This window comes from Dyadobacter luteus (assembly GCF_003383615.1).
Lineage (GTDB): Bacteria > Bacteroidota > Bacteroidia > Cytophagales > Spirosomataceae > Dyadobacter > Dyadobacter luteus.
Genome location: NZ_QNUL01000003.1, coordinates 115,344 through 173,014 on the forward strand (window position 1 = coordinate 115,344; position 57,671 = coordinate 173,014).

Annotated in this window: 55 protein-coding genes (1 of these 55 only partly in view); 35 read left to right on the forward strand and 20 right to left on the reverse strand. The window is 42.5% G+C overall.

Going from position 1 to position 57,671, the window contains the following annotated elements:
* Positions 1-14: 14 nt before the first annotated feature.
* A complete protein-coding gene (locus DSL64_RS05580) occupies positions 15-842 on the reverse strand; it encodes a universal stress protein (RefSeq protein ID WP_115829898.1) in 828 nt (275 codons plus the stop codon).
* 501 nt (positions 843-1,343) lie between these two features.
* Here DSL64_RS05580 and DSL64_RS05585 point away from each other — a divergent pair.
* Positions 1,344-4,523 (forward strand): SusC/RagA family TonB-linked outer membrane protein, encoded by a 3,180-nt coding sequence (locus DSL64_RS05585; RefSeq protein ID WP_115829679.1) that lies wholly within the window; start codon positions 1,344-1,346, stop codon positions 4,521-4,523.
* A gap of 42 nt (positions 4,524-4,565) precedes the next feature.
* Positions 4,566-6,122, forward strand: coding sequence for a SusD/RagB family nutrient-binding outer membrane lipoprotein (locus DSL64_RS05590; protein ID WP_229216973.1), 1,557 nt, complete (start codon positions 4,566-4,568; stop codon positions 6,120-6,122).
* 83 nt (positions 6,123-6,205) lie between these two features.
* Here the strand turns inward: DSL64_RS05590 and rluF are convergent, their stop codons facing one another.
* Entirely contained in the window at positions 6,206-6,943 is a 738-nt protein-coding gene (gene rluF / locus DSL64_RS05595) for a 23S rRNA pseudouridine(2604) synthase RluF (protein ID WP_115829681.1), read from the reverse strand.
* Between the two features lie 187 nt (positions 6,944-7,130).
* On the opposite strand from rluF, the gene DSL64_RS05600 reads away from it, so the two are divergent.
* Both DSL64_RS05600 and DSL64_RS05605 read left to right on the forward strand, forming a co-directional pair.
* The gene (locus DSL64_RS05600) at positions 7,131-8,429 is read left to right on the forward strand and encodes an acetylxylan esterase (RefSeq protein WP_115829682.1); all 1,299 of its coding nucleotides are present in this window, start codon (positions 7,131-7,133) and stop codon (positions 8,427-8,429) included.
* A gap of 138 nt (positions 8,430-8,567) precedes the next feature.
* Positions 8,568-9,389 (forward strand): purine-nucleoside phosphorylase, encoded by an 822-nt coding sequence (locus tag DSL64_RS05605; RefSeq protein WP_115829683.1) that lies wholly within the window; start codon positions 8,568-8,570, stop codon positions 9,387-9,389.
* 60 nt (positions 9,390-9,449) lie between these two features.
* Here DSL64_RS05605 and DSL64_RS05610 read toward each other — a convergent pair whose 3' ends face one another.
* Positions 9,450-9,806 (reverse strand): hypothetical protein, encoded by a 357-nt coding sequence (locus DSL64_RS05610; RefSeq protein WP_115829684.1) that lies wholly within the window; start codon positions 9,804-9,806, stop codon positions 9,450-9,452.
* A 177-nt stretch (positions 9,807-9,983) separates the two neighbouring features.
* Entirely contained in the window at positions 9,984-10,310 is a 327-nt protein-coding gene (locus tag DSL64_RS05615; protein WP_115829685.1) for a tetratricopeptide repeat protein, read from the reverse strand.
* 96 nt (positions 10,311-10,406) lie between these two features.
* Between DSL64_RS05615 and DSL64_RS05620 the strand changes: the two genes are divergently transcribed.
* From DSL64_RS05620 to DSL64_RS05715, 20 genes are all read left to right on the forward strand, one after another.
* Positions 10,407-11,144, forward strand: coding sequence for an electron transfer flavoprotein subunit beta/FixA family protein (locus DSL64_RS05620; protein ID WP_115829686.1), 738 nt, complete (start codon positions 10,407-10,409; stop codon positions 11,142-11,144).
* A gap of 38 nt (positions 11,145-11,182) precedes the next feature.
* Positions 11,183-12,157, forward strand: a complete 975-nt coding sequence (locus DSL64_RS05625) for an electron transfer flavoprotein subunit alpha/FixB family protein (RefSeq protein ID WP_115829687.1) — start codon at positions 11,183-11,185, stop codon at positions 12,155-12,157.
* A gap of 367 nt (positions 12,158-12,524) precedes the next feature.
* On the forward strand, positions 12,525-13,130 hold the full coding sequence (locus tag DSL64_RS05630) for a bifunctional nuclease family protein (protein WP_115829688.1): 606 nt from the start codon (positions 12,525-12,527) through the stop codon (positions 13,128-13,130).
* 134 nt (positions 13,131-13,264) lie between these two features.
* A complete protein-coding gene (locus tag DSL64_RS05635; protein ID WP_115829689.1) occupies positions 13,265-14,143 on the forward strand; it encodes a cell division protein FtsX in 879 nt (292 codons plus the stop codon).
* Between the two features lie 30 nt (positions 14,144-14,173).
* Positions 14,174-14,389, forward strand: coding sequence for a DUF3098 domain-containing protein (locus tag DSL64_RS05640; RefSeq protein WP_115829690.1), 216 nt, complete (start codon positions 14,174-14,176; stop codon positions 14,387-14,389).
* A complete protein-coding gene (locus DSL64_RS05645) occupies positions 14,386-15,165 on the forward strand; it encodes an undecaprenyl-diphosphate phosphatase (RefSeq protein ID WP_115829691.1) in 780 nt (259 codons plus the stop codon). The genes DSL64_RS05640 and DSL64_RS05645 overlap by 4 nt, the downstream gene beginning before the upstream one ends.
* Before the next feature lie 127 nt (positions 15,166-15,292).
* Entirely contained in the window at positions 15,293-16,003 is a 711-nt protein-coding gene (gene truB / locus DSL64_RS05650) for a tRNA pseudouridine(55) synthase TruB (protein WP_115829692.1), read from the forward strand.
* The gene (locus tag DSL64_RS05655) at positions 16,000-16,935 is read left to right on the forward strand and encodes a bifunctional riboflavin kinase/FAD synthetase (RefSeq protein ID WP_115829693.1); all 936 of its coding nucleotides are present in this window, start codon (positions 16,000-16,002) and stop codon (positions 16,933-16,935) included. The genes truB and DSL64_RS05655 overlap by 4 nt, the downstream gene beginning before the upstream one ends.
* 119 nt (positions 16,936-17,054) lie before the next feature.
* Positions 17,055-18,380, forward strand: coding sequence for an amidohydrolase family protein (locus DSL64_RS05660; protein WP_229216974.1), 1,326 nt, complete (start codon positions 17,055-17,057; stop codon positions 18,378-18,380).
* A 23-nt stretch (positions 18,381-18,403) separates the two neighbouring features.
* Positions 18,404-18,769: a VOC family protein gene (locus DSL64_RS05665; protein WP_115829695.1), complete on the forward strand. Its 366-nt coding sequence runs from the start codon at positions 18,404-18,406 to the stop codon at positions 18,767-18,769.
* A gap of 132 nt (positions 18,770-18,901) precedes the next feature.
* Positions 18,902-19,936: a hypothetical protein gene (locus DSL64_RS05670; protein WP_115829696.1), complete on the forward strand. Its 1,035-nt coding sequence runs from the start codon at positions 18,902-18,904 to the stop codon at positions 19,934-19,936.
* Complete coding sequence (locus DSL64_RS05675; protein WP_115829697.1) at positions 19,936-21,072, forward strand: glycosyltransferase family 4 protein; 1,137 nt, start codon at positions 19,936-19,938, stop codon at positions 21,070-21,072. Before DSL64_RS05670 ends, DSL64_RS05675 begins: the two co-directional genes overlap by 1 nt.
* A 33-nt stretch (positions 21,073-21,105) precedes the next feature.
* Positions 21,106-22,254 (forward strand): glycosyltransferase, encoded by a 1,149-nt coding sequence (locus tag DSL64_RS05680; RefSeq protein WP_115829698.1) that lies wholly within the window; start codon positions 21,106-21,108, stop codon positions 22,252-22,254.
* A gap of 63 nt (positions 22,255-22,317) precedes the next feature.
* Complete coding sequence (locus DSL64_RS05685) at positions 22,318-23,247, forward strand: glycosyltransferase family 2 protein (protein WP_115829699.1); 930 nt, start codon at positions 22,318-22,320, stop codon at positions 23,245-23,247.
* Positions 23,201-23,767: a WcaF family extracellular polysaccharide biosynthesis acetyltransferase gene (locus tag DSL64_RS05690; RefSeq protein ID WP_115829700.1), complete on the forward strand. Its 567-nt coding sequence runs from the start codon at positions 23,201-23,203 to the stop codon at positions 23,765-23,767. Before DSL64_RS05685 ends, DSL64_RS05690 begins: the two co-directional genes overlap by 47 nt.
* Positions 23,764-24,507: a glycosyltransferase family 2 protein gene (locus tag DSL64_RS05695; RefSeq protein ID WP_115829701.1), complete on the forward strand. Its 744-nt coding sequence runs from the start codon at positions 23,764-23,766 to the stop codon at positions 24,505-24,507. Before DSL64_RS05690 ends, DSL64_RS05695 begins: the two co-directional genes overlap by 4 nt.
* A 152-nt stretch (positions 24,508-24,659) precedes the next feature.
* Entirely contained in the window at positions 24,660-25,868 is a 1,209-nt protein-coding gene (locus DSL64_RS05700) for an MraY family glycosyltransferase (protein ID WP_115829702.1), read from the forward strand.
* A gap of 92 nt (positions 25,869-25,960) precedes the next feature.
* On the forward strand, positions 25,961-28,231 hold the full coding sequence (locus tag DSL64_RS05705; protein ID WP_115829703.1) for an NADP-dependent malic enzyme: 2,271 nt from the start codon (positions 25,961-25,963) through the stop codon (positions 28,229-28,231).
* Positions 28,232-28,351: 120 nt separating this feature from the next.
* Positions 28,352-29,416, forward strand: a complete 1,065-nt coding sequence (locus DSL64_RS05710; RefSeq protein ID WP_115829704.1) for an isoaspartyl peptidase/L-asparaginase family protein — start codon at positions 28,352-28,354, stop codon at positions 29,414-29,416.
* A 112-nt stretch (positions 29,417-29,528) separates the two neighbouring features.
* Positions 29,529-30,623: a T9SS type A sorting domain-containing protein gene (locus DSL64_RS05715; RefSeq protein ID WP_158547884.1), complete on the forward strand. Its 1,095-nt coding sequence runs from the start codon at positions 29,529-29,531 to the stop codon at positions 30,621-30,623.
* A gap of 394 nt (positions 30,624-31,017) precedes the next feature.
* On the opposite strand, the gene DSL64_RS05720 is transcribed toward DSL64_RS05715, so the two are convergent.
* A complete protein-coding gene (locus tag DSL64_RS05720) occupies positions 31,018-31,908 on the reverse strand; it encodes an alpha/beta fold hydrolase (protein WP_115829706.1) in 891 nt (296 codons plus the stop codon).
* Between the two features lie 191 nt (positions 31,909-32,099).
* On the opposite strand from DSL64_RS05720, the gene epsC reads away from it, so the two are divergent.
* Positions 32,100-32,948, forward strand: a complete 849-nt coding sequence (gene epsC / locus DSL64_RS05725; protein WP_115829707.1) for a serine O-acetyltransferase EpsC — start codon at positions 32,100-32,102, stop codon at positions 32,946-32,948.
* On the opposite strand, the gene DSL64_RS05730 is transcribed toward epsC, so the two are convergent.
* Both DSL64_RS05730 and ppk1 read right to left on the reverse strand, forming a co-directional pair.
* Entirely contained in the window at positions 32,929-33,522 is a 594-nt protein-coding gene (locus DSL64_RS05730) for a TetR/AcrR family transcriptional regulator (RefSeq protein WP_115829708.1), read from the reverse strand. The genes epsC and DSL64_RS05730 overlap by 20 nt on opposite strands.
* Before the next feature lie 214 nt (positions 33,523-33,736).
* Positions 33,737-35,824 (reverse strand): polyphosphate kinase 1, encoded by a 2,088-nt coding sequence (ppk1, locus tag DSL64_RS05735; protein WP_115829709.1) that lies wholly within the window; start codon positions 35,822-35,824, stop codon positions 33,737-33,739.
* Between the two features lie 142 nt (positions 35,825-35,966).
* On the opposite strand from ppk1, the gene DSL64_RS05740 reads away from it, so the two are divergent.
* Complete coding sequence (locus DSL64_RS05740) at positions 35,967-36,995, forward strand: aldo/keto reductase (RefSeq protein WP_115829710.1); 1,029 nt, start codon at positions 35,967-35,969, stop codon at positions 36,993-36,995.
* Between the two features lie 57 nt (positions 36,996-37,052).
* Here the strand turns inward: DSL64_RS05740 and pyrE are convergent, their stop codons facing one another.
* Both pyrE and DSL64_RS05750 read right to left on the reverse strand, forming a co-directional pair.
* Positions 37,053-37,694 carry an orotate phosphoribosyltransferase gene (gene pyrE, locus DSL64_RS05745; protein WP_115829711.1) on the reverse strand — a complete coding sequence of 214 codons (642 nt, stop codon included), beginning with the start codon at positions 37,692-37,694 and terminating at the stop codon, positions 37,053-37,055.
* A gap of 1 nt (position 37,695) precedes the next feature.
* Positions 37,696-38,997 carry a hemolysin family protein gene (locus DSL64_RS05750; protein ID WP_115829712.1) on the reverse strand — a complete coding sequence of 434 codons (1,302 nt, stop codon included), beginning with the start codon at positions 38,995-38,997 and terminating at the stop codon, positions 37,696-37,698.
* 102 nt (positions 38,998-39,099) lie between these two features.
* Here DSL64_RS05750 and DSL64_RS05755 point away from each other — a divergent pair, with 102 nt between their 5' ends.
* Positions 39,100-39,786, forward strand: coding sequence for an NUDIX hydrolase (locus tag DSL64_RS05755; RefSeq protein WP_115829713.1), 687 nt, complete (start codon positions 39,100-39,102; stop codon positions 39,784-39,786).
* Between the two features lie 71 nt (positions 39,787-39,857).
* On the opposite strand, the gene coaD is transcribed toward DSL64_RS05755, so the two are convergent.
* From coaD to DSL64_RS05775, 4 genes are all read right to left on the reverse strand, one after another.
* Positions 39,858-40,343 carry a pantetheine-phosphate adenylyltransferase gene (gene coaD / locus DSL64_RS05760; RefSeq protein ID WP_115829714.1) on the reverse strand — a complete coding sequence of 162 codons (486 nt, stop codon included), beginning with the start codon at positions 40,341-40,343 and terminating at the stop codon, positions 39,858-39,860.
* Positions 40,344-40,392: 49 nt separating this feature from the next.
* The gene (locus tag DSL64_RS05765; protein ID WP_115829715.1) at positions 40,393-41,298 is read right to left on the reverse strand and encodes a DUF3822 family protein; all 906 of its coding nucleotides are present in this window, start codon (positions 41,296-41,298) and stop codon (positions 40,393-40,395) included.
* Between the two features lie 42 nt (positions 41,299-41,340).
* Positions 41,341-41,826: an NUDIX domain-containing protein gene (locus tag DSL64_RS05770; RefSeq protein WP_115829716.1), complete on the reverse strand. Its 486-nt coding sequence runs from the start codon at positions 41,824-41,826 to the stop codon at positions 41,341-41,343.
* A gap of 122 nt (positions 41,827-41,948) precedes the next feature.
* On the reverse strand, positions 41,949-42,371 hold the full coding sequence (locus DSL64_RS05775; protein WP_115829899.1) for a CBS domain-containing protein: 423 nt from the start codon (positions 42,369-42,371) through the stop codon (positions 41,949-41,951).
* A gap of 159 nt (positions 42,372-42,530) precedes the next feature.
* On the opposite strand from DSL64_RS05775, the gene DSL64_RS05780 reads away from it, so the two are divergent.
* A complete protein-coding gene (locus tag DSL64_RS05780) occupies positions 42,531-43,958 on the forward strand; it encodes an ATP-dependent DNA helicase (RefSeq protein WP_115829900.1) in 1,428 nt (475 codons plus the stop codon).
* 11 nt (positions 43,959-43,969) lie between these two features.
* On the opposite strand, the gene DSL64_RS05785 is transcribed toward DSL64_RS05780, so the two are convergent.
* Entirely contained in the window at positions 43,970-44,917 is a 948-nt protein-coding gene (locus DSL64_RS05785) for an L-threonylcarbamoyladenylate synthase (protein ID WP_115829901.1), read from the reverse strand.
* Positions 44,918-45,163: 246 nt separating this feature from the next.
* Between DSL64_RS05785 and DSL64_RS05790 the strand changes: the two genes are divergently transcribed.
* The 3 genes from DSL64_RS05790 (at position 45,164) to DSL64_RS05800 (ending at position 48,082) form a co-directional block, all read left to right on the forward strand.
* Positions 45,164-46,903, forward strand: a complete 1,740-nt coding sequence (locus tag DSL64_RS05790) for a GMC family oxidoreductase (protein WP_115829717.1) — start codon at positions 45,164-45,166, stop codon at positions 46,901-46,903.
* A 24-nt stretch (positions 46,904-46,927) separates the two neighbouring features.
* Positions 46,928-47,563, forward strand: coding sequence for a gluconate 2-dehydrogenase subunit 3 family protein (locus DSL64_RS05795; RefSeq protein WP_115829718.1), 636 nt, complete (start codon positions 46,928-46,930; stop codon positions 47,561-47,563).
* Between the two features lie 72 nt (positions 47,564-47,635).
* Positions 47,636-48,082 carry a DUF4304 domain-containing protein gene (locus tag DSL64_RS05800; protein WP_115829719.1) on the forward strand — a complete coding sequence of 149 codons (447 nt, stop codon included), beginning with the start codon at positions 47,636-47,638 and terminating at the stop codon, positions 48,080-48,082.
* A gap of 64 nt (positions 48,083-48,146) precedes the next feature.
* Here DSL64_RS05800 and DSL64_RS05805 read toward each other — a convergent pair whose 3' ends face one another.
* A complete protein-coding gene (locus DSL64_RS05805; RefSeq protein WP_115829720.1) occupies positions 48,147-49,760 on the reverse strand; it encodes an ABC-F family ATP-binding cassette domain-containing protein in 1,614 nt (537 codons plus the stop codon).
* 90 nt (positions 49,761-49,850) lie between these two features.
* Here DSL64_RS05805 and DSL64_RS05810 point away from each other — a divergent pair, with 90 nt between their 5' ends.
* Entirely contained in the window at positions 49,851-50,525 is a 675-nt protein-coding gene (locus DSL64_RS05810) for a lysoplasmalogenase (protein ID WP_158547885.1), read from the forward strand.
* Between the two features lie 42 nt (positions 50,526-50,567).
* On the opposite strand, the gene DSL64_RS05815 is transcribed toward DSL64_RS05810, so the two are convergent.
* The 4 genes from DSL64_RS05815 to folP all read right to left on the reverse strand — a co-directional run bounded on the left by DSL64_RS05815 (position 50,568) and on the right by folP (position 54,149).
* Positions 50,568-51,842: a beta-propeller fold lactonase family protein gene (locus DSL64_RS05815; protein WP_115829722.1), complete on the reverse strand. Its 1,275-nt coding sequence runs from the start codon at positions 51,840-51,842 to the stop codon at positions 50,568-50,570.
* 246 nt (positions 51,843-52,088) lie between these two features.
* Positions 52,089-52,352 (reverse strand): 30S ribosomal protein S20, encoded by a 264-nt coding sequence (gene rpsT / locus DSL64_RS05820; protein WP_115829723.1) that lies wholly within the window; start codon positions 52,350-52,352, stop codon positions 52,089-52,091.
* A 105-nt stretch (positions 52,353-52,457) separates the two neighbouring features.
* Positions 52,458-53,261: a diadenylate cyclase CdaA gene (gene cdaA, locus DSL64_RS05825; RefSeq protein ID WP_115829724.1), complete on the reverse strand. Its 804-nt coding sequence runs from the start codon at positions 53,259-53,261 to the stop codon at positions 52,458-52,460.
* Positions 53,262-53,300: 39 nt separating this feature from the next.
* Entirely contained in the window at positions 53,301-54,149 is an 849-nt protein-coding gene (gene folP / locus DSL64_RS05830) for a dihydropteroate synthase (RefSeq protein WP_115829725.1), read from the reverse strand.
* 115 nt (positions 54,150-54,264) lie between these two features.
* Between folP and DSL64_RS05835 the strand changes: the two genes are divergently transcribed.
* The 3 genes from DSL64_RS05835 to DSL64_RS05845 are packed head-to-tail and all read left to right on the forward strand — an operon-like array spanning position 54,265 to position 56,462.
* A complete protein-coding gene (locus DSL64_RS05835; RefSeq protein WP_158547886.1) occupies positions 54,265-54,813 on the forward strand; it encodes a DUF1599 domain-containing protein in 549 nt (182 codons plus the stop codon).
* Between the two features lie 34 nt (positions 54,814-54,847).
* Positions 54,848-55,939, forward strand: a complete 1,092-nt coding sequence (locus DSL64_RS05840; protein ID WP_115829727.1) for a BT_3928 family protein — start codon at positions 54,848-54,850, stop codon at positions 55,937-55,939.
* A gap of 19 nt (positions 55,940-55,958) precedes the next feature.
* Positions 55,959-56,462 carry a shikimate kinase gene (locus DSL64_RS05845; RefSeq protein WP_115829728.1) on the forward strand — a complete coding sequence of 168 codons (504 nt, stop codon included), beginning with the start codon at positions 55,959-55,961 and terminating at the stop codon, positions 56,460-56,462.
* A 65-nt stretch (positions 56,463-56,527) separates the two neighbouring features.
* Here the strand turns inward: DSL64_RS05845 and DSL64_RS05850 are convergent, their stop codons facing one another.
* A protein-coding gene (locus DSL64_RS05850) for an OmpP1/FadL family transporter (RefSeq protein ID WP_115829729.1) crosses the window boundary here: on the reverse strand, positions 56,528-57,671 show its 3' portion. Its footprint extends 413 nt past the window's final position; only the last 1,144 of its 1,557 coding nucleotides appear in the window; its start codon lies off the right edge, out of view; its stop codon occupies positions 56,528-56,530.

Genomic DNA, 57,671 nt, shown 5'->3' on the forward strand with positions numbered 1-57,671 from the left:
CATAAAGGTAAAAACTACCTGATGTGATGCACCAGCAAAGGCACAGGCGTTTCTACTACCAGCTTTTTGGTGATGCTCGGGTTGATAATGAAACGTTCCAGAAAGCCCCTTTCACGGGTAGACACAACCAGAAGATCAGCGCTCACTTCTTCACAGAAACCAATAATACCCTCTTCAACGCCTCCCCCTTCACGAACAACAATGTCCCCTTCGGCAATATTAAGTCCTTTGCTAATCTGAGATATATACTGATGATCCGGTTGAATATTAGGTTGTTCCAAAGAACTGATCTTGATCAGGGAAAGGTTCGCTCCCAGCTGTCGTGTCAATTCGGCAACATCACGCAGATTACTCATTTCTTCAAATTCAAGCTGTGTGGCATACACTACCCGTTTGATATCGAGATGATCAATTTGTGGAGGAATCACCAGCACCGGACAAGGAGCATCCAATGCAATATTAGTGGCAGAGCTACCAATTAGTTTATCCATAAAACCTCCCTTGCCAGTTCGCCCGACAACGATCAGATCTGCCACAAGTTCCTCTGCATTCCGGATCACAGCGTCGTGAATCCCGTCAGCCTCCCAGATGCTCTGAGCCGAGAATCCCTGTTGTTTAGCCAGTTCCACCTGTTCTTCCAAAAGTGATTTAAAACCTTCTTCCTGTTCTTTATAAATAGGAAGTGAGCTCATCGTCACAGGTAGGGATACATCAGTAATATAGGGCTGATATGCATGTAGGAATACCAAATCGGCATCAGTTTTAGACGCTATCAGCTTGGCCGCATCTATAGCCCGCCCGGCATTTTCAGAAAAATCTATGGGAACAAGAATCGTTTTCATAATCGGATTAAGTTTAATGACTTCAATCAGTTCAGCCATGCTGAACCATGAACATGCTGCAATTTTCAAGGATAATTAACTAAAAAAAATGATCCGTCGCAGCATGAAAGGTGACAAAAGTTACATCTGATGGCGGGCGATGTACATCAACCTGCTGCCGTGTAATATAAATAATACCCCTTCCTGCTAATGTGCTCATATTCTGAGAACTGCTTTTAACACTGTGAAATCCTGTATCACACCAAAACAAGATTATTAGAAAAAGACAAAAAGTTTATTACTATACAATACCGATAGGAAATAGATATTTAACAAATTTTAATTAATTTTGCAGAGCAATTTGAATGCGACTTGCAAGTAAACCGGAATAAACTTAACAAAACCAGAAGATTATTCCGATTTAAGCGACAAAACAGAAATAAATGCTAATCATACCACTGGTTAACATTAGAAAACAAAAGACTCGCCGCCAATTGCATTATATTATAAAAATTATATTTTATGAAAAGACAAACTCTATTACTATTCTGGCTGTTTTTGAGCGGATTGGGATTTGCTCAGGCTCAGGACAGAACCATTAGCGGTGTGATTACAGATGTTTCCGATGGCAGCCCTCTGCCTGGAGCTTCGGTGGCAGTAAAAGGAACTTCAACAGGTACACTTACAGATGTGAACGGGACTTACAGTCTCAAAGTGAATCAGAATGCAACAACATTTGTAATCTCTTTTATTGGATATCTGGCAGAAGAAATACAAATCGGAAATCAGAATGAAATCAACATTGCCCTGAAACCTGATACGAAGGTTTTGAATGAAGTAGTTGTTACCGCACTAGGTATTTCCCGTGAAAAACGTGCGCTGGGTTATGCTGTGCAGGAGATCAAAGGTGAAGCGATGCAGACCCGCCCCACCAACGCACTGGCTGCATTGTCGGGAAAAGTAGCCGGTTTGCAGGTAGTGAGCTCAGGAGGAAACATGGGTGGATCATCGCGGGTATTGCTGCGTGGTATCAATTCTATTTCAGGAAATAACCAGCCTTTGTACGTAATCGACGGAACACCTGTAGACAATGCCGATCTGAACAGTGCTGCTACCAGCGCCGGTAGCGGTGGAAAGGACGTCGGTAACATGATCCAGGATATTAATCCGGACGATATCGAAAATATCTCCGTACTGAAAGGACCATCTGCTGCTGCTCTTTACGGAACACGTGCGGCAAATGGCGTTATCCTGATCACAACCAAAAAAGGGAAGGAAAACAGTAAGGTAAATATTACACTGAACACAGGTATCGAATTCGAGAAAATCGTTCGTTTGCCTAAGCGTCAGAAACTGTACGGACAAGGTTTTTCTTCAACTTTCCAAAAAGCGAACATTGGCGGAAACGACTACAACATTGTGGAATACGCCGTTGATGAAAGCTGGGGACCTAAACTGGACGGCACTCCGGTATTACACTGGTACAACCTCGATCCTGAAAACACAGCAGAATACCTGAAACCAGAACCATGGTTGTATCCTAAAAACGACGTACACTCTTTCTTTGAAACAGGTGTAGCGAATACAAACAGTTTCTCGATCAGTGGAGGAAACAGCAATTCTACTTACAGGCTTTCTTATACCAACAAGAACGTAAACGGAACAGTACCGAATTCGTCTCTGAAACGCAACTCTATCAATTTCTCCGGCTCGTCTCAGCTTGGAAAACTGAAAGTGTTCAACAATTTTAACTACATGAGAAATACCTCTGTGGGACGTCCATGGACAGGTGCTACCAACAGAAATATCATCCTGGAAGCATTCCAATGGGGCGGTGTACAGGTTGATTACAACAAGCTGAAAAACTATAAAAGAGCTGATGGAACCCAGATTCTCTGGAACCGTACAGGCTATCAGAATACACCTGCGGCAGAAGCAGCGCGGTTTATTGACAACCCGTACTGGTCGGCTTATGAAAGTTACCTGGACGAAACCCGCGACCGTTTTTATGGTAACGTAGGATTGGTTTATGATGTAAACAGCTGGTTGAAAGTAAGCGGTAAAGTAAATGCTGATGTATACCAATATCAGTATCAGGACCGTATCGCAGTTTACTCTCGTACACAATCTCAATACCAGGAGTACAGCAACAACTTCAGCGAATTCAACTACGAATTGCTGGCTTCTGCAAATAAAAGCTGGGGCGATCTGTCTTTGAATGTGAATGTGGGTGGAAACATCATGAGCCAGAAGAGACGTATCAACGACCAGGTTACACAAGGTGGATTGATATTGCCTCAATACTACAATCTGCGAAATGCAAGTTCTGTTTTACCTAATTCTAACTTCTATCAGAAACAGATCAACTCTGTATTTGGTAGTTTCTCTCTTGGCTACAAAAGCTTACTTTTTGTGGATGGTACTGTGCGTAACGACTGGTCTTCTACCTTGCCGGTTGACAGAAATTCATTCATTTACCCGTCTGTTACAACCAGCTTAATTTTAAGTGAGTTGAAAGGCATTAAAGAAATAGGCTGGCTTGATTTTGCCAAAGTACGTCTGGGATGGGCTCAGGTTGGTAATGATACAGACCCATATCAACTGCAACGCGCCTACGAAGCCACTCAGTCATTTGACGGAATTGCAGGATACAAGCTTCCAGAACGCCTTAACAATGGTTTGCTTAAACCGGAGATCACCACCTCATGGGAAACGGGTTTGAATATTCAGGCATTTAAAAACAGAGTGGGACTTGACTTCACCTACTACGACAATGTGAGCCGTAACCAGATCATCAATATTCCTGTATCGTCTGCTTTCGGATATGATTCAAAAGTAATCAACGCAGGTAAGATCAATAACAAAGGTATTGAAATCACGCTGTCGGGCACCCCAATCCGCAGCAACGGATTTGAATGGAACAGTACCATCAACTGGTCACGTAACCAGAACAAGGTGATCAGATTGGCAGAAGGAGTAAATACTTTCCAGTTATCCAATAGCCTTGTAACGCTCGTAGCGCGTGAAGGAGAGCAGTATGGCCAGTTATTAGGATATGACTTTGTATACGCTGCGGATGGACAGAAGGTGATCAAAGCAGACGGAACTTATGAAAGAGCACAACAGCTTACATCCATGGGCAGCGTGTTGCCTAAGTATTTGTTTGGCTTCCAGAACAGCTTCACATACAAAAACTTCAATCTGGGCTTTTTGATAGATGGACGCGTAGGTGGAAAATTCTTCTCGCAAACCTACAAGGTCGCTATGTATGCAGGTATTCTTGACAAAACTGCGGCGAATAACATCCGTGAAACCGGCGTGGTGCTTGATGGTGTAAAAGGAACTGTTACCTACAACAGCGATGGTTCTTATGCAGTAACAAATACAACCCAGAACGATACCCGTATTACTGCTCAGGCGTGGGCACGTAATGAGTACAGCGGCCCTACTCCGTTCACCATCTTTGATGCGTCGTTTGTGAAGCTTCGTGAAATTACTTTTGGCTACAATCTTCCATTGAAAAGCCAGCTGATCAAACAGGTTTATTTCGGACTATATGGACGTAACCTGGCCAACATCTATGCTGCCAGCAAATACATCGATCCTGAGATGACAAGCAGTGGCAGTAACATCCAGGGTATTGAAGGTGGTAACATCCCGGTTCCCGCAACGTACGGACTAAATGTTAATGTGAAATTTTAATCGGGATTAAGTGATATTCCGGTTTCAGAAAGACTAATTCAAATGATGAATACAACCATTAAATCATATACCATACAGTCGCTCGCGATAGCCGCAACAGCGTTTCTGTATGCATGCAGTGACGGCCGTTTTGAGGAAATCAACAGTGATCCTAACAGGCCGGCCAACGCAACAACTACGACTATTCTGGTAGCTGCTGAAAAGCAGTTGATGGACAACCTGCGTAATGAGAATATCTCACTTCGCGGATCGCAGCTGTTTGCTCAGTATTACAGTCAAAATATCTACAGTGATCAGTCAAGATACGATATCCCCCGTTCTACTTCAGATACTTATTGGAACACCACCTATAAGACTCTGAATAACTTGAATGATATCATTATTAAAAATACGGATCCTGCAACCAAAAATATAGCAGCCGCCGGAACCGCAGGAGCTAACCAGAACCAGATTGCTATTGCCAGGATTTTGAAAGCTTATGCATTTCAGGGGCTGACAGATGTATTTGGCAATGTTCCTTATCAATCTTATGGCAACAATGATCCCGAATTCCAGGCATTGCAACAAAGCCCGGAGAATCTGAGCCCTGCATATGCAAGTCAGCAAAAGATTTATACCGATATTCTGAATGAACTGAAAGCCGCCGGAGATACACTGATTAAATACAAAACGCTGAACACATTTGGCAACTATGACGTGATCTACAAAGGAAGCAATGAGAAATGGGCAAAGTTTGCTAACTCACTTCGTCTGCGTGTGGCCACCAGAATTCGTAAGCAGCTTCCTGAGCAGTCAGAAGCACATTTTGCTGATGCGCTACAGAAAGGTGTGTTCACTTCCAATGCTGATAACGCGGTTTTCAAATACCTGACGCAGGCTCCAAATGAAGCTCCTCTGTACAGAGCAACCGTGACTGCCAATCGTAAAGACTTCGCCATATCTCATGTGTTGATAGGTGTATTGAAAGGTGAAACCGGTCCTGTGAAGGTGGAAGATCCTCGTCTTGGAATATATGCTGCCAAAAACGATTCGGGTAAATATGTTGGTCAACCTTATGGATTGCCGGTAGCTGCTGCCGGATTACTTACGTCTAACGTTGTGAGCCTTCCCGGTACTCTGCCTAATGCAGCAAACTTCGGAGAAGTATTGCAGGAATATTCAGAAGTTGCTTTCCTTATTTCGGAATATAAAAATTGGGATCAGCAAACTTATGTAAACGGTGTTACTGCATCATTGGAGAAATGGGGAGCTACTCAGGCACAAATTAACACCTATGTAGCAGCATTGCCGGCAGCATCTAAGGCGAACGTAATTGCTCAGAAATACCTGGCGCTATTCACTCAGGGTGATGAAGCATGGAGTGAAATCCGCAGAACAGGCGGACCTTCATTTTTAGTTAAACCGGGTGATGTGGTATGGAGAAGAGTAGTTAGCGGAGTGACCACCGAGTACAAGTTCCAGCCTCTTTTCGGAAATGGTATTCCACTTCGACTCTATTACCCTACAAAAGAACAGAGCGTGAACCTGGCAAACTATCAGAAAGCTGTTGGCGCACAAGGTAATGACGACATTACCACTGCACTTTGGTGGAATAAGTAATTGAATATAAAATAGAAAGGCCGATCAGGAGGCAGCATTTGCGAACTTCTGATCGGCTTTTTCATTTTCTGATCCGGAAAGAACTACTCCTCCGAATCATTATAAGATCCCTCTTCCGTCTTGGTAGAACCTTCCACTGCTTCGTTAATAAACTTCATTTCATGCTTTGTGAGATCACGCCATTTGCCAACGGGTATGCTCTCCAGCGTTACATTCATAATTCGTACCCGCTTCAGTTTATTTACTGAATAACCCAGGTACTCGCACATTCTTCGGATTTGCCTGTTAAGTCCTTGCGTAAGAATGATGGTAAATACGTGACTACCCTCCTTCCGAACAAAACACTTTTTAGTAATTGTGTCTAATATCGGTACTCCGGCAGACATTTTGGCTATAAAGTCAGGTGTAATCATCTTGTCGACGGTCACTACATACTCCTTTTCATGGTTGTTGCCTGCCCTGAGTATCTTGTTGACAATATCCCCATCGCTGGTAAGAAAGATCAACCCCTCGGAGGGCTTATCCAGTCTGCCGATCGGAAAAATCCTTTCTTTATGTCCGATAAAATCTATAATATTACCTTTGATCTGCCTTTCCGTTGTACAGGTAATTCCAACAGGTTTATTGAAAGCAATATAGACTGGCGCCTTCTTCTCCTTCAAAGGCTTACCATTCACTCTTACATCATCAGCATCCGAAGCTTTGTCACCCAGCACCGCTATTCTGCCATTCAACGTTACTTTTCCCTGCTCCACAAGTTTGTCTGCCTCGCGGCGGGAACAATAGCCAGTTTCGCTTATAAATTTATTTATCCGAATCATTCAATTAAAATTTTGATCTCAGCGGTATTGAATACCTTTTGCATGAAGCAAAGTTCCGGCCAAAAATCAGCATATACAATTACCTGTGCGTAATACCCTGGCCTGAATCAAAAAAATATAATATTACATTTATAGAGATTCGTCCCCGATCCGGCTTTAAGTGATTAACAACACAAAAATAACATTTATGAAACATCGCTATTCGCTAATCCCTATTCTACTTCTACTTTCCTTTTTAACACTTCATGCGCAGCCTGTTAAGCGCTACGTGGAGGTGATTGTAGCAGCCGACCATGAAGACTGGACCTACAAAACAGGTGAAAAAGCGCAATTCACGATATCGGTAATGCGTAACGGGCATCTGGTAAAAAATGTCCCTGTACGTTACGAAATCGGCCTTGAAAAACTGGAACCGACTATCAAGCAGACGAAAACTGCAGCCGATGGCAAACTCACTATTGATGGTGGTACGATGAAGACTCCCGGCTTTTTACGATGCATTGCCTATGCAACCGTTGATGGAGCCGAGTACCGCGGACTTGCCACTGCAGGTTTCGATCCGGAGAAAATTCAGCCTACAGTAAATAATCCGGCAGACTTTGACGCATTCTGGGATGCTGCGAAGAAAGAGCTGACTGCGGTACCTATGGATGCCAAAATGACTTTGTTACCAGAGCGTTGCACAGCTAAAGTCAACGTGTATCATGTGAATCTGCAAAACAACCGCACAAATGTACGCGTGTACGGAATATTGAGTGTACCCAAAAAAGAAGGAAAATATCCGGCACTGCTAAAAGTACCCGGAGCTGGTGTAAGACCTTATTATGGTGATATAGCAATGGCTGAGCGAGATATTATCACTCTGGAAATAGGGATTCATGGTATTCCTGTAACTATGGACGCTTCTGTTTATACCGACATGGGACAGGGTGTGTTAAATGGTTATCCAAGTTATAACCTGGATGATCGTGATAAGTTTTATTACAAAAGAGTCTACCTGGGCTGCGTTCGGGCCAACGACTTCCTGACAAGCCTGCCTCAATACGACGGACAAAACCTTGCCGTTACGGGTGGTAGTCAGGGAGGCGCATTGTCAATCATCACAGCCGGATTGGATCCACGTGTAAAATGGCTTGGTGCATTCTATCCTGCGCTCAGCGATGTGACAGGCTATCTGCATGGAAGAGCTGGCGGTTGGCCGCATTACTTTGACAAAAATGGAGTTCAGTTGAATAACACAAAAGAAAAACTGAATACACTGGGCTATTACGACGTAGTTAATTTTGCGCGTCGGGTGAAAGTACCTGGCTACTATATGTGGGGCTTTAATGACGAAACATGTCCACCAACTTCCATGTATGCAGCCTATAATGTAACCACCGCACCGAAGGATCTTAAACTGTATCTGGACACGGGGCACTGGACGTACGCTGATGAAAGGGAAATCATGAATAACTGGCTCACAGACAAACTGAAAGGCAAATAGCTACTCAGATTCGAAAAAGTAAACTTTACTTTTTTGAATATTATTTCAAAAAGAAAGACATTTCAAATGCCACAGGTACTTACCTTGGCATTTGTTTTTTAGAACCGGTTACAATTATTCCATTCAATCCATACCAAAATGCCATTGCAACAAGTTGAAACAGCAAGTGAATATATCAGAGAAAAAACGGATGGCTTCGTTCCCGATTTCGGAATCATTCTGGGCACCGGCCTTGGTTCTCTGGTCAATGATATAGAAGTCAGTCATACTTTATCTTATGCAGATATTCCTGGCTTTCCTGTCTCTACTGTCGAGTCACATTCCGGCAAACTGATATTCGGAAAACTCTCCGGACAAAAAATTGTCTGTATGCAGGGGCGTTTCCATTATTACGAAGGCTATGACATGCAGCAGGTAGCAATGCCTGTACGTGTGATGAAATGGCTGGGCGTACATACTTTGCTTGTATCCAATGCCTGTGGAAGTCTTAATCCCGAATATAAGGTAAGCGAGCTGATGGTAATTGAAGATCATATCAGTCTGTTCCTTCCACATAATCCACTCACAGGCAAGCACATCCCTGAATTTGGCGACAGATTTCCTGATATGAGTGAGGTTTATGACAAAACACTGGTAAGCAGAGCGCTGGATATAGCCACCGCAAATCAAATCCCGGTACATTCAGGCGTGTATGTTGCTGTCACAGGTCCGCAACTTGAAACCCGTTCGGAATACAGAGTGCTCCGCCAGCTGGGTGGCGACGTAGTGGGGATGAGTACAGTTCCTGAAGTTATTGCGGCCCGACAGTTAGGACTCCGTTGCTTCGGGCTATCCGTAATTACCGATCTGGGAATACCTGAAACACTGGAAAAAGCAGAATTCAGCAAAATCATTGCTGCAGCTCAAAAAGCAGAGCCATCTATACGTTTGATTTTGAAGGAATTACTAACTTATATGTAAACGAAAAGGCGGTTAAACAGCACAAGTGTTTAACCGCCTTTCTCAACATTTCCTGTTTGCTTAGTCGATTTTTACGACTTCAGCAGGAATATTATACTGCTCTATCACTTCACGAGTGAAACGGACATGCCCTCTTGGCGCCATCAGATACAATTTTGCACCTTTCATGCCTGCCAATTCGCTCAATAGTTTCCATTTAGAAATACTGCCTCTCAACTGATCTGTTTTCATAGACACTTCAAGATAATGTCTGTTAAACATGTTTACCCCTGTCACATCCGGAGTAAATTTCAGGTTGTCAGCAGCTCTTTCATATGATTTAGGAGTTTCGTAGCCTTCTATATTGGCCTGAATTTCCTTAAAACCATGAGCTTGTGCCCACTTAACAACAAGTGGAATGAACGATTCCTTTTCCATAAATATCAACGAATAATTTTTATTCTAATTAAGCGAGGAACTCAAAAACAAATATCAAACTGAACCGGATGCAGAGACTAAAAGAATACCCGGCAATGTCTGTGATGTAGTATTTCCTAATAACCCCGAAAGTTAGGGGTTTTCACCAAGCTAACCAAATTTTAATTGTTAAACTATTCAATATTCCAGCTCGTCCAGAAAGTTCCTGTATGCCCTTTGCAGCTCCTGATGCGCCTTCACATTGCTCTGCGTCAGTGCAAGAGCCAGTCCATCCTTATAAATAGTTTCGGCTTTGTCATTATCTTCTTTCGCAGCGAAAAAATCTGCTGCATGGTAATAGGTTGGCAGATAACTGGCATGATCACGAAGCAAAATATCAAAGAGCTCTCCGGCCCTTTCAGGAGACGACTTCAGATACTCCAAAGCCAAAGCATAAACATTAAAGGGGTCTGTCGGGTCTTCTTCATAGAAGGCCAGAAGATTGGTAAGTAGGGAATTGCTCATCAGAATTATTATGCTTGCATACTATTTTAGATTTTCATTTATTTGTGAAAGACATAAGTTATTTCCGGAATAAGTTAACCAGGTAACTCACATATCATGAAAATACTTGTTTGTATAACCAACGTACCAGATACGACCGCCAAAATATCCTTCACAGATAATGACACCAAACTTAATAAAAATGGTGTCCAATACATCATCGGACCCTACGATGACTACGCACTTGCCCGCGGAGTTGAGATCAAAGAACAGACAGGCGGGACACTTACTGTACTGCATGTGGGTGAAGCAGATGCGGATCCACAAATTCGTAAAGCGTTGGCGATTGGCGCAGACGATGCTATCCGCGTGAATGCAGATCCACAGGACTCTTACTTCACTGCTGCACAAATCGCACATATTGCCAGGCAAAATAGCTACGACCTGATATTGATGGGACGTGAATCTATCGACTTCAACAGTGGTGTTGTACACGGACTTGTGGGTGAAATGCTGGGAGTTCCCTCCTATTCACCCGTAATGAAACTGGAGCTGAACGGCACTACTGCCACTATTGCCCGCGAGATTGACGGAGGAAAGGAAACACTCACCGTTACCCTGCCTTTGGTTTTGGGATGCCAGGAGCCTATTGCTGAATGGAAAATACCGAACATGAGAGGGATTATGACGGCCCGTACCAAACCTCTGCAAGTGGTAGAGCCGGTCGGCCTGGATGAGATGACAGCACCCGAAAAGTTCACTTTGCCCGCTCCAAAAGGTGCCTGCAAGATGATCCCGGCAGAGGATGCGGCCAGTCTGATCCGACTACTGCAAACGGAAGCGAAGGTTCTCTAGTCTCATGCTTATTATTCACAATTCAAATTTGATTCATTATGTCAGTCCTCATATTTGTAGAATTAGATAACGGTAATATCAAAAAAACATCATTGGAGGCAATTGCCTATGGTGCCAGCGTCGCTTCACAAACCGGATCAACGGCAACTGTACTTGCCATCGGACAAGCAGATAACTCAGAGCTGGAAAAAGCGGGACATTACGGAGCTTCGAAAGTATTACACGCTTCCGATGAGCATTTGGCACATGAAAATGCACTTGCTTACTCGGATGTATTGTTCCAGGCTGCAACAAAGGAAGGGAGCAAAATTATTATTCTTTCCAAATCAGGATTGGGTGATGCGGTTGCTGCCCGTGCAGCTGCCCGACTCAAAGCCGGTGTGGTTTCAGGGGTCACAGAGCTTCCTCAGATTGATGGCGCTTTTAAAGTAACAAGAAGCATTTATACCGGTAAGGCTTTTGCCACCACCGAAATCAAGTCGGATGTGAAAGTCCTGGTGATCCGAAAAAACGCCATTGAGGTGGACGAAGCAGCCATTTCGGGCTCAGCAGCGATTGTGGAGACATTTGCTTCCTCTCGCCGCGATTCCGATTACCAGGCGCAGGTAACCAACGTTGAAAAAGCCAGCTCAGAATTATCTCTGACGGAAGCTGATATTATTGTGTCAGGCGGCAGAGGTATGAAAGGAGCAGATCATTGGCAACCTCTGCTTGATCTGGCTAGTGCATTAGGTGCCGCTACCGGCTGCTCAAAGCCAGTATCTGATCTGGACTGGCGCCCTCATCACGAGCACATCGGGCAAACGGGCATTAAAGTTGCGCCTAACCTATATATAGCATGTGGTATTTCCGGAGCAATACAGCACCTCGCGGGGGTCAATGGGTCTAAATGTATTGTCGTAATTAACAAAGATCCGGAAGCTCCATTCTTTAAAGCGGCTGACTACGGGATCGTAGGAGATGTTTTTGAAATACTTCCTAAACTTACTGAAGCAGCAAAGGCGTTGCGTTAGAGGTCGAAAAACCTTCTCAGCGCCTGTTCACAAAGCTTTCTGAACTTTGTTAGAAAACACAACCGAACATAAACGGGCTATAATCAACCTGTTATAGGTATTTGGTTAATTGTTGCTCACAGCGCTGAAATACTTAACCCGTCAGGCATTTTTTTATGCAGGACGGGTTTTTTACTTTTGCAAGCTTAAAGCCTGTGTTCTGTGCACCTTGTCAGGAACGGTTTAATCTGCTAATTCGTTAAGGAACTGAAATTCAATCATCTTTCATGACGTCCTTAGTACATTTTACAGGAACTAACAGAGAAACACCAGGTTTGAATCACCACAGCTGTTAACAAAACTTGCGCCAGCGCATCAAAGTTTAAACGTGAAAAAAATAAAGTTAGAAATTCTGGGTCTTTCCCCCAGCCAGTCTCAGGCAGGCTCATTTGCATTGGTTCTTGGCGAAGAATTAGGGAATCGCCGTTTACCGATTATCATCGGGGTATTTGAGGCCCAGGCAATCGCCGTGCAGATAGAGAACATTGTGCCCAACAGGCCGATGACGCACGATTTGTTCAAATCATTTGCAGATGGAATGAACTACACACTAAAGGAGATTGTGATTTCAGACTTGAAAGAAGGCATATTTTATGCTAAGATTGTTTGTAAAGATGAACTTAGGGAAATTGAAATAGACGCTCGTCCATCCGATGCAATTGCGATCGGTCTGCGTTTCGATATTCCGATTTACACATATGAAGCCATTCTTTCCGAAGCGGGTATCATATCCAGCTCATCTTCTGAAGATGATGAAGAAGAGGAAGACGACGACCACGAAACAGTGCGCGAAACAGTAGCTTCAAAAGGCAATAAGGATCACCTTCAGGATATGTCCTTCGAAGAGCTGCAACGTATTCTTGACGACGCTCTTTCAAAAGAGGATTATGAAAAAGCAGCCCAGATTCGTGATGAAATGGGACGCCGAAACTAATAATGCCTGTTTAGTTAAAAATAGTTAAGCATCGTTTTAAGTAAGAATCCTTATCATTAAAATCGTACTTTTGCCGGTATCGCATTCGAATCAAAACAAATACGGACAGCAAAAATGCGAAATCTCACGCGCTTATGCCTAAAAAGAAGAAGATCGGTAGTTATCCCAATGCAATGATTGTAATGAGTCTTACGGCTGCATTATTTCTTATTGGTTTTTGTGGATTACTGGTGATACAATCCAAAAAACTGGTTTCTATCATCCGTCAGAATATAGAAGTTCGGGTGTTTCTTGATAAGGAAATCACCAAGGCGGGTCAGGATTCTGTTCTGAATATCATCAAGTCCAAACCTTACGTACTGGTTTCTTCCGAGGTAACTCCTATCACGTTCTTCTCCAAAGAAGAAGCTGCTAAAGAGTTTATAGATGGCACAAAGGAAGATTTCACCACCTTATTGGGTGAAAATCCGTTGAGAGATTCCTACCGTGTTAAAATCGGTGAAGAGTACTTCGAAGAAGCGAAATTGCAACAAATCAAAAAAGATCTCGAACAGATCAATGGCACCTACGAGGTCGTCTATCAGGAAGACCTTGCCGATAATATTAACAGAAACGTAACCAAGATTTATATTGTACTGGCGAGCTTTGCACTTGTTATGCTGATCATTATTGTACTTCTGGTTAACAATACGATCAAACTTGCCATTTACTCGCAGCGATTCCTGATTCGCAGTATGCAGCTGGTAGGAGCAACCAATGGCTTCATTCAACGTCCCTATATCCTGCGTGGCGCGCTGCAAGGGCTTACAGGTGGAATTGTGGCCGGCGGTCTATTAATCGCTTTACAGCAGGTGGCCGTCCGCAATGTGGAAGGATTAGGAATGCTACAGGAATACGACAAAATTGTGATACTGGTAGGTGTAGTTCTGGCTTTAGGAATATGTATTGGTATCGCCAGCACCTATCAATCGCTGGCACGTTACCTGCGCATGGCACTGGATGATCTTTACTGATTTTAAAATCAAAACTCTTAATAACTGAATATGAGCAACCCAAAAAGTAATTTACCTTTTTCTTCTGCCAATTACACCACCATGCTGATCGGTCTGGTTGTAATTTTGGGAGGTTTTCTGATTATGACATTTGAAACCGCAGAATTTGGCTTCGGCGCATTGGGCCTGACTGTAGGACCACTGATCGTTATCGCAGGGTTCATTATTGAGTTTTGGGCAATCTTACGTAAACCTTCGAATTCATGAGTATATGGCAGGCCATTATCCTTGCTATTATTGAAGGGATTACAGAATTTTTACCCGTGTCTTCAACAGGACACATGATTATTGCTTCCTCCTTTATGGGGATCAGCCACCTGGACTTCACCAAAATGTTTACGGTTAATATCCAGTTTGGTGCTATTCTTTCCGTATTGGTACTTTACTGGAAAAGATTTTTCCAATCTACAGAATTCTATTTTAAGCTTTTTGTAGCATTTCTACCTGCTGCCGTTCTGGGTTTTCTGTTGAACGACATCATCGACGCCATGCTTGAAAACGTAATCGTTGTGGCTATATCGCTGCTTGTAGGAGGAATTATCCTTTTGTTTATCGACCGTATTGCGAACAACACAGTTTCTGAGAAAGAAATCTCCTATTTCGATGCATTTAAGATTGGTTTCTTTCAGTGTATCGCGATGATTCCTGGGGTTTCAAGATCAGCATCTACGATCATTGGAGGTATGCTACAGGGATTGTCACGCAAACAGGCTGCTGAATTCTCTTTCTTCCTGGCAGTACCCACTATGGCGGCTGCAGGAGGTTATAAATTATTGAAAACATACGACACGATTCAAGCAGAAGACATCAAAGTTTTAGCTATCGGAAATCTTGTTGCGTTTGTAGTTGCATTACTTGCTATCAAATTCTTTATCAGCTTTGTAACAAAGTACGGCTTCAAGGTGTTTGGTTACTACCGGATCATTCTTGGATTGGTTTTACTAGGCCTGCTCGCATCCGGATATAAACTGGACGTGGTTTAATATACGTAATGACATTTTACAGTAAACCACAGGGCTGTCTCTGTGGTTTATTATTTTTTACTGAATATAGTTTTCAGGTTTTACCTGCCGGACATTCGCCTGCATATCAAATCTGAGTTTTAAATAAATGACAAACTTGAATACAGAAGCTCCCCTACCTGACGAAGGTGAAGTAATATTGATTAACAAGCCGCTTCAATGGACTTCATTTGATGTTGCCAACAAGCTGAAACGCGCATGCAAATTCAAAAAAATAGGTCATGCCGGTACGCTGGATCCTCTCGCTACAGGTCTGTTAATTCTTTGTACGGGAAAGAAAACAAAACAAATTGATACCTACCAGGCTCAGGAAAAGGAATATACCGGAACATTTGTTTTAGGTAAAACTACACCTTCCATTGATCTGGAAACTGACTTTGATGCGGAATTTCCGACAGACCATATCACCGAAGAAGTTCTTGAATCTGCACGCCGGAAACTAACCGGACACATTGAGCAGGTACCTCCCATTTACTCCGCTGTAAAAGTGGATGGAGAGCGATTATATAAAAAAGCCAGGAGAGGAGAAACTGCTGAAATTAAAAAGAGGCAGGTAGAAATTTCTGTTTTTGAAATTGATTCGACTCACTTTCCATCTATCGACTTCCGCATAGTATGTACTAAAGGAACCTATATCCGCAGTATGGTGCGCGACTTTGGCGAACTTGCAGGCAGCGGCGCTTATCTTAGCGCTTTGTGCCGGACTCGTATCGGAGCATTTGAATTAAAAAATGCTGCGGAACTGACCGAGTTCATTAACCGGAAAAGGATTGAGTTGAAGTTATCAGTTGACGAATGAAAATTTACCATAATCTGGATGAGTTCCAAAAACTCAGCTTCGGAGTTGTAACCAGCGGAACATTTGACGGTGTTCATGTGGGTCATAAAAGGATATTATCCCGACTGAAAGAAATCAGTCAGCAATGTAACGGAGAGACAGTTGTGCTTACCTTCTGGCCTCATCCGCGCATGGTAGTTTCAGAAGACAGCCAGTCCCTGCAGCTATTGTCCACCATTGAGGAAAAGATTGAACTGTTCGCTGAACTGGGCGTGGATCACTTGCTCATTATTCCTTTTACAAGGTCATTCTCGGAGCTTTCTTCACAGGAATTTATTCAACAGGTACTGGTTGATAAAATCGGAACCCGTAAGCTTGTGATCGGATACGACCACAGGTTTGGAAAAAACCGCGAAGGCAGCTTTGAATTTTTGCAAAAGAATTGCTCTTCATATGGTTTTGAGGTTGAAGAAATTCCGCGCCAGGATATCGAAGATCTTGCCATAAGCTCGTCACGTATCCGTGGTGCGTTGCTCACCGGCCACATTCATGAAGCCAACGAGCTCCTGGGTCGCCCCTACACAGTTTCCGGAACAGTTGTGAAAGGCAAACAATTAGGACGAACCATAGGATTTCCGACTGCCAATATCCACCCCGACGAATCATACAAACTCATTCCTCAAAATGGAGTTTACGTGGTTAAGGCCAGCTATAAGGAGTGGGTCTTTAACGGAATGTTGAATATCGGAGTGCGCCCAACCGTTGACGGTACATCAAAAACGATTGAAGTCAACATCCTTGATTTTGATCGGGAAATATACGGGGAGGAAGTAAAGCTTGAACTGTTGCACTATTTGCGTGCGGAGCAAAAATTCAACGGACTACCTGAACTGATTGCACAAATCAATATTGATAAACAGGCTACCATTGACTATTTCGCCAACTTGGATTAGTTGCACAATTATAGATAAGACCTGGCTGTACTTGTATAGTTGCTATTCCGACCGCAAGTCAGCGTGGTATGCTTATTTGGGAAACGTCTGATAAAATTTGAACTGAAACATCAATAGCTATGAGGTACCGCTGTCTTCTCCCTATTTTATTCCTGATGCTGATTTTTGTACTTCCCGCATCCGCTCAGAAGTCAACACTGATCAAAAACGTGATGCTGATTGACGGAACTGGAAAGCCAGCTGTCAAAAAAACAGATATTCTTATTGAGGATGATCGTATTGCCAAAATCGGAGAAAATATCAAATCCAATACCGCACAAACGCTGGATTTGAAAGGAAAAACATTAATTCCTTCTCTTATTTCCGCGCATACACATGTGGGTACACTCAAAGGCACTACTTCAAATGCAGAAAACTACACCCGCGAAAACATCATTCGCCAACTGAAGCATTATCAGCAGTACGGAATCAATTCGGTGTTAGTAATGGGTACAGACAGGCCCCTCATTTTTGAAAGCGGCTTACGGGATTCTACCCTTGCCGGCCAACTTCCGGGAGCCAGACTCTTCTCGGCAGGCTATGGTTTCAATGTCCCTGACCCGAATCCGGGATCCTGGATGAATCTATTGTTTCGCCCGGAAACTCCTGAACAGGTTCCGGCGATGATGAATAAGCTCGCGGTACTGAAACCAACGACGGTCAAAATGTGGGTAGACGACCATGGTGGTAAAGCGGCAAAGATGAAACCGGAGATTTATTCCGAAATCATTTCTGAAGCGCATAAACACGGCATCACAGTGACTGCGCACCTGTTTTATGTAGACGATACAAAAAAACTCGCTAACGCAGGATTGGATATTATCGGCCACAGTATTCGTGACAAGCAGGTAGACAAAGAGTTACTTGATCTGATGAAAGCAAAAAACGTTGTGTACATTCCTACTCTGACGTTGGATCATTTTGCCTACATCTACGCAGACAAGCCTGAATGGATGCAATCCGATTTTTTCAAAAATTCACTCGAACCGGGTGTATGGGAGATGCTTTCTGACCCCGCTTATCAGACAAAACTAAAAGCCTCTGCTGACTACCAAAAGAAGAAAAAAGACGCTGAAATTGGTCTGCAAAATCTGAAAAAAATTTTTGACTATGGAATTACTGTTGCTCTGGGAACAGATTCCGGTGCATTTCCTGAAAGAGCACAGGGGTTTGCGGAACATTATGAAATGGAATTAATGGTAAATGCCGGCATCAAGCCCGTTGACGTCATTAAGATAAGTACATTGAATGCTGCGAAGGCGATGAAAATTGACAAAGATTACGGCAGTATTCAAGTGGGCAAAAAGGCAGATTTCGTAATTCTGGATGCGGATCCTCTTACCGACATTAAGAACACCAGAAAAATTAACGCTGTCTGGAAAGACGGCAAACAAGCAGGAAAATAGCTACACTTCACCAACCAGATATTATGAAAATTGAATTCAGGAAATTTGACCACATCATGCTTTGTATTCCTGACGGTGCAGAGCAACAGGCACGTCATTTCTATGGAGAAGTTTTAGGTTTGCAGGAACTGACAGATTTGGGTTATGCTATTCCGCATAAAGCTATCTGGTTCCAGATGGGTGATGTCCAGCTTCATATACGCGCTGAAGGTGAACAGCAACTTTCTCAAAGACACCCTGCTTTCACAGTTCAAAATCTGGCTGAAGCAGAACGGATATTAACAGAAAACGGAATCTCTGTCACTCACCTGAGCAAAATTCCTGATCGCGAACGTTTTTCATTCAGAGACCCTTTTGGAAATCGTATAGAATTGATCGAATATCTTTGAGCAGCCACAGAAAGAGAAAGCCTTACGAAATTCTTCCGTCTTACTAATTTCCATTCCTGTTCTTCAAAAGCTCGTAAATGGAAAAAGTAATTCTAAATTTGCACCTGCATTCATCGCAGGCCATTAACATGTATGTTTAAAGTTTTTCTTAAAGTCCTGGTCGTTATTGTTGTTTTAGCCGGTATTACCGAAGTCGTACTCCGAAAAGTTTATGGATTCTGCAATGCTCCTCTATACGTCAATGATCCCGACTTTGAATACATATACGCACCTAACCAGGAAGTAAACCGTTTTGGCAATATCGTCAAAACCAATAGCTTATCTATGAGAAGTGAGGAGCTTTCCGAATCCGATAGTCTCATTATATTACTTCTGGGCGACTCCGTGATCAATGGCGGAAGTCTCACCACCCACGACAGCATCGGCACCAGTATGCTCGAAAAACGTTTCCAGAAAACTTTTGGAAAGAAAACCAGAGTACTAAATATTTCCGCAGGATCCTGGGGGCCTGACAATATAGCTGCTTATCTCAAAAAATACGGCTTCTTCAATGCCAAGGTAGTGGGCTTGGTAACGAGTAGCCACGATGCGCACGATATTATGTCCCACATCAGTCCTGTAGGTATAGACCCGGGAATGCCTGATAAACAATACAGTATCGCATGGGTGGAACTTTGGGACAGATACCGCTGGTGGATCTGGTACAACTTCCTGGCTCTTCTGCCTTCCTTTGATAACGACAAATTGCAAAGCGAAGAAACCGTAGCGAAAAAAGAAGAAGTAAAGCAAACCGTTCCTGACTCGATCAGAAAAGATACAATCAAAAAAATAGAGCTGAATGACGCTGGAATCCGCAAGCCGGGTATTGGATTCAACCCTGGCTATGAGCAGCTTTATGAAATGACTCAAAAAGAAAATATTCCGTTCTTCATTTATCTGCACCCGGAAATTTCTGAAATTGAGTTGGGCCACTTCAACGACCAAGGTATGGAGATCATTGAATTTGCCAAAGAAAAAAACATTCGCCTGATCAACGAATTTGATCTGGGTGTGAAATTGGAATACTACCGGAATCTGGATGTTGTGCATTACAATAACCAGGGACAGGTTTTTCTGGCAAACAATTTGTATCCTTTGTTTGCTGAATATTTAACTCATAAGCCCTGATGCGCGTTTTAATCATTCATAACCAACTCTGGGCACACTATAAGTCGAAACTTTTCAGCGAGATTCATAAGTCGATGCACACTGAATATCCAGAAGCGGAATTTCTGGTGGCACATATTGCACTTTATGAAGCCAGCAGAAGCAGTATGCAAGACCAGAAAAGTTTTCCTTATCAGTACCCTTATCAGGTTCTTTTCAATAAAAGCCTCGACCAGGTTGGTTTTTCTGAAAGATTGAAAGCGTTATTTAAAACCTTCAATGCATTTAAACCTACCATTTTAAATGTAACAGGTTGGTTCGACTGGGCGCAGGTATTATTGATGATTTACGCTCGCAGCAAAGGAGTAAAAATCGTCCTTTCTTCTGAATCTTCTACTTTGGACCACAACAGGTCAGGAATAAAGGAGAAAACAAAGAAAGCCATAGTGGGGATGGCCGATGCCTTTTTTTGCTTCGGGAAATCTTCTGTAAATTATCTGATCGCACTCGGCATAGAAAAAAATAAGATTGCAGTCAGCAATGCAGCAGTTATTGATGAGGCGTTGGTCAAAAATGCATTTAGTGAGGCTAAGCGAAAAAATCTAACACCACTCAACAAGACATTTGTATATGTAGGCCGGTTGGCTCCGGAGAAAAACTTACAAATGCTTATTGAGGTATTTATCCGGTTGCAAAATGCCTCCGACTGGAAATTGCTGTTTGTCGGTGATGGTCCAATGCGCGGTGAATTGGAGGGATTGGTCTTAAAAAGCGCAAAGCCTGAAAACATTCAATTTGCTGGTGGTTTTCCATGGTATGAAGTTCCCCGCTGGCTGACACAAAGCGATGTGCTGATTCTGCCGAGTATTTCTGAACCCTGGGGGCTGGTTGTGAATGAAGCAATGGTCTGCGGATTACCTGTGATTGTTTCACAGACTTGCGGGTGCGTTGAGGATCTTGTAGTAGACGGAAAAAACGGTTTTATAATAGATCCGAAAAATCCTGTCAGCCTGAAAGATGCCTTGCAATTTTTCATAGATAATCCCGACCAAATTGATTCGATGGGAGATGCTTCTGAAGAATTGGTAGCTCCGTTCAATTCAACGCAGGTGGCAGAGCAAATGGTAAGATGTTACGCTCAATTGAGCCTTCGATAATGTTAACAAAATTACGCACACAAAATTAGAAAGATGCGAATTCTGAATATATGCGCTTATACATGGGCAATTGGCGGGCCTGCAAGAATTATATATGACCATACAACTGAGGTTCTGAAACAGGGACATCAGGTTGACATCCTGAGTCCGATGACTCCGGGTGAAAAAAGCTACCCGGTTCCCCAAGGAGCCAGACTGATAGAGTGCGCCAGAACTACTCCGATCAGTAATTACTACCGGGAGTTTTCCGTAGAAATGTACCGCTATCTGAAAGCTAATATAAGCCAGTATGATGTAATTCATATGCACGGCATCTGGCACTTTGGTAGCCTTGCTCCATTTCTGATCCCTAATAAAGCTGTATTGGTTATTACAATCCACGGACTTCTGGATCACTGGGCTGTAGAACACAGCAAATGGAAGAAGAAACTGGTGACAATTCTGTACCAGAAGAGATTACTGGGGAAAGCTGATCTTATTCAAATCAATAATACTGACGAGGAACAGGATGTGATCCGGTATCTGGGATACCGCCCCAAAAATATGGCTATTGTTCCCAATGGGATGAAGCTATCAGAATATACGCAACTTCCGGCAAAAGGAATTTTCAGACAGAAATACAACATCTCCCCTGAACAGCAGGTGATTTTATTTATGGGAAGGCTGAATATCAAAAAGGGGCTCGACCTGCTTTTACCAGCATTTTTAAAGGTATATCAGCAAATCCCGAATGCGATACTGATCCTTGCCGGTCCTGACGATGGCTATCAGAGAGAAACAGAGGAGTTTATCGAAAAAAATAAGTTGCACAACCGGGTGAAGCTGGTGGGTATGCTCACTGATTCGGATAAAAAGGAGGCCCTCGCAGATGCAGATTTATTTGTGCTCCCGTCCTATTCAGAAGGATTTTCAATTGCTGTTTTAGAAGCTATGACCTCAGGTGTACCTGCTTTAGTTTCTGATCGGGTTGGCTTTGGAGATTATATCAAAAAGCACAATGCAGCGTTTCTAACTGCCTTAAAACCTGAGAGTGTAGCAGAAGGTCTTCTTAAAATATTACAAGATTCGTCCTATGCCAGGCTTATTGCAAATAACGCCTACAACATGGTAGTGGAAAATTTCGACATCAAAGTGGTCGCGAATCAGTTATTGGAAGAATACAAGAAAGTAAAGAAAATCTGACTATCTTTGCAGCCAATTGCACACATGTTCACCGTTAGTTAGAATTGCCCTGAAATAATTTATATGGTTGATTTATCCGTCATCATCTTAACACACAATGAGTCGCTACACATTGAGAGATGTATTAAAAGCCTTCAACAGGTAACGGATAAAATTTTCATTGTCGATTCATATTCAACCGACAACACCGTACAAATCGCAACTTCCCTTGGCGCAACTGTAGTTCAAAACCCATGGGTATCCTACGCTTTCCAATACAATTTCGGTATTCAGAATAATCCGTTCCAAACAGCCTGGATGATGCGGATGGATGCAGACGAATACCTTACTCCCGAATTGGCCAGTGAACTGAACCGGGAGTTAATGGCCACTTCGGCAGATATTACAGGTCTGTATGTTAAAAGAAGGGTCTTTTTCATGAATCAGTGGATTAGCCGCGGAGGCTACTACCCTATCTGGCTGCTGCGCCTGTGGCGCCGTGATATAGGAATCTGTGAAGAATTGTGGATGGACGAGCATATCAAACTGAGTAGTGGAAGCACGGCTCAGTTACAGCATGATATTGTGGATCACAACCTTAATAACCTCACCTGGTGGACTCAAAAGCATAACAATTATGCAATCAGAGAGGTGATAGACCTACTGAACATTAAATATAACTTTGACAGTAAACCAACAGTAACTCCGAATTTTTGGGGAAATCAGGAGCAACGAACAAGATATCTGAAGATCAAGTATGCGTCCATGCCTTTGTTCACAAGACCATTTGTCTATTTCGTTTACAGATACTTCTTCAAATTCGGATTTCTAGATGGCAAAAAAGGATTGATCTGGCACTTTTTACAAGGCTTTTGGTATAGGTTTCTTGTTGATGCCAAAATCTATGAAGTATACCAACGTGCAGGTAAAGATAAAGACAGTATTATAGAACATTTCAGGACGGAATATGGAAAAGATCTTGCAAACCCAAACCGATCTGTCCGGGTACGATAATAGCTGGTATAAGCCTGGAAGTGCAATGAAACGACTGGCGTGGTATCTGACATCCATTTTGTTTATAGATACTTATTTGCCGGTCCCTATGCTGGCGAAACGAATGCTTTTGAAAGCGTTCGGAGCAAAGCTTGGACAAAATGTGGTTCTGAAGCCAAAAGTGAATATTAAATATCCGTGGTTTCTGAGTATTGGAGACAATACATGGATCGGAGAAAAGGTGTGGATAGACAACCTCACGACGGTGAATATTGGGGCAAATGTGTGTTTGTCACAGGGCTGTATGCTCTTAACAGGTAATCACGATTTCACAGTAAATACGTTCGATTTAATTGTGAAGCCGATTACAATAGAGAATGGATCCTGGATCGGAGCCAAAGCAACGGTTTGTCCGGGAGTGACAGTTAAGTCCCATGCAGTGCTAACTGTTAATTCAGTGGCTACCAGGGATATGGATCCTTTCGGAATTTACCAGGGCAATCCGGCGATATTTGTAAAACAAAGACAGATTAAACATTGAAAGTAAGTATCATAACAGTCGTTTTTAATGGTGCCTCTACGCTAAATTCATGCATTGATTCAGTGTTGGCGCAGAACTATGACTCTATTGAGTACATTATTATTGATGGTAAATCCAAAGATCAGACTGTTGATATTGTCAAATCCTATGGAAACCGGATTGACAAATTTATCAGCGAAGCTGACAATGGCATTTATGATGCGATGAATAAGGGCGTTGCATTAGCCACCGGAGACATTGTTGGCATATTAAATGCAGATGATTTCTACGCTGGTAATACCGTAATATCTGATATTGTTCGGGCTATGAGATCCACCGACGCGGACGGAGCTTATGGTGATTTACAATATGTAGATGCAACAGAATTAAATAAAATAAAAAGAAACTGGAAGTCTGGTAATTATCGGAAGGGCTCATTTATAACCGGCTGGATGCCACCGCATCCAACCTTCTTTGTAAAAAAGAGCTTGTATGAAAAATATGGAAGTTTCAGATTGGATTTGGGAAGTGCAGCAGACTATGAGCTGATGCTGAGAATGATTCATAAATCAGGCATAACATTGGCATATGTACCCAAAGTGCTCGTTAAAATGAGAGCCGGAGGGGTAAGTAATAGTAATGTATCCAACAGGATCGCAGCTAATAAAAATGACCGGCTTGCCTGGAAGATTAATGGGTTAAAACCGAAATTCTATACGCTTTGGTTAAAGCCGCTAAGAAAAGTTCTACAGTTTATATAGAACTTTTTTGTAACGAATATTAGCAAAGTGACCAAAAGATAAAATATTTTGACACACAGGACTTTACATGTTTGTTTTACGACATATTTTGTTAAAATTTGGCGTGAATTATGTTAAAGTCATTTATATAAAGAATGCTTAGCATTAATAAAATGGATTTACAAATACCCCTGCAGATCATTAGTGAAGGAAATTTTAACAGTATGGTACACCATGATGTATACCAGTGTTTTCTGTCATTTTTGATTGCCTGCTTTTTATCAATCATTTCCATTCCTGTTATCATTAACCTGTCCAATCTGCTGCATCTTACGGCAAAGCCAGGTTTCAGAAGCTCACACCACACAGAAACACCTACATTGGGTGGTATCGCCATTTTTGCATCTACATTAATAGCCTATTTTCTTTGGCCACATGCTGAAAATGCGATTGATTCCAATATCATCAATCTGTCTATTACAGGCGTGTTGATTCTTTTCTTTTTAGGTTTGAAAGATGATATTCTTGCTGTAGATCCAACCAAGAAGCTAATCATTCAGATATTTGCTTCTCTGATTCTTGTTGCAATGGGCAATTTCAAGATTGATCATTTCTACGGAATCTTTGGTATTGATGCAGTGCCGGATATCGTTAGCATTCCTTTGACAGTATTTGTATTTATCGCAATCATTAATGCTATAAACCTGATTGACGGAATTGACGGTTTGGCCGGAGGTATCAGTCTGATCGCCGGACTGGGATTTGGAATCTGGTTTATTCTGAATGATCATTTCTCGTTTGGTTGCCTTGCTTTTGCAATGTCAGGTTCCCTGCTTGGTTTTTTGAGATTCAACTTCTCTAAAACCAGTAAAATCTTCATGGGTGATACTGGTTCCCTTATTGTAGGTTATCTCTTATCCATCTTCGCTGTCGAGTTCCTGTCGCTGAACGTGGGTTATCTGCATGATCCGAATGCTTATTTCAATGCACCCATCATCGTGATGGTACTTTTAATTGTACCTATTTTCGATACATTGCGCGTATTCATTGTGCGTATTGTTAAGGGAGGATCTCCATTTGTTGCTGACAGAAACCACATGCACCATATCCTTATTGATACGGGACTTAACCACTTCTGGGCGTCCTTTACCTTATGGATGGTGACTATTCTAAACACTGCGCTGTTCTTTACTTTCCATGGTAACATCACTAACACTGCTTCACTTTACATCTATATTGGCATGTTCTGCGCCTATATGGTAGTGGCCTATTTCATGAAGAAAAGGATTGCAACTGCTCAGGACAAAAAAAAACACGCTAAATCACCAGCATTCAGTGACAAAGGTGTTTCTCCGGGTCAAAAGTTGTTGAAAGACCTTTAATCAGATATTATCAATTTCAACATAAAAAGTCCGTTTTCTTAACGCTGTAAAACGAATGTTTGTACCTTAGCGCCAAATAATTGTCCACAGGTATGAACAAAAAGATTAGAAAAGAAGACGCTCTTTACTACCATTCTAAGGGAAGACCAGGGAAGATCCAGGTTATTCCGACCAAAGAAACCAACACACAGAGAGACCTTTCTCTCGCCTATTCTCCGGGCGTTGCCGAGCCGTGCCTTGAAATCGCAGAAAATGTCGAAAATGCATACCTCTATACAGCAAAAGGAAATCTTGTTGCTGTAATCAGTAATGGTACTGCCGTTCTTGGTCTTGGTGATATCGGTCCGGAAGCATCCAAGCCGGTAATGGAGGGAAAAGGACTGCTGTTCAAAATATATTCTGACATTGACGTATTCGATATCGAACTTAACACAAAAGATGTGGATGAGTTTGTCAGAACTGTTAAAATCCTGGAACCTACCTTTGGTGGCGTCAATCTTGAAGATATTAAAGCGCCTGAATGCTTTGAAATAGAAGCCCGCCTGAAGGCTGAGCTGAACATTCCTGTCATGCACGACGATCAGCATGGAACTGCGATTATCAGTGCTGCTGCCATGTTGAATGCTTTGGTTCTTGTTAAAAAAGACATCAAGGATATTCGTGTTGTAGTTTCTGGTGCGGGTGCTTCTGCTGTATCTTGCACTAAGCTCTACCTATCGCTTGGGGTAGATCCGAAGAATGTGGCAATGTTTGATACAAAAGGACATATCAATAATGCCCGTACTGATCTGAATGAGATGAAGAAGCAGTTTGCTACTGACACTCAGTACGACTCGCTGGAACATGCATTGATCGGCGCAGATCTTTTCCTGGGTCTTTCCACTGCCAACATTGTATCGAAGGAAATGGTAAAATCCATGGCGAAGGATCCTATCGTACTTGCGATGGCTAATCCGAATCCGGAGATTCCATATCCTGATGCCATCGAAGCGCGCGAGGATGTAATTATGGCTACAGGTCGTTCTGATTATCCTAACCAGGTTAACAACGTACTTGGTTTTCCGTATATTTTCCGCGGTGCTCTTGACGTTCGCGCGACGGAAATCAACGAAGAAATGAAGCTGGCGGCGGTTCATGCACTTGCTGAACTGGCACAAAAACCAGTTCCTGATATCGTGAACCTGGCTTACAACGAAACCAATATCGTTTTTGGAAATACATATATTATCCCTAAGCCGGTGGATCCACGCCTGCTTACTACTGTAGCTCCTGCTGTAGCCAAAGCAGCGATCGCAACAGGTGTAGCACGCAAGATCATTACTGATTGGGATGCATATGAGCAGGAGCTTTCCAACAGACTCGGCAGAAATGAGCAGCTTTCCCGTGTCATTCTTAATAAAGCTAAACTGTCTCCTAAAAGAGTTGTCTTTGCAGATGCGGAAAACATACAGGTATTACGTGCAGCACAACAGGTACGCGACGAAGGCATTGCTATCCCTATCCTTTTGGGACACAAGGAAACAATTCTTAATCTGATCAAAGAAAGTAAACTTGATCTGACAGACGTTTCAATCGTCGATCCAAGAGCAGAAGAGAACGAGAGCAGAGTTGATACTTACGCGGCTAAGCTTTACGAGAAAAGGCAACGTAAAGGCCTTACTCCAATTGAAGCAAGACGTACAATTTACTTCAAGGCGTATTTTGGTGCGATGATGGTTGAGAACGGCGAAGCAGATGCGCTAATCTCGGGTCTTACCAGAACATATCCTGACACGATCCGTCCAGCCTTGCACGTGATCGGAAAACAGGATGATGTCAATAAGGTAGCGGGGATGTACATTCTCCTGACACCTAAAGGACCATTATTCTTCTCTGATACAACAGTCAATCTTGATCCTACGGTAGATGAAATCGTAGAGATTACTGAGCTTACTGCGAGAACGATTGAAAGATTCAACATACAGCCGCGCATTGCTTTGGTAACTTATGCCAACTATGGCAGTGCTGATGGTAAGGATGCCGAAAAAATGCGAGCAGCTACAGCTATTCTCAAAAAACGTAATCCTTCCATGATTGTAGAAGGTGAAATGCAGGCTCACCTTGCTTTCAACACCGATCTGCTCAAAGAGAATCATCCATTCAGTGCGCTTGTGGACGGCGGCGCTAATACCCTGATTTTCCCTAATTTGTCGGCGAGTAATATCGCATACAATCTGCTGAAAGAAGCAGCCGAATTGGAAACAATCGGGCCTATCCTGTTAGGTATGAAAAAACCGGTACACGTATTGCAGCTTGGTAGTTCTGTTCGTGAGATCGTAAACATGGTTGCTATCGCAGTTGTAGAGGCACAAATGCAGGAATAATTCAAAATCTGCAAGTTAGAAAAGCCGCCTCCTCCAAAAGGCGGCTTTTCTTTTTGAACGGCATCAGGAATTCGATAAAATTTGTATATTGATAGTTAACGACTAACTAATAAACCTTTTATGAAAATAACCCGTCTACTCATTTTATTGCTAGCGCTCTCTGTAAAAGCATTTTCACAAGATTATTCAGATAAAATTACGCTGGTCATACATGGTGGTGCAGGAACTATCACCCGCGCCAATATGACTCCTGAACAAGAGACCGCATATCAGGCTGTTCTTAATAACGCCCTGCAACAAGGTCATCAGATCCTGAAAAAAGGTGGCACCAGCCTGGAGGCTGTCGAAGCAGCGATTATGGTCATGGAAGACTCGCCACTTTTCAATGCCGGAAAGGGTGCTGTGTTTACCAGTGAAGGAAAAAATGAGCTTGATGCTTCTGTAATGGTGGGCAACACACTCAAAGCCGGTGCAGTTGCGGGGGTTACCACCGTAAAAAATCCGATCAAGGCGGCGATTGCTGTCATGGACAATTCGCCGCATGTGATGATGGCTGGAAAAGGCGCAGACCTTTTTGCGAAACAACAGGGACTGCAAATTGTGGATCCATCCTATTTTTATACCGAAACACGCTACAAAGCGCTCCAAAGGGCAAAAGCAGAGGAGAAAGTGGAGCTAGACCATACTGAAAACGAAAAGTCAAAATTGAAGAAGGCTCCCAAAACCGGTCTTAAATATGAAGAGGAGCTGATATTTACTGAAGGGAAAAAATTTGGTACCGTCGGATGTGTTGCACTTGATAAATTTGGAAACCTCGCAGCAGGCACTTCCACCGGGGGCATGACGAATAAAAAATATGGGCGTGTAGGCGATGCTCCTATCATCGGTGCCGGAACCTATGCTAACAACGCCACATGTGCAGTTTCCGCCACCGGGCACGGAGAGTTGTTTATCAGATCAGTAGTCGCGCATGATATCTCAGCTTTGATGGAGTACAAAAGGTTGAGCCTGAAAGAAGCTTCAGAATTGGTTGTCATGAAAAAACTGGTTGATATTGGAGGTGAAGGAGGCGTAATTGCGCTGGACAGAAACGGAAATATCAGTATGCCTTTTAATAGTGAAGGTATGTATCGCGGATACATCACCGCTGATGGAAAAAGTGAAGTTAAAATTTACAAGGATTGAAAGACAGCAGAGTCCTCATTTCTTACCAAATTCAGTATAAAAAAGATATTAAAATAGTGGGATTCTACGTTGTGATTAAAATGCATTGAGCAACTAACTCCCTTCAATGTTCATGAAAAATATATACCTGATTGCCTTTTTTAGTCTTTTAACAACTGTATCCGCTTTGGCTACCCACTTAATTGGGGGTGATATCCGGACGGCGCATACCAGTGGTTTAACCTATAATATTTCTGTGATGCTCTATTTTGATTCGGCATCACCTGTTACAGATAAGCAAATTCTTGTGTGTACGGGAGATGGTTCGACAATCACTGTCGACAGAAGTACATATACTACTTCTCCTGCAAACCCAAAAATTGGAATTGGGACTTACACCACCAGTTATACCTATGCCAGTCAGGGAATATACCAGGTTTCTACGCAGGTCGACAATCGTACAAACGGGATGTTGAACTTTCCAATTGCTGAGCAGCAACCTCTGTTCCTGTGGTCGGTACTTAACACCAACTTTTTAAATTCAACACCAGTATTACCACATGGCATATTTGAAGCCGGAATCAGGCAGGCATTTATAGTAGATCTCAAAGCGCAAGACACGGAATCTGATAGTATCAGTTTTGCCCTTCAGAAATTAAGCAAGCCTTCCCCAGGTACTTGTGGTGTAAGAAGTACGAACAGCAACTATATGTACCCCAACGAGGTAAATTCAGCAGGTACTTTCAAAATTGATAATCAAACAAAGCAGTTACGCTGGCTTGCCCCTACTCAAACAGGTAATTACCTTATTTCCTTTGTCATGTATGAATGGCGCGATGGAGTCAGAATTTCTGAAAGCTACCGTGAATTTGTTGTTCAGGTTGTAGACAAACCAGGTGAAACGATACAGATACCTCCATATGAAAATGCAGACTTAGGCCCTGTAACCAGTATACCTAATCCGGACAATACTAAGATATCCATCGCAATAAATGCTTATCCTGTACCAACCACAGATTTTCTCACAGTAAAAGTCTATAGCAATAGTCCTTCTGTAATAAGTTTGCAAATACTTGATGTACAGGGACGTGTAAGAGATACGTTCAAGACCTCGGCCGTAGAAAGCAGCGTTCAGCATGAATTCGATTTGCGGAACTACACGAATGGCATTTATCTGATCAAGGCTGCCAATGATAAGGATACGGTTACCAAAAAAATTGTCCGATAATAACTTCCAATATCTTTGCCTTAGAAATCCTGCCCTTGACGGCAGGATTTTTTTATTGCTGACTTTACATTACATCGTGTTAACTCAGAGTACCTTAACAGAATAAAACATATTCCGTTAGTGGTGTAATGAAATTTATGCGTCATAGAGTATAGACAGACTCCATGTATCTTTTGTGTTTTAATGGATCGGAGTATTGCAGAGATGCATTCAGGTCTGATAGTGTAGCAAAAAAATAACACCGAAATATATCGGTGTCAGAGATAATTTATCATAGGTTAATTATAATTCGGTAAAACGGCTGATTTCTGATCAGTCGTTTTCTTTTGTTGGCAAAGGTCACAAATAATAGCCAGAGTTCAATAAAAGGCCGGTTTTTAATTAATCCGTGCTATTAATAATCCAGCTGAACAGCAATTTTATCCTGAAATAATCTGCTTCTGAGCAGCATTTCCCTGATCATGTCAGCATGTGTGTAGGTGATCATGTGACCCGCGTTGAAAAGAAAAATATATTGTGCCTTTTTACTTTTGATATGCCTTTTCGCGAATTCGAAATTGGCAGGATCAGCAATCCAGTCATTTCCTCCCTGGATTACAGTCGTTCTCACATCCAGGTTCTGCCAGACAGGTAAAAGCTTACGTAGTTCATCTGCATGACTATACTTCTCAGCAGTAGCCGTATTGAATTCTCCGGGTAGAAAAAGCTGCACAAAGGAATTTCTTCCCCATTTAGAAAACCAATAGAATTTTTCCTTTTCCGGATCAATAACAGGAGACACCATAATGAGTTCTTTCACTTCCTCCGGAATCATTGAAACAAGCTTTGCTGCAATCGGGGCTCCATAGGAACGTCCCAGCACAACCACTTTTTCTTCTGACTTGTTAAGCGAAAATACAGGAAGTAAAGCTCTGGCCTGCAACTCTATGGAAGTCACATATTTCCGCTTTTTAAGTCTTGATTTTCCATAACCGATCCTGTCTACCGAAACAATATGATATTTCTTCTGCAGCTCTGCGTCATCCATCAGATTCATATATCCCCACAGTGAGCCCGGAGCTCCATGTATAAGAAGAAGCATTGGCAGTGTATCTGCACCCACACTCGCTACCTGCAAAGCAAGGGTATCGTTTTGGATTAATTTCGTCTCAGGCCGTACGTCTTTGGAAGCATAATGTTTCCTGACCTGTTTAGCCGAGATAATGTATTTGGAGAAGCATGATGACAGAGTCGCAGACAAAAAAATAACCACAACAGCTGAACGCAGAAATCTAAAGTTACTCATGGGGGAATTATTTTAACTCGAAGTCTTTTCAGTTGTAATATTCAATATACGACAATTCTAAGGTAAAATGATGCCAAAAGATTATTTTTTTAAGTATTTAACAAAAATTCAACATTTATGTCCGTTTCTTTGTTTATCCGTAAAATGATTAGAAATCCTCTTTCGGAGAGAAAAATTAAAAGTGAGAATTAATGACAGCGCAGCAACAGGAAGCTTTTTTTGAACGTTTGAATGAGCAGAATCAAACTTTTCGTTACAAACTTCCTTCACGGCAGGAGTCTGGTAAATTCATTCAGCAGCTTATTAATTTTCTGTTCCCTATCAGTCAGGATTGCCAACATAACGAAAAGGCAAAAGATTTACGGGAAGCTTATTCTTCTTTGCGGGATAAATTAGGGTGTATGCTGGATCCTCTGCTTCCAGAGCTCACAGACAGTAAAGAAGATACACTCGACCAGATATTTGCCAACATTCCTGAAATATATGACCTGCTGCTTCAGGATGCCAAGGCTATTACAGACAATGATCCTGCCTCAGTAAGTGTAGAAGAGGTAATTGCGCTCTATCCCGGATTTATGGCAATTGCAACTTACAGAATTGCCCACATTCTGGCGGAACTGAAAATTCCTCTGCTTCCCCGTATGCTGACTGAATTTGCACACAGCCAGACAGGAATAGACATTCACCCCAATGCAGTAATCGGTCATTCCTTTTTTATTGACCATGGTACAGGCGTTGTCATTGGCGAAACTACTCATATTGGCAACAATGTGAAACTATACCAGGGAGTTACCCTGGGCGCAACACACGTTTCGAAATCGTTGGCTTCACGTAAACGCCATCCTACGATCGAAGACAACGTAGTGGTGTATGCAAATGCGACAATTTTAGGAGGAGAGACAGTGATAGGAAAAGACTCCATAATAGGCGGGAATGCCTGGATCGTGAAAAGCGTACCTCCGTATTCACTGGTCTATCATCAAAGCAAGGTGGAAGTACGCCAGCAGCCTGTTCAGCCTGTTACTGAAGCGTCTTTATAAAGCGCCTTACGCTATCCATGTATATACCCTCTGCCTGTGCCAGAGCATACCGTGGTTGGGTTGTCATGGTAATGGCGATAAAACCATAAGTAAGGCACCACCATTCATAATAAGTTTTGGTGACAAGCTCTCCGGCCTTAGGACGCACCCTGGCAATCATTTCCCAAACCGGATTGTCTTTGATATTCATAGCCTGCGAATAGACGCGCTTTGAATCACAGAATGCACCTTCTATATTGAACATCACCTGGAACACCTCCGGATTCTCAATGGCAAACGTCCAGATGCATTGGGCAGCTTCGACAAGCTGTTTTTCCGAATTGCCGAAATGACCCTTTATTTTGACGAATTCTGCCTGAAGATAATCGAAGCCTTCAATGCGGATGGCTTCAAGCAGTTTATCTTTACTATCGAAGTATTCGTATAAGATCGGTGGGCTGTATTCGATCACTTCCGCTATCTTCCTGATGGAAACCGCAGTCCATCCATCCTCACGTGCAATTTCTTTAGCTGTCTTAACGATGTCTGAACGTACCTGAATCTTAAGCCGTTCGCGTCGCTCTACAATTCCCATACTATATATTTGTTTATATCCGGAGCACCAATAATATACTCTCAAATATACTTATATACAGCTTATTGCCCAAGCCCTGTCCTTCATATTGAGACAAAATATAGAGAGATTGCCCGTCGAAATGTAGAAGAAAGTGTACTCACTAATTTTTAAGGCACATTTTAAAAAATCAACTCCTGAAAAAAAATAAAATCTGCGTTACAACATCAGCATATTAGCGGGACACCCCTCCCTTTTCCAAACGCTCCACCATCTTATAATTAGCCTCCTGCGCCCTGACTTTGATACGGGAATCATCTGTGATTCTCAGGTTATTCTGATAGAGATCCAGACGTACAGATTTCTGGTTGTCATTAAAGTAATTGCGCAGTACCTGCCGCACCTGCCCCTTCACATTTTCATCCAGTATGGGAAAACAAACATCAATTCTGCGATGTAAATTCCTGTAAGTCCAGTCACAGGATGACAGATAGATTTCATCATTGCCACGATTTCCAAACTGGAAAATTCTGGTATTCTCGATGTACCTGTCCATATGCCTGCTTACTGTAATATTATCACTCAAAGACGGCAACCCGGCAATAAGACTACAACTCTCGCTGATAATGACATGTACGGGTACACCCGCCTGCCCGGCCTGATACAGTTTATCAATCAGAATATGATCCTGTAGCTGATTTACCTTAATAGTAATGAATGACCGAAGGCCGGCATTGCAATTCGCTATCTCACGATCAATCAGATCCACCAGCTTTTTCTGGAGATTAAACTGCGTTACCATTAAATTGTTAAATGGCAGATACTTGTATTTTTTTGGTTCGTCCTGGGTAGATAAGTAGCCAAAAAGCAACTCTACTTCGTTTGTGAGTTCCCTATCGCTTGTCAGCAGAGCATGATCTACTATCTCGCGGCTTGTAAGCTTATAAAATCCGCCCGTGCTCAAAAATGCATACCGCTCCCAACCTTTCTGCAATTTCCGTTTTACCAACGCCATTTTTGCGTGCACTTTAAGCCCGGGGACACTGAGTACAATCTTCACTCCCGCATCACGCATACTCCTGGACCATTGCAAATTCTCGTGAGCATCCATTTTACTGTTGAGTTCGACATACGTGGTTACCCTTTTTCCATTTCTGGCAGCACTGATCAGAGAATTTAAAATAAATGAATTCGGACTGATCTTATAAAGAGATACGTGAATTTCCCGAACGAAAGGATCCGTAGCCGCTTCACTGAAAAACCGGACAATAGGTTCATAGGAATTGTAAGGAAGATGTAGCAACTGATCTGCACGCTGGATCGTTTCAAATACCGAAACATGGTCTTCAAACTCCGGATTCTGCAGTGCTCTCTGTATGGGATAATCAAGTTTTTTACCAAATGACGGAAAATCCGACAGATCCTGCATATGTAGGTAGGAGCCCCTTTGGTGGAATTCATTCATGGGTATCCCTGCCTTATTGAACAAGGCACTACGCATGTCTTCAGGCATTCCTGCTTCGTAAAAAAACAAGGAAGGCAACACAAAATTACGTTTATCCAGCTGCTTAAGGATTCTCTGTGAGATCTGCACCTGGTATTCGTCCTCAATCACCAGCTCTGTGTCGCGCTCAGCCCTGAGCGTATAACTTTCCAGCACCTCATATCCCGGAAATAAAAGGGAAAGATTCTGCCGGATCACATCTTCCAGAAAAGCTACATGTTTACGACCGTCGGTCTCCGGAAGTTCCAGAAAACGACCAAATGGTTCTTCCGGCACATTTACAGTAGCATAGAGATCTTCCTGAAAAAAGTCGCTACGACGCAGACGAACAACCAGATACAACTGCCGGTTTTCAAAAAAGACCAGTTTGGAGTTTCTCCTTCCATCCAAAAAGATAGGTTGAAGATATCTGAAGAGTTTATTGAGAAAGAAGTTCCTCAGAAACGGAATATGTTCTTCGGCAAATTGCTCATCAAAGTAGAGATGTACACCATGTTCATATAAAGCAGGCAAAATACTCCCGGCAAGTATCTCGTGGAATTCGTGTAACTGATTTTCCAGTGTCTCATTGACGTGCTCCAGCAATGAGTCGGGAAATATATTCAACTTGGCCCTTATATCACTTGTAACCTCTGCCAAAGCCATCAGGGTTGTGATACGTACCCTGAAAAACTCCTCAGTCTGATTCGCATACAAACTTAAAAAACGAAGCCTCTCTCTTACCGGAACCGATTCATCATTCGCTTCCAGCAATAACCGATAATTATTAGACAGCCAACTTAGGTTTACATCAAAGTAAGGGTGAGTAACATCAATCATTTTTGCGGTTAAAAAGCTTATAAATTTGGCACAATATAAACACATTTGGCCGGTAAGGGCATAACTTTGTAGCATTAAATGTCTAAGCGGTCAACGGATCGGTGAAGGGAATATATTCACGATAGAGTAAAAACCATTATATATGAATTATCAGTTATTGGGCAGATCGGGACTCAGAGTATCCGAACTATGTTTAGGAACCATGACATTCGGTACCGACTGGGGATGGGGAGCAGATAAGCACGAAAGTTTCAAGATTTTTGATGCTTATGCGGATGCAGGTGGCAATTTTATTGATACTGCAAACAGATATACCGAAGGTTCATCTGAAAAATATGTCGGCGAATTCATAGAATCCGACCGCGACCACTGGGTGCTGTCAACCAAATTCACATTGAAAGACCGGAATGATGATCTGAACTTTGCAGGCAATCACCGTAAAAATATGATGAGATCGGTACTATCCAGTTTGAAACGACTCAATACAGAGTATATTGACCTTCTTTGGGTTCACCTTTGGGATAATACCACACCTGTGGAAGAAGTAATGCGCGGACTGGACGATCTGGTAAGCCGTGGCCTTGTCCATTATATTGGCATCTCCGATACGCCTGCGTGGGTTGTATCGCAGGCCAATACCATTGCTGATTTCAGAGGCTGGAATGCATTTGCTGCTATTCAGTTTGAATACTCATTGCTGCAACGCACACCTGAAAGAGACTTAATTCCGATGGCAAAAGCATTGGATCTGGCCGTGACTCCGTGGGGAACCATAGGTGGTGGTGCACTGACCGGAAAATACCTTCGTGATGAGACAGGAAGAGTCCCAAAAGACAGTACGAGGAGAAATAAAAACAGTAGTAAGGTAGCGCAGACGGTGGTCGATATTGCCAACGAGCTAGATGCTACGCCCGCTCAGATTGCCATAAACTGGGCTCGCCAGAGGGAAGAAGTAATGATCCCGATTATAGGTGCATCCAAATCCACACAGTTAACAGACTCTCTGGGTTGTTTGTCGTTCGAAATACCTGCTGAACAAATGCGAAAGCTTAATGAAGTCAGTCAGATTGAGCTTGGATTTCCACACGAATTTCTGAAGTCGGATGGGGTGAAGGAAGAAACATTCGGTGGAATGTATGAAAAATTGCACAATCACCGTATAAAGAGCTAAATTAAGTCAATTCGTGTCAGATACGTAATAACTCATACCTGACACGAATTTTTGCAACTATTTGCCCCAGCTTTCAGGAGCTGTACGCCACGCCGAAAGGCTCTCAACCTGTTCTGCAGAAATATAATTACTTTCTACCGCTGTTTCTATCAGCGCTCCGTAGTTGGAAAGCGTTTTCAGCTTCACATTTTTCTCTGCGAAATTTTGCTCAGCTACTGCAAATCCATAAGTAAAAATAGCAACCATACCCGCAACCTCAATATTTGCGCCACGAAGTACATCCACTACCTTTAAAGAACTTCCTCCTGTAGAAATAAGATCTTCGATGATGATCACCGGCTTACCTGCTTCCAGGCGACCTTCGATTTGGTTACCCATCCCATGTTTTTTCGGCTCTGGGCGAACGTAAGCAAATGGCAGTTCGAGTACATCTGCAACAAGTGCTCCTTGTGCTATACCTCCTGTAGCCACACCCACTACAGCCTGAGCATCTGGGAACTCGCTTTTGATAAGTTCAGCAAGTGCTTTTTTAATGTATGATCTGGTGTCAGGAAAAGACAGAGCCACACGATTGTCGCAATAGATCGGCGACAACCAGCCTGAGCTCCACTGAAAAGGTTTCTCCGGACTAAGTTTTATCGCTTTCGCTTCCAAAAGCAATTCTGCAATCTGCCCACTTACATTCTGATCGTTTGACATATTATTCGTCCTTATCTTCTTTTTTATTATTAGTTACAAGCAATTTATCCACCCTGCTCCTGTCCATATCGACTACCTCAAAATCGAAATGTTTCCAGGTGAAAGTCTCTCCTACTTTAGGAATATTTTCTAAAACATGCAATACAAAACCACCCAGGGTATTAAAACCAGTCAATGTACGCCGCTCTGCTTCATGAATATTCAATCCAAAATACTGCAAAAAATCATCAAAAGGCAGCTGCGCGTCGATCAGAAAACTTCCGTCCTCCCGCGTCACAATTTCCGATGCTTCCTCTATATCCTCAGAGATATCACCTACCAAAGCATCCATTATATCGTGCATGGTAATCACCCCAAGCAGTCCGCCGTACTCATCGACAATAATCCCAAAGTACACACGCTGCTCTTTAAACTTCTCCAGCGCCTGGTAAGCCCTGTTGCTTTCCGGCAAATACACCGGTTCGCGCAGGATAGCATTAATGTTAGCCAATTGCTCATCAATATCTGTAGCGATCAGGTCTTTTACATAGATCAAACCCACTACCTCATCTACAGTATTGCGGCAAACAGGATAGATCGAATGTCTTGATTCAAAAATTTTTGCTCTGTTTTCCTCTACTGTATCTTCAATATCCAGCCAGACAATTTCCTGTCGGTTGGTCATCAATGATGTTACTTTTCTGTCGCCCAGTTGAAATACATTGTGAACAATTTCCTGCTCTATCTCCTCAAAGACACCCCCTGACGTGCCTTCCTGAATCAGACTTTTGATCTCTTCTTCAGTAACCGAATTTTCACTTTGCTTGATATTCAGCACCTTAATAATCAAATCACTTGAAAAGCCAAGAAGCGCAATAAATGGAGCTGTAACTTTCGAAAGCAGGTTCATGGGCGTAGCCATGAAAGTGGAAATCGTTTCCGGATTGGCCATACCAATCCGCTTTGGAACCAGCTCACCTAATACCAGCGACAAATAAGTGATGAATACCAGGACAGAACCAACCGCTAATGTATGGCTGTAAGGTTTGAGAATGTCTATTTTGGTGATGAATGCTTCAAAATCTGCAGTGATGTTGTCACCACTATACATACCAGTCAAAAGACCGATGAGCGTGATTCCGATCTGGACTGTTGATAGAAACTTGGTAGGTGAATTTGCGAGGTTCAGAGCCGCTTTTGCACTTGAATCGCCATTTCGGGCAGCAGCTTCAAGACGGGATTTCCGGGAGGAAACGAGTGCTATCTCAGACATGGAGAAAATACCATTGAGAAGCACCAACAATAAAATGATTAGGAGTTCCAAGAACGTTTAATTTATTAATGCCACAAATTTATCAATAATAATCACTGTCTAAACTAAACTCTTTACTTAATTTTGACACGGATTTTACATAATACCATCTAAATGATTATTTTCTTCGATGACCGTCCCTTCAAAATTGTAAGGACAAATCAAATATCAGAGACTGATACAGCACAGTTTGACCGTATTGTGGATCTTCGTCTTACAAAACTGACTAAATCATTACTAACCGGCCATGTTTTGTTTTTGAATACCACCGCTTCCACTGCAGTTCAGGCAATATCGATTCTGGAAAAAGAGATGCCTGGCGACCTGTTGTCTTTGACCATGGCCACAAGGGAAAAATCAGAAGTCGAAGATAAGATTAAGGGGTTATTCAAGGTAATCAAAGCAGCGGGTGGAGTTGTCGTGAAAGATGGGAAGTGGCTCTTTATGTTCCGAAGAAAAAAATGGGATCTGCCTAAAGGAAAGCTTGACAAAGGGGAAAATTCCAAACAAGCGGCCGTTCGTGAAATTGAAGAAGAAACCGGTGTAAAGGCTGTAATCAGAGACAGGGTATGTACCACATGGCATACGTACAGTCTGAACAACAGCAGAATTCTGAAACGAACCAAATGGTATCTGCTTGATTGTACTGACGATTCAGCCATGGCACCCCAGGCTGATGAACAAATCGAAAAGCTAAGCTGGCTGACTCAGACTGAAGGACAAGCTATACTTGTAAACTCTTTCAGCTCAATACGTTATGTAGTGGATAGCTTGAAGAAACAACAGGAGGTTAAGGAATAACTTTATTTTCGATCGTATACAAAAACGGCGCTAATTCAAAAACTGATTAGCGCCGTTTTTCATTTGGTAGATTACTGATTCTCCTCTTTCAATTTATTCAACTCAGAAAGCGAATAAGGTAAAAAATCATCTACATCCTGCCCATAGCGATGCAGATCGCGAATAATGCTGGAACTGATCGGGGCAAGATTAGGAGATGTAATCAGGAAAACAGTCTCAATCTCTTCGTAGACATAACGATTCACCTGAGAAATACCGTTCTCATATTCGAAATCAGTGGTATTGCGCAAGCCCCTCAATAAAAAAGTAGCTCCTAATTGCCTGGCGGCATTGGCCGTCAAATCATCATAGGTGATCACTTTTACATTTTGTTGCCCCTCGAATGTTCTTTCAATTAACTCTTTCATCACCTCCACCGGAAAATAACGCTTCTTGGTTGCATTATTTCCAATCCCGATCACTACCTCGTCAAAAAGTCGTAGTCCTCTCAAAATAATATCTTCGTGTCCCTTCGTAAACGGATCAAAAGATCCCGGAAACAATGCAATACGCTTCATAAAATATCCTTTAGCTAAGTAGTGAACTTCCTTTTGAAAAACGGATTAATCAGGAAGATACCAGATATGTATTAAAGAGGCCAAAATAACGATGACCGGGGATTTCTCCGCATTGCGCGCTGTATTTCAGTGTAGATGGCCCCACTCCTATTTGCATGTTAGGAAAGAATTTCGACAACTCTTCATACAATTCAGATGTTACCGATATTTCTCCGTACGCAAGCAACTTTATTTCTTCCTGATGAAAATTAAGCTGATTGAGTGCAAAAAGAATAATGTATACCAATTCCTGATGTTGCGAAAACTTGTATCGGTTGCATAAAATCAGCTGCTTTCCCTCACTGATTATAAGCGTAAAATGATCCTTTTCAAAATAGGCAGATACTATTTTCAGCTCCCGCTGCTCTGCATGGCTTACAAGCGAGCCTATAATGAGCGGGCTGGTTATATGGTAAAATGTTATACTCGAATGCTGAAAATGATTGATCATCCAATCATACCAAAGCACGGGAATACTAAACACGTTGCAGGCATTTACAATCGGAAGTTCATGATATAAAACCCTCTCATTGTCCGGGACGGGATTACCGAGAGCAAATTCCAGATAATTTTTAACCGAATCTTTATCAAAAATAACACGGGGAATAAGACTGAATGCATTGGAATTAATCGCGATTCGCACGTTTTTCCAATGATTAGAAGACCAGAGCAAATGTCCGGTGAAAATCTTTTTCAGTTTTTCAAAAACATCTCCTTGTCCCAGTGCTCTCTCAAAATTGTAGTCTTCAAGCCAGATACATTCCATATTCTCATCTCTGACGATACAGAAGCGAATACGCCGGTCGTCCACCTCAATACAAAGTGTACAAAGCGGTATCATATCAGAATCAAAGGAACTGTCGCCTACTAAAAGAGTAGGAATAATTTCAATTGACTGGTTATCTGAGTTTGTCACAAATAGTTTATTTAGCTTATTTTAATCATTTTCACCTATCCATCAAAGTAGCCCCCTTTTCGCCAGCAAAACGTCCCAGCTGTCTATTCCTGAAAACACACTATGCCTGGCTGTCTCATCAATACTTGTCAATTCTGCCAGCGTCATCCACTTCACGTGACTGATAATCTGTTCATCCGGTGCGAATTCCGGATCAAATCCCTTAATCAGCTCCCCACCTGAGACACTAAACTGAAAAAATAATTCAACTGCATGTAAAGGCGGATTTACAAATTCTTTAAGGAACAGAAAAGAATCTACTGTAGCAATAAAGCCTGTTTCCTCCCTTATTTCCCGTTTCAGCGCTTCTGATGTCGTTTCTCCGAACTCCACACCTCCACCCGGCGGGCTCCAGAAATCCTGACCCGGATACAGGCTGTGATTCACCAGCAGGATCTTATCGTCCATCACGCAAAACCCGCAAACACGGACACGCACTCGATTTCCGTAAGTATTTTCAACAGCTGTGACAGGTTTTTCCAAAGACATCTATTTTGGGGATGGCAAAGATAAGCAACCCGCTACATATGGCAATAGAATAAATATGCAGGATATGTACTTACAAATCCTGCAATTCAGCAAATGGAAATAATTGAATCGTTAATAAATGATCAGGAATACGGATTTCCCGAGATGTAGTTCTCAAGAGATTGAATATGATTCTTCTGCTCTCTGATGATCGCAGCAACAATATCGTTAATTGAAATAATACCGACCAGTTCACCATTCTGATTCACCGGCAAATGGCGTATGTGCTTATCAGCCATAATCTGCATACATTCTTCAATTTTCTGATCTGTCTCCACAGTAATTACCTTACTCGTCATTACATCGGCGATCAGCGTGTCACGCGATGCGCGCCCTTGTAGAATTACCTTACGTGCATAATCCCGTTCAGAAAAAATCCCGGTCAGCTTGTTATCTTCCAGTACCAGCACTGCCCCGATATTTTTATCGGCCATAAGCTCCAGAGCTTCAAAAACAGTATTGCTCTTTGCAACCGAGTACAACGCATTTACAGGCTTATTGCCCATCACTTGAAATACTTGCATACATGTTCAGGTTATTAGGATAAGATCATACTTGAAACTAATATAGAGAATTACCTATTTAAAGTCCAATTAAATAGTTGCATATTTTTGTACCCGCTGCATACTTTGGAATTGACCAAAGCTTCATTTAGATTCGCTGCCATGCAAACAAACCAGAAGCTCCCGTCCAAACTTCTTGCCGAACGCTTTCCCTTCCGCCCTACAGAAGGTCAGTTACGCTTTTTTAAGCAAACCGATAGTTTCCTTGTTGAGAAAAAAGGCCTGGAAAGATACAGGGATTGTTTTCTACTCAGAGGTTATGCCGGTACGGGGAAAACAACAATTGTCAGTACACTGATTAAAGTGATTCCTTCTTTTGGATACAAATCAGTACTGCTCGCTCCTACCGGCAGAGCCGCGAAAGTGATGTCGGGCTATGCCGATAAAATAGCATTGACCATTCATAAAAAAATCTACAAGCAAACTGCTGATCCTTACACCGGATCTCTTTCTTTTCAACGGCAAAAAAACTACCATACCAAAACACTTTTCATTGTAGATGAAGCGTCGATGATTACGGACGAGGCCGATTTTGGCAACAGAAGTCTGCTCTCCGATTTGATAGAATATGTATTTGAACATGAAAGTAATAAACTGATGCTGATCGGTGATGTGGCTCAGCTTCCACCCGTAGGGCAGGATCTCAGTCCGGCACTTGAAAAAAGCTTTCTGGCTAAACGTTATGACATGAGCATCTTTGAGGAAGAGCTCAGAGAAGTAATGCGGCAGGATTCTGAGTCTGGCATTCTGTATAATGCCACAGAATTAAGGAATCAGCTGACACAGAAGGAGCCGCAAATAAACATTGCCACTAAATCATATCGTGACGTGTTCCGAATGACCGGAGATAAACTGGAAGACGGACTCAGGTATGCTTATGAAAAATTCGGACAAGAAAACACAATTATTCTCACGCGGTCCAACAAGTCTGCTGTACAGTATAATGAGTACATCCGCCGAATAATTAATTTCTCTGAGGACGAACTTGACGCAGGCGACAGGCTCATGGTTGTGCGTAACAACTACAATGTTCTGGAAGAAGAATCACCGGCCGGCTTTATTGCAAATGGGGATTTTGTAGAACTGCTGAAGATCAGAAGAACACAGGAAATGCACGGCTTCCGCTTTGCGGACGTGACATTACGACTCACTGATTACGACAAGCAACCTGAATTTGACGCCAAGATTATTCTTGATACGCTTCACTCTGCTTCGCCATCGCTTTCGAATGAGGATAACAGAAAACTTTATGACAGTATTCAGCAGGATTATGCCGATATCAAGTCAAAAAAAGAAAGAATGGAAGCCCTTCGTAAAGATCCATTTTTGAACGCTTTACAAGTTAAATTTGCCTATGCGCTCACAACTCATAAATCGCAGGGAGGCCAATGGAGTGCAGTTTTCATCGACCAGGGCTATCTACCCGAGGAACAGGTAAATACTGAATTTATCAGATGGCTTTACACCGCAATTACCAGGGCGACAGATGAAGTTTTTCTAATGAATTTTCACCAGCATTTTTTTAAATAAATTCTGTCTTGTTAAAGCGCTGCAGCTCTTTTTAAACGATCGTTAATCGCAACACCCAAACCGTTCACAGGAGTATATTCCGCCCATATTTCGCTTGCATCCGAAGTATCCAGCTCTCGCAGGTAAGTAAACAAATTATGGGCCGCTTCCCGTACATCACCCGTGTCACTCAGGACCCGTGTTATATTTGTAGAAAGCGCTTCAGGTTTGGTAAAAAACAAAACAGCAACGTCGGCGGGAGCATGCAGAAGCTCGTCCGCAGATTTTATAAAAAACGGTTTCCGGGGGGCATAATGACTTTTAAGCATACCCGGAGCCTGAGGGTTAGATGTCGAGTGCGGAAGAACATTGGCTTTCCCTACTACAGCTTCAATATCTTCCACAGCCAGTCCGCCCAAACGGTATATGGTAGGGACATCTTCAACGAAACCTACGATGGTTGATTCAATTCCTACGTTACATTCACCTCCATCAAGTATATAGGCAATCTTATCTCCCAGTTGCGCATCTACATGAGCCGCAGAAACAGGACTTATATAACCAAATGGATTCGCACTTGGAGCGGCAAGCGGAAAATCGAGCGTTCCAAGCAATTCCAGCGTCAATGCATGATCAGGAATTCGCACTGCTACCATGTCCAATCCAGAGGTAACAATATCAGGAATAATGTCACGTTTAGGCAAAAGTAATGTCAGTGGTCCGGGCCAGAAGGCTTCAGCCAAAGCCTTTGCCATTCCATCAAACTTTGTCACAAAATGACCTACTTTTTCCAATGAGTCCGTATGTATGATCAAAGGATCAAATGCCGGACGGTTTTTCGTTTCAAAAATGGATAAAACTGACGCCCGGTTTAATGCGTTTCCGCCTAATCCATATACAGTTTCAGTAGGAATTGCCACCAATTGTCCATCAGCGAGGATTTGCGCAGCAGCCTGAATGTCTTTACCTATTGTAGCCAAAATAACTTCATTAACAAAATGCAAAGTTAATCAAAAACACGTTCAAGTTGCTAAAGATGCATTCCGTCGGCATCAATATGAGGTGTTTAACGCATTTTATTCATTATCCGGATAGTCCTTTTCGTGATTAGAGAAAGTACCATTTTAGATTCGTTTTAAATAAGTCTCAAATCAATATCATTGTACTTTCAATACATTTTCTGTGTTTATATTTATTAAAAAATATACTTTATCTAACCCTTAATTATGTTTCAAATTAAAGAACAGCCAACGGTATTCGATGTCGTTATCATCGGTTCCGGTGCTGGCGGTGGAATGGCGGCCTACCAGCTTGCCAAAGCCGGCGCCAAAGTAGCATTGCTGGAAGCTGGCGGCTATTTTGATCCAGCTGACCCTAAATACATTACCCAACTTAAATGGCCCTGGGAATCCCCCAGAAGAGGCGCAGGAAACCACCGTCCATTTGGCGACTTTGACGCAGCCTGGGGTGGATGGGAAATTGAAGGAGAGCCGTACACACGTAAAAACGGTACTCAGTTCGACTGGTTCAGATCCAGAATGCTTGGAGGAAGAACCAACCACTGGGGGCGTATTTCGCTTCGCTTCGGCCCAAAGGATTTTAAGAGAAAAAGCATTGACGGACTTGGCGACAACTGGCCGATTGGTTACGACGATGTAAAACCATATTATGATCAGGTAGATAAACTGATCGGTGTATTCGGTACCGTTGAAAACATTGACAACGAGCCGGATGGAATTTTCCTTCCGCCGCCGAAGCCACGTCTTCATGAGATGTTTCTGCAAAAGGCAGGTAAGAAAGCCAATGTTCCGGTAATCCCATCCCGATTATCCATCCTGACCAAACCTATCAACGACCAGCGTGGTGTCTGTTTTTACTGTAGCCAATGCGGGCGTTCATGCCAGGCTTATGCCGATTTTTCTTCATCGTCAGTTTTGGTTATTCCGGCGGTAAAAACCGGAAATGTAACGTTGATCAATAACGCCATGGCGCGTGAAGTACTAACTGATCCTAATACGGGTCTTGCAACAGGGGTTTCTTACGTTGACCGTGAAAAATTAACTGAGCATACCATCAAAGGAAAAGTGGTTGTACTGGCAGCAAGTGCTGGTGAGTCAGCACGTTTACTTCTGAACTCCAAATCAGAGAGACATCCGAATGGTCTGGCAAACTCCAGCGGTGTGGTTGGCCGTTACCTGCATGACTCTACAGGAGCTTCCAGAGGTGCATTCCTTCCTCACCTGATGGACCGTAAGAGATATAATGAAGATGGTGTGGGTGGTATGCACGTGTATACACCGTGGTGGCTCGACAATAAAAAACTGGATTTCCCCCGCGGATACCATATCGAATACGGTGGCGGCATGGGTATGCCAGCTTATGGTTTCGGCTCAGGTATAGAGGCCATGAACGGTAAGTATGCAACTGCTGCAGGTGTAATGAAACCAGCAGGAGGATACGGGGCATCTCTGAAAGAGGATTACAGAAGATTCTATGGTGCTTACATCGGAATGGCAGGTCGCGGAGAGGCTGTTCCCAATTATGATAACTACGCAGAAATTGATCCGACGGTAGTTGACAAATACGGTATTCCGGTACTACGCTTCCATTACAAATGGTCGGATTACGAGATCAAGCAAGCCAAACACATGCATGACACTTTTGAAGAGATCATTCATGCTTTAGGCGGTGTGGCAAGCGGCGTGAAGCCAGGTGCTGATACCAATTACGGTATAGCTGCTCCCGGACGGATTATCCACGAAGTGGGTACTGTAAGAATGGGCGATGATCCTAAAACTTCTGCGCTGAATCGGTTCTCGCAAGCTCACGATGCTAAAAACGTATTCGTAGCGGATGGTGGATCATTCGTATCGCAGGCGGATAAAAACCCAACCTGGACCATCCTTGCTTTGGCGTGGAGAGCATCTGACTACATTATTGATCAGACAAAGAAGAAAAATATCTAATCACCTGAACGTCATTTAATTATTATGAAACGTAGAGATTCATTAAAAGCACTTACGCTCAGCTCATTAGGTATTGCGGGTCTTAATCCGCAGGTAGCTATGGCGGAGCAAAGAGAGCTTGACAGCAACCTGCCGCCGGAAACTCCGATCAAAGTCCCTGGCGGACGGATGAAGGAAGAAGCCATCCACGATGCAAAACTGATGAAGGAGAAATTCTTCACCGTAGCAGAACTTGCTACCATTAAAGTGTTGTGTGATATTATCATTCCTGCTGACGGTAAGTCGGGCAGCGCTTCTCAGGCAGGAGTACCGGCATTTATTGAGTTCATTGCCAAAGATATGCCTCAAAACCAGACACCGCTTCGCGGAGGTTTGAAGTGGCTTGACAATGAGGCTAATAAGCGCTTTAAGAAGATATTCACGCTTTGCACCAAAGACCAGCAAATACAGATCGTTGACGACATCGCCTATCCGGAGAAAGCTAAACCGATTTACAGCCAGGGAGTAGCATTTTTTAATCTGATGCGTAACCTGACGGCTTCCGGGTTTTACACGACCCGAATCGGGATTGACGACATCGGATATGTAGGTAACACGCCCAATATCTGGGAAGGCCCTCCGGCTGATGTGATCAAGCAGTATGAGAAGTATATTGTTTAGAGAAATAAAATTCACAATCACATCTGCCAGCACTAAGAAGCAGATGTGATTGTAGAAAATTAATCATTGTAAATGCAGGAAGTAAAAGAACTCATTGATCTGATTCACAGTGAGCTAAAACCATTAGGTTACAAAAAGAAAGACCGAAAATGGTCTATTGAAACAGAGGAATTAGTTAAGGGAGTAGACATTCAAAGATCCAATTTCTCTAAACTCTACTATATTAATTACGGTTTCATAATCAAAGGCCTGGATTTAGGCGATTGGTATCATCATTATAGTTACAGATTAAGTAGTATAACGAGCGAAGAAAATCAGTTCGTTAAGACTTTTCTTGACTTTGAAAACCAAGAAAACACAGATGTCGTAAGGTTCACAGAAATTTTAAGAAAAAATATGATAGCGGAGTTGAACTCTATTAATACTATCATGGATCTCAGGGGCCATATCTTAGAGGATCAACGAAGAAGTGTTATGTTAACTCAGGCGACAAAAAAATTCTTGGATATAGAAATATAAGAAAATAAAAGGGTCTGCGATCATTTCGATCACAGACCCTTTTATTTTAATAATCAACCCGAAACTAGTATAGCTTAGCTCTTTGCGCTTTCACTGTTTCGTCTTTCAGGAACTCATCATAGCTCATCAGCTTATCGACAATTCCCTTCGGCCCGATTTCGATGATACGATTGGCAATAGTATGAACGAACTGGTGATCATGGGAATAGAACAACAGACAGCCGGAGAAATCAATCAGACCGTTGTTAAGGGCTGTGATCGATTCAAGGTCGAGGTGGTTAGTAGGATCATCCAATACCAGGGCATTTGCACTGGAAAGCATTGTTCTTGACAGCATACAACGTACCTTCTCCCCTCCTGACAACACTTTCGCTTTTTTAAGCGCTTCTTCACCAGAGAACAACATACGTCCCAGGAATCCGCGGATAAAGCTCTCATCTTTCTCTTCTGAGTACTGACGCAGCCAATCTACCAGATTTAAATCCACATCAAAGAATTCTGTCGGATCCTTGGGGAAATAGGATTTTGTAATCGTTACTCCCCAGGTATATTCACCTGCATCCGCTTTCTGCACTTCATTTATTACATCGAAAAACCCGCTGATCGCGTTTACGTTCCGACTTACAAATGCAATCTTATCTCCTTTATTGATATTAAAACTCAGGTTTTTGAATAGCGGAGTACCGTCTTCAGCAGTTTTGGATAACCCTTCTACACGAAGCAATTGATCTCCTACTTCACGCTCGGATTTGAATGCGATATACGGATACTTACGTGATGAAGGTTTAATATCATCAATCGTTAGTTTTTCCAGCAATTTGGCACGGGATGTCGCTTGCTTGGACTTAGAAGCATTCGCGCTGAATCGGCGAATAAAGTCTTCCAGTTCTTTACGTTTATCTTCCGATTTTCTGTTCGCATCCTGACGCTGCTTCAACGCAAGCTGGCTGGATTCGTACCAGAAAGAGTAGTTACCTGAGAACATCTGTACTTTACTGAAATCGATATCCACAACATGCGTACAAACTTCGTCCAGGAAGTGACGGTCGTGAGAAACAACGATAACCGTATTTTTGAAATCGGCTAGGAAGTTTTCCAGCCAGAGTACCGTTTCAACGTCAAGGTTGTTGGTAGGCTCATCCAGCAAAAGCACGTCAGGATTGCCAAATAAAGCCTGAGCTAAAAGTACACGCACTTTATCGCTACCATTCAGGTCTCCCATTTTGGCAGAGTGCATATCTTCTCCCAACCCAAGTCCGCTCAATAGCTGAGCAGCTTCAGTTTCAGCTTCCCATCCATTCAGATCAGCAAATTCTGCCTCCAATTCGGCTGCTTTTTCACCATCTGCATCTGTAAAATCTTCCTTTTCATATATAGCTTCCCGCTCCTTCATGATTTTATAAAGGCGTTCGTGCCCTAAAATCACAGCGTCCATTACAGTATGAGCATCAAATTCGAATTGGTCCTGCTTCAGGAATGTCATCCTTTCCCCGGGATTCATGCTCACCAGTCCAGTTTGTGGCTCGATTTCACCTGAGAGAATTTTCAAAAATGTAGATTTCCCTGCTCCATTCGCTCCAATCACACCATAGCAGTTGCCCGGGACAAATTTTATATTTACTTCATCAAACAAAACCCTTTTACCGTACCGAAGCGATACGTTCTGAACCGTAATCATCTTAAAATTTATTTTTTATGAATGAAGCCGCAAAAATACGAAATTCATAGCGATTTCGCATACCTTATCGCCTCTAACCTACCAAATGAGATGAAAAGAAGTATTCTTTTTACGTTTCTGTTTACCATTATTACCCTATCTGAAATTTATGCAGACATGACAGGTCAGGTATTATTGGTTTATCTGACTAAGCCATTGATTGTTTTAAGCCTGCTTGGGTTCCTTTGGAAAAATAACAACCTGCCACCGACAGAGTACAGATGGCTCGTGACTGGTTTATTGTTTGCCCTGGCTGGAGATATTTTTCTAATGATACGAGATACCGACCTGTTCATTCCCGGCCTTGGCAGCTTTCTGCTCATGCAGATTTGTTACATTTTAATTTTTCAAAAACAGATCAGTGCTGGCAAATTCTCAACCCGTTCTCTTGTTATTGGCATTCCATTCCTCACTTGCGCATTTGCGTTGTATTTCCTGCTCTTTCCCGAGCTGCCTGATCTCCTAATGCGATTCGCGGTTGCTATCTATGCATTGAGTATTGCAATGATGACCTGGCTGGCAGCACTCAGAAGATCATTTGTTTCCACTAAATCATATCAACTAGTTCTAATCGGTGCCATTTTATTTATGATTTCCGACTCATGTATAGCCATCGACAAATTCCTGGTAGCAATTCCATTCCGTACACTCTGGATTATGGGTACTTATGCGGCAGCCCAATACCTAATCGTGACAGGCTTACAAAAAACAAAGCAGACCGATTAAAGAGTAACCGGTCTGCCTGGATAATTTTATATGTTTGCATGATCAGGGAACAATACGCAGCGTATGCGCTCCTTTTCCTACACTTACTTTTCCATTTTGTTTTTTCAACGAAGGAGTCTCGCCTTTTGTAACACTCCAGAATTCTACCCCTCCATTGCCATTGCCGTATTCATGATATTCCATCACAGCCACAGCCAGATTAGAACCATCTTTATCGAAAACAACCCCTTGTGGTGAAATTCCTTCGAAAGGATAATCCGCAACCTTGGTTAAGGTACCGTCTGCTGCTACTTTGAATAGTGTCAGATTACTTCCCTGCGCAGCTCCGGCTTCCGTCCAGGGAGCACCACTTTTTCCCGAATTCACGGTCACCAATAGCTTGCCATCCGGGCTTATACCAAATGATCCTGGATTCACGCCTGTGGCAGCCTGACCAGCCACCTTATGTTCAATAGACCCATCCATCGAAAAATCTACCACAAAAACTTCTCCGCCTGCAATACCTTTTCCTTTAGGAGCCTTTGCATCCAATACAAAATAATGTTTTCCATCTGACGAGAATTTACCAAATGATGGATCCACACCTACCTTCACCGGCTTACCCAACATTTCCACATTTTTCAGCTTACCCGCTTCCCGGATTACACGGTACAAACCGACCTCCTTCGTATTGTCAAGTGTGAAAGCAATGAAATCACCTGAAGGGTGCCAGGTCAGGTCAATAATTTTAGAAGTGGAATCAATTCCTGCGGGGAGGTGAAGTACTTTCGCTGGTTTTCCATCAGCCGCGGATTCGATAAAAACCAATTCTTTTCCCTTGTCACTGGTAGAAATGATCAGTTCATTTTTATTAATGTCTATAGCAAGTGGTTTTTTACCAACTGAAAAACCAAACTTCGGCTTCGGTGCAGACAGATTCAGAATATCTACCACAAACAACTTCTCTCCCACCGGAAATTCTGCATCAACATCTTTGAGCTCAGCTACACCGTCATCCGGCTTTAAGCGACTTTCCAATACATAGGCAAGTCCGCCTACAGGAGGAACTGCTATTGTCTTGCCATATCCAAGCACTGAGTTCGATACAAGCGCGGTACCGATACCTGCACTACCTCTTTGTAAAGGAAATTTAATAGTTGTCAGCTGATCTTTCGCTGTATTATCTCTTAGCAGTTTACCATCAACCAATGCAGAAGCAGCCATATCCGCGTCTGATATAACAACCAGCCCTTTCGCATTAAAATTAACTTGTGACTGGCCTGTTGCCGGGATAGTTCCCAGAGCAATTAAACCGGCAAACAGTGCAACTTTTTTCATAAATAAAGAAGTTTAGTTTAAAATAATCGTTGCCGGATATAATTTTGTATTAGCCTGAAAATAAAGGATTAACACAAAAACACACCCTCTTTTGCAACTACCGAAGCTCGCAATTTAAGGCAAAAAGGCCTGAAAGCACAACTTTTGAGCAATTAGATTACTACTACAACTTCAGATTGGGACTATTGTTTAACGCAAAAAACCCCGACAAAATATGCCGGGGTTCCGAATCTTCGCAGAGAAAAATTATGCAGCTACCGAAAGAGAGTTAACCACACGGGCCAACTTCGATTTTTGGTTAGAAGCCTTTTTCTTGTGTATGATGTTTTTCTTTGCCAAACGATCCAACATAGAAGATACAGTTTTGTATACTTCAACAGCTACAGCTTTGTCAGTAGTTTCACGCAATTTTTTGATATAAGAGCGAGTTGTCTTGTGTTGGTAACGGTTACGCAAACGCTTAGTTTCGTTAGCGCGAATTCTTTTTAATGCTGATTTATGATTTGCCATTTCTTATAATGATATTTTTCTTTTCACAAACGGTTTGCAAAAATAGAAAAATCTGTCTCAATTCCCAAACACTGAAGGAAATATATTTATCCCATTCATAATAGTTTACTTAGGCATACGTTGCACATCGGAAGACAGGTATTCCTCCAGGCGATTCTGCAACTCGTTGATAGGGATATTCCCATGCAACTCACCCTCTACTGCTACAGATATTCTACCTGTTTGTTCTGATATTACGATCACAACAGCATCCGTCGCTTCACTCATACCCATTGCCGCACGGTGGCGAAAACCCAACGATGAGGGGACATCCACGCCGTCAGCAACCGGTAAAACGCAGCGCGCCGCCTTAATACGGCCATCCACAATCACAATAGCCCCATCGTGCAATTCGCTATACTGGTTAAAAAGGGAGACAAGCAGAGGTTTGGACATCCTCGCGTCCAGCAATTCACCTGTTTCAATAAATTTACTCAGATCATCTCTTTTGTTTACAACAATAAGGGCACCGGTAAAATTGGCGGCAATTGCCTTACTTGCTTCGACAATATCTCTCAAATCCTTGGATTGTACATCCAAAACAGAATTACGAAGGATTTTTTTCAGAAATCCATTATTGGTATGAATTGTGGATTTGCCTATAATAAGAAGAAAACGACGGATTTCCTGCTGAAAAATAACGATCAGCGCTACTGCCCCCACACCCATAAAATACTGGAGAATGGCAGTCAGCAATCCCAAACCTAATCCTTTTACAACCAGATAAAATACATATACAAACAGATATCCTAAGAAAACCCTGCTGGCAATGCTGCCACGGACAAGTATATATACCTGATACAAAAGAACTGAAACCAGAAAGACGTCGAGGATATCAGCCCAATTGACATTTAAAAAACCCACACGCATAAGAAATTCAATATTATTTCGCGACTAAATTACTATTTTTTAATATATACGTTGAGTTGCCGTCCATAGTTTTATAACTTCCACCGCCTCTTTCACATCATGCACCCTTAGTATAGATGCTCCTCTTTCCAGTGCGAGTGTATTAAGTACAGTTGTTCCATTCAATGCCTGCTCTGGTAAAATATTCAATGTCTTATAGATGGTTGCTTTACGCGAAAGCCCCGCAAGTACTGGATATCCCAATTGCTCAAATTCCCGTAAGTCCTTCAGCAAGCTGAAATTCTGCTCAATATTTTTAGCAAAACCAAAACCCGGATCTACCCATATATCAGTTACTCCTTTTTGCCTTAGTGTATCAATACTGCTTTTAAGCTCTCTGATAATGTCAACTACCAGGTTGTCATAGTGCGTCAATTGGTTCATCGTTTCCGGCGTCCCCCTCATGTGCATCAATATATAAGGTACCCTCAGCGCAGCCACTGTATCAAACATCTGCTCATCAAGAGTTCCTCCTGATACGTCATTAATAATATGCCCGCCAGCTTCAATGGCGGCGGCCGCTACCTGAGAACGAAAAGTATCTACAGAAATGATAATATCAGGAAAATACTTTTTAACCGGTTCTATCACTGCTAATACCCTGTCAGACTCTTCCTGTTCACTGACTTCAGCAGCTCCAGGCCTTGTAGAATAGCCCCCGACATCAACAATAGCCGCCCCTTCCTCTATCATATTGCCCACTTTATCAAGCATCGCCTGTCCTGAGCTTACCCTGCTATTGCTGTAAAAAGAGTCAGGAGTAAAGTTCACAATTCCCATCACCAATGGTGTTGACAGGTCTACCAGTCTCCCCCCCACATTAACCGTTTTTTTATTAACTTGCGCCATATTAAATAAGAGAATGGAAAGAGAAGCGGCACCTTATTACTGCTCCCGAAACCACCTCCACGCTTTATTGAAATATAATATTGATAAACTACCAGCCTTAATAAATCCAATTACATTGAAATCCACAGAAGCGGAATATCAGGAAATCCTACAGTATTGCCAAGATCTTTTTACAAAAAAAAATAAAGATTACGGAACTTCATGGCGCATTCTGCGAATACCTTCCATTACTGACCAGATCTTTATCAAAGCACAGCGCATTCGTACCATTCAGGATAAAGGTTTTCAAAAAGTTGAAGAGGATGTATCCACTGAATTTATCGGTATCATTAATTATTGCGTAATGGCCCTTATTCAGATTTCACTAACAGGTCAGGATCATGTTGATATAGATCCGAATGAACTCGGGGACTTGTATAATGGACAAGTGAATGAAGTAAAAGAACTTCTTTTCAATAAAAACCACGATTATGGCGAGGCTTGGCGCGATATGAGAGTTTCGTCTATGACAGATATCATTCTCATGAAATTACTTCGCATCAAACAAATTGAGGATAATCAAGGCTTTACGCTCGTTTCGGAAGGTGTAAAAGCTGGCTATCAGGATATCATCAATTACGCAGTATTTTGCCTGATTAAATCAAACGGCCTGAAAACGAACTAAGCAAAAAATACCCCGCTTTAACTTTTATAACAGAATGAAAATATTTGCTCAGATATCAAGGGTAATAGTCGGCTTACTATTTATCTTCTCGGGATTGATCAAGTTGAACGATCCTGTAGGTACACAATATAAGCTTGAAGAGTATTTTGAAGTATTTGCGGCAGATCTTCCTGCTTTCCACGATTTGTTTGTGTCACTAATCCCGATGGCACTTTATTTCTCAGTGTTCCTTTGTGCAGCAGAAGTTGTACTTGGGATTGCACTTTTAGTAGCTTATAAGCCTCGGACTACCTCCGTGTTGCTGCTTCTGATCATTCTGTTCTTTACATTCCTTACCTTTTACTCGGCCTACTTCAACAAGGTTACCGACTGCGGATGCTTTGGGGCTGCCATCAAGTTGACACCATGGACGTCATTTGGTAAAGACATTTTCCTGCTGATTCTCATACTGGTCATCGTTTACTACCGGAAGAAATTTAAACCTCTTCCAACAGGCCTGATTGTACTCTTGTCCACCATCGCATCCTTAGGAATCGCAGTATATGCGCTGCGTCACCTTCCGATTATAGACCTCCTACCTTACCGCGTAGGCGCAAGTATTCCTGCGCAGATGAAAGCTTCTGAACCTTTACGATACCAATATATTTTTGAAAAGGATGGTAAAACATCCAAGTATGAGCAGTATCCTTCTGATACCACTTTGATATTCAAAGAGATGATTGTGCTCAATGAAGATGCCAAACCAAAAATTACAGACTATAAGGTTTGGAATGATGAAGGGGATTTCACGGAAGAAAGCTTCAAAGGAAAGAAGTTATTTTTGATCATTAAAAACTTCACAGACATCAACACGGCTGCGTTTCCGGATATTAGCAAACTTATCAATCAGGTAAAAAACAAAGGGATTGAACCCATTATTCTTACCTCTGGAGACAGTGGGGAGATACAAAAGTTCATGCAGGAGCATCAGCTAAGCATTCCTTACTATTCTGTAGATGCCACGGTACTCAAAACAATTTCGCGCTCCAATCCTGGTTTGTGGTTGTTACAAGACGGAATTGTGAAGGGGAAATGGCATTACAATGACACTCCAACTTCAGAGGAAGTAGTTGAATTGGTTAAATAGGCTTTGAGTTTCAGGTAAAATGAAAAATATCATTCTTGTCGGCATGATGTCGTCCGGCAAAACAACCTTAGGTAAAAAACTTGCCCGGGTGTTGAATTACAAGTTTATCGATCTGGATAAAATGATAGAGGCAGATCAGAGTATGGATATCCCTGCCCTATTTTCCGAGAAAGGGGAAGCTCATTTCAGAGAAGTTGAAAGCAGACTTCTAAAGTCTATACAGAAGAATGCGGGGCTGGTAGTTGCTTCTGGAGGAGGAGCTCCTTGCTTCTTTGACAATATGCAGTTCATTAAGGAGTCGGGCGTCAGCATTTTCCTTGACGTTTCTGCTAAAGATCTTGCTGAAAGAATTAAAAATCATGGAAAAGACGATCGCCCTATTCTTTCCGGAGCAGTATCGCTGGAGGCCGAACTGAGTAGAAAAATTGAGGAGCGACGGCAGTTTTATGAGCAGGCAGATATTGTTATCCATGGAGTAACTGATGCAGATACATTGCTGAAATCGGTAACCCCATTACTATAGTAAAAAGTCCCGGATGTCAGAATGCATCCGGGACTTTTTGATTTTATCAAAATCCAATATTCTTATCAGAAGAAAGCTCCGACAGTCAGCATCACGTTAACAGTCTTGTCTGAAATAACTGCCGAAGAATAAAATGCAGGGTTATTCAATGTATACGGAGTATAGACTGATTTCGAAGTGGAAAGTGTTCCTCCCAAATCAGCAAAGAAACGATCTCCGCGAACGCCCGCTCCAAGAGAATACAATAATCTGCTGCGATCAATATTGGCCCTGTCCACATAAGGATCAGCCATGTAGCCCATGCCAGCTCTTGCTCTGAATTTTCCCACCCTATACTCTCCTCCTACTCTCACATTGACTGTATTTCTGTAAATATCTTTAATCTCCCGGATAGTTCCTTCCTTGAAATCACGATTTCCTGCATCATCCAGATAGCTCGTATTCGCACGCATACCTGCGTAACCAACATACTCTACGGTTCCGGTTATAAAGCCATCATTTTTAATAAACACCGTTCCTCCCAAAGATCCTCTGAATGGACTTACCACTCTGTATTCGAAATCATTTGCAGCCAGCGGAATGTAGGTATAGTCCGGAGTTATCAGTGTTCCTTCCGGTCCTGTCACTTGTCCGTCCACATAATTGGCCTCCACCGCCTGTGAGAAAGTTTCCCTGTAAGAACTGAATGTAGGAGTAGTCAAAGAACCTCCGAATTGGAACAAAGGATTCACTTTATAAATAATGCCAAGAGTCGCGTTTATACCAACCCCTGTCACGGTAAGCCCTTCATGCTGGTCAACCCAGTTCAGTTCAGGGCTATCTACGTAATTATCCTGCAGTACACGATCATATTTGTAACGTATTCTGTTTATTCCAACGGATCCACCCACGTAGAGTTTGTCGTTATAATTCCCGCCGTAGGCCAATGTCCATTGCGTATTTGCTCCTGTAGCGTTGTAGGTACCAACCTGTTCCAATGGACTTTCATTGTCAACAGCCGTATACGGAGGGCCATTTACTCCACTGGGATTTATAAGATACAACTGGTAATACGCAGCAGGAATTGAGTAAGCCAAAGGCCCGCTGGATGAAGTGCCTGGATCAAAATCAGCTTCTAACTGGCTGGGCGTAGCACCGCTCCTGTTCACATCCTCAACCACCTTATTCAGGTAAGCACTGTTTTGGTTAAATCCTGTAAAACGGTATTCT

What these genes read in the sequence shown, in the direction of transcription:
- DSL64_RS05580 (WP_115829898.1), bottom strand. Translation starts at nt 842, where the DNA reads ATGAAAACGATTCTTGTTCCCATAGATTTTTCTGAAAATGCCGGGCGG.
- DSL64_RS05585 (WP_115829679.1), top strand. Translation starts at nt 1,344, where the DNA reads ATGAAAAGACAAACTCTATTACTATTCTGGCTGTTTTTGAGCGGATTG.
- DSL64_RS05590 (WP_229216973.1), top strand. Translation starts at nt 4,566, where the DNA reads ATGATGAATACAACCATTAAATCATATACCATACAGTCGCTCGCGATA.
- rluF (WP_115829681.1), bottom strand. Translation starts at nt 6,943, where the DNA reads ATGATTCGGATAAATAAATTTATAAGCGAAACTGGCTATTGTTCCCGC.
- DSL64_RS05600 (WP_115829682.1), top strand. Translation starts at nt 7,131, where the DNA reads ATGAAACATCGCTATTCGCTAATCCCTATTCTACTTCTACTTTCCTTT.
- DSL64_RS05605 (WP_115829683.1), top strand. Translation starts at nt 8,568, where the DNA reads ATGCCATTGCAACAAGTTGAAACAGCAAGTGAATATATCAGAGAAAAA.
- DSL64_RS05610 (WP_115829684.1), bottom strand. Translation starts at nt 9,806, where the DNA reads ATGGAAAAGGAATCGTTCATTCCACTTGTTGTTAAGTGGGCACAAGCT.
- DSL64_RS05615 (WP_115829685.1), bottom strand. Translation starts at nt 10,310, where the DNA reads ATGAGCAATTCCCTACTTACCAATCTTCTGGCCTTCTATGAAGAAGAC.
- DSL64_RS05620 (WP_115829686.1), top strand. Translation starts at nt 10,407, where the DNA reads ATGAAAATACTTGTTTGTATAACCAACGTACCAGATACGACCGCCAAA.
- DSL64_RS05625 (WP_115829687.1), top strand. Translation starts at nt 11,183, where the DNA reads ATGTCAGTCCTCATATTTGTAGAATTAGATAACGGTAATATCAAAAAA.
- DSL64_RS05635 (WP_115829689.1), top strand. Translation starts at nt 13,265, where the DNA reads ATGCCTAAAAAGAAGAAGATCGGTAGTTATCCCAATGCAATGATTGTA.
- DSL64_RS05640 (WP_115829690.1), top strand. Translation starts at nt 14,174, where the DNA reads ATGAGCAACCCAAAAAGTAATTTACCTTTTTCTTCTGCCAATTACACC.
- DSL64_RS05645 (WP_115829691.1), top strand. Translation starts at nt 14,386, where the DNA reads ATGAGTATATGGCAGGCCATTATCCTTGCTATTATTGAAGGGATTACA.
- truB (WP_115829692.1), top strand. Translation starts at nt 15,293, where the DNA reads ATGACAAACTTGAATACAGAAGCTCCCCTACCTGACGAAGGTGAAGTA.
- DSL64_RS05655 (WP_115829693.1), top strand. Translation starts at nt 16,000, where the DNA reads ATGAAAATTTACCATAATCTGGATGAGTTCCAAAAACTCAGCTTCGGA.
- DSL64_RS05660 (WP_229216974.1), top strand. Translation starts at nt 17,055, where the DNA reads ATGAGGTACCGCTGTCTTCTCCCTATTTTATTCCTGATGCTGATTTTT.
- DSL64_RS05665 (WP_115829695.1), top strand. Translation starts at nt 18,404, where the DNA reads ATGAAAATTGAATTCAGGAAATTTGACCACATCATGCTTTGTATTCCT.
- DSL64_RS05670 (WP_115829696.1), top strand. Translation starts at nt 18,902, where the DNA reads ATGTTTAAAGTTTTTCTTAAAGTCCTGGTCGTTATTGTTGTTTTAGCC.
- DSL64_RS05675 (WP_115829697.1), top strand. Translation starts at nt 19,936, where the DNA reads ATGCGCGTTTTAATCATTCATAACCAACTCTGGGCACACTATAAGTCG.
- DSL64_RS05680 (WP_115829698.1), top strand. Translation starts at nt 21,106, where the DNA reads ATGCGAATTCTGAATATATGCGCTTATACATGGGCAATTGGCGGGCCT.
- DSL64_RS05685 (WP_115829699.1), top strand. Translation starts at nt 22,318, where the DNA reads ATGGTTGATTTATCCGTCATCATCTTAACACACAATGAGTCGCTACAC.
- DSL64_RS05690 (WP_115829700.1), top strand. Translation starts at nt 23,201, where the DNA reads ATGGAAAAGATCTTGCAAACCCAAACCGATCTGTCCGGGTACGATAAT.
- DSL64_RS05700 (WP_115829702.1), top strand. Translation starts at nt 24,660, where the DNA reads ATGGATTTACAAATACCCCTGCAGATCATTAGTGAAGGAAATTTTAAC.
- DSL64_RS05705 (WP_115829703.1), top strand. Translation starts at nt 25,961, where the DNA reads ATGAACAAAAAGATTAGAAAAGAAGACGCTCTTTACTACCATTCTAAG.
- DSL64_RS05710 (WP_115829704.1), top strand. Translation starts at nt 28,352, where the DNA reads ATGAAAATAACCCGTCTACTCATTTTATTGCTAGCGCTCTCTGTAAAA.
- DSL64_RS05715 (WP_158547884.1), top strand. Translation starts at nt 29,529, where the DNA reads ATGAAAAATATATACCTGATTGCCTTTTTTAGTCTTTTAACAACTGTA.
- DSL64_RS05720 (WP_115829706.1), bottom strand. Translation starts at nt 31,908, where the DNA reads ATGAGTAACTTTAGATTTCTGCGTTCAGCTGTTGTGGTTATTTTTTTG.
- epsC (WP_115829707.1), top strand. Translation starts at nt 32,100, where the DNA reads ATGACAGCGCAGCAACAGGAAGCTTTTTTTGAACGTTTGAATGAGCAG.
- DSL64_RS05730 (WP_115829708.1), bottom strand. Translation starts at nt 33,522, where the DNA reads ATGGGAATTGTAGAGCGACGCGAACGGCTTAAGATTCAGGTACGTTCA.
- ppk1 (WP_115829709.1), bottom strand. Translation starts at nt 35,824, where the DNA reads ATGATTGATGTTACTCACCCTTACTTTGATGTAAACCTAAGTTGGCTG.
- DSL64_RS05740 (WP_115829710.1), top strand. Translation starts at nt 35,967, where the DNA reads ATGAATTATCAGTTATTGGGCAGATCGGGACTCAGAGTATCCGAACTA.
- pyrE (WP_115829711.1), bottom strand. Translation starts at nt 37,694, where the DNA reads ATGTCAAACGATCAGAATGTAAGTGGGCAGATTGCAGAATTGCTTTTG.
- DSL64_RS05755 (WP_115829713.1), top strand. Translation starts at nt 39,100, where the DNA reads ATGATTATTTTCTTCGATGACCGTCCCTTCAAAATTGTAAGGACAAAT.
- coaD (WP_115829714.1), bottom strand. Translation starts at nt 40,343, where the DNA reads ATGAAGCGTATTGCATTGTTTCCGGGATCTTTTGATCCGTTTACGAAG.
- DSL64_RS05770 (WP_115829716.1), bottom strand. Translation starts at nt 41,826, where the DNA reads ATGTCTTTGGAAAAACCTGTCACAGCTGTTGAAAATACTTACGGAAAT.
- DSL64_RS05775 (WP_115829899.1), bottom strand. Translation starts at nt 42,371, where the DNA reads ATGGGCAATAAGCCTGTAAATGCGTTGTACTCGGTTGCAAAGAGCAAT.
- DSL64_RS05780 (WP_115829900.1), top strand. Translation starts at nt 42,531, where the DNA reads ATGCAAACAAACCAGAAGCTCCCGTCCAAACTTCTTGCCGAACGCTTT.
- DSL64_RS05790 (WP_115829717.1), top strand. Translation starts at nt 45,164, where the DNA reads ATGTTTCAAATTAAAGAACAGCCAACGGTATTCGATGTCGTTATCATC.
- DSL64_RS05795 (WP_115829718.1), top strand. Translation starts at nt 46,928, where the DNA reads ATGAAACGTAGAGATTCATTAAAAGCACTTACGCTCAGCTCATTAGGT.
- DSL64_RS05800 (WP_115829719.1), top strand. Translation starts at nt 47,636, where the DNA reads ATGCAGGAAGTAAAAGAACTCATTGATCTGATTCACAGTGAGCTAAAA.
- DSL64_RS05805 (WP_115829720.1), bottom strand. Translation starts at nt 49,760, where the DNA reads ATGATTACGGTTCAGAACGTATCGCTTCGGTACGGTAAAAGGGTTTTG.
- DSL64_RS05810 (WP_158547885.1), top strand. Translation starts at nt 49,851, where the DNA reads ATGAAAAGAAGTATTCTTTTTACGTTTCTGTTTACCATTATTACCCTA.
- DSL64_RS05815 (WP_115829722.1), bottom strand. Translation starts at nt 51,842, where the DNA reads ATGAAAAAAGTTGCACTGTTTGCCGGTTTAATTGCTCTGGGAACTATC.
- rpsT (WP_115829723.1), bottom strand. Translation starts at nt 52,352, where the DNA reads ATGGCAAATCATAAATCAGCATTAAAAAGAATTCGCGCTAACGAAACT.
- cdaA (WP_115829724.1), bottom strand. Translation starts at nt 53,261, where the DNA reads ATGCGTGTGGGTTTTTTAAATGTCAATTGGGCTGATATCCTCGACGTC.
- folP (WP_115829725.1), bottom strand. Translation starts at nt 54,149, where the DNA reads ATGGCGCAAGTTAATAAAAAAACGGTTAATGTGGGGGGGAGACTGGTA.
- DSL64_RS05840 (WP_115829727.1), top strand. Translation starts at nt 54,848, where the DNA reads ATGAAAATATTTGCTCAGATATCAAGGGTAATAGTCGGCTTACTATTT.
- DSL64_RS05845 (WP_115829728.1), top strand. Translation starts at nt 55,959, where the DNA reads ATGAAAAATATCATTCTTGTCGGCATGATGTCGTCCGGCAAAACAACC.